The 57,671-nt window shown below is 38.3% G+C and carries 46 protein-coding genes, 2 tRNA genes and 2 pseudogenes (1 of these 50 running past the window's edge); 12 read left to right on the top strand and 38 right to left on the bottom strand.

Annotation, left to right across the window (positions count from 1 at the left end):
- Positions 1-834 carry the 5' portion of a glutamine--tRNA ligase gene (glnS, locus tag L655_RS0109090; protein ID WP_024604823.1) on the bottom strand. Its footprint begins 825 nt before the window's first position, so 834 of the gene's 1,659 nt are visible here — the first part of the coding sequence; its start codon is at positions 832-834; its stop codon lies beyond the left edge, outside the window.
- A gap of 218 nt (positions 835-1,052) precedes the next feature.
- Here glnS and L655_RS0109085 point away from each other — a divergent pair, with 218 nt between their 5' ends.
- Positions 1,053-2,123 (top strand): DUF3083 family protein, encoded by a 1,071-nt coding sequence (locus L655_RS0109085; RefSeq protein WP_024604822.1) that lies wholly within the window; start codon positions 1,053-1,055, stop codon positions 2,121-2,123.
- A gap of 59 nt (positions 2,124-2,182) precedes the next feature.
- Here L655_RS0109085 and sucD read toward each other — a convergent pair whose 3' ends face one another.
- The 8 genes and pseudogenes from sucD to sdhC form a co-directional block, all read right to left on the bottom strand.
- Entirely contained in the window at positions 2,183-3,055 is an 873-nt protein-coding gene (gene sucD / locus L655_RS0109080; RefSeq protein WP_024599573.1) for a succinate--CoA ligase subunit alpha, read from the bottom strand.
- Positions 3,055-4,221, bottom strand: coding sequence for an ADP-forming succinate--CoA ligase subunit beta (sucC, locus tag L655_RS0109075; RefSeq protein WP_024599574.1), 1,167 nt, complete (start codon positions 4,219-4,221; stop codon positions 3,055-3,057). Before sucC ends, sucD begins: the two co-directional genes overlap by 1 nt.
- A gap of 177 nt (positions 4,222-4,398) precedes the next feature.
- Positions 4,399-5,911 (bottom strand): annotated as a pseudogene (gene odhB, locus L655_RS01000000125355) (2-oxoglutarate dehydrogenase complex dihydrolipoyllysine-residue succinyltransferase).
- Positions 5,912-5,914: 3 nt separating this feature from the next.
- On the bottom strand, positions 5,915-8,734 hold the full coding sequence (gene sucA, locus L655_RS0109065) for a 2-oxoglutarate dehydrogenase E1 component (protein WP_024604821.1): 2,820 nt from the start codon (positions 8,732-8,734) through the stop codon (positions 5,915-5,917).
- A gap of 95 nt (positions 8,735-8,829) precedes the next feature.
- Positions 8,830-9,546 (bottom strand): succinate dehydrogenase iron-sulfur subunit, encoded by a 717-nt coding sequence (locus L655_RS0109060; protein WP_007375751.1) that lies wholly within the window; start codon positions 9,544-9,546, stop codon positions 8,830-8,832.
- Between the two features lie 10 nt (positions 9,547-9,556).
- On the bottom strand, positions 9,557-11,329 hold the full coding sequence (gene sdhA, locus L655_RS0109055) for a succinate dehydrogenase flavoprotein subunit (protein WP_024594659.1): 1,773 nt from the start codon (positions 11,327-11,329) through the stop codon (positions 9,557-9,559).
- Positions 11,330-11,677: a succinate dehydrogenase, hydrophobic membrane anchor protein gene (gene sdhD / locus L655_RS0109050; RefSeq protein WP_007586873.1), complete on the bottom strand. Its 348-nt coding sequence runs from the start codon at positions 11,675-11,677 to the stop codon at positions 11,330-11,332.
- Complete coding sequence (gene sdhC, locus L655_RS0109045; RefSeq protein WP_076914908.1) at positions 11,668-12,045, bottom strand: succinate dehydrogenase, cytochrome b556 subunit; 378 nt, start codon at positions 12,043-12,045, stop codon at positions 11,668-11,670. Before sdhC ends, sdhD begins: the two co-directional genes overlap by 10 nt.
- A 419-nt stretch (positions 12,046-12,464) precedes the next feature.
- On the opposite strand from sdhC, the gene L655_RS0109040 reads away from it, so the two are divergent.
- The 3 genes from L655_RS0109040 (at position 12,465) to L655_RS0109030 (ending at position 15,519) form a co-directional block, all read left to right on the top strand.
- Positions 12,465-13,751 (top strand): citrate synthase, encoded by a 1,287-nt coding sequence (locus L655_RS0109040; protein ID WP_024594661.1) that lies wholly within the window; start codon positions 12,465-12,467, stop codon positions 13,749-13,751.
- 115 nt (positions 13,752-13,866) lie between these two features.
- Positions 13,867-15,069 carry a SufS family cysteine desulfurase gene (locus L655_RS0109035; protein ID WP_024604820.1) on the top strand — a complete coding sequence of 401 codons (1,203 nt, stop codon included), beginning with the start codon at positions 13,867-13,869 and terminating at the stop codon, positions 15,067-15,069.
- Between the two features lie 33 nt (positions 15,070-15,102).
- Complete coding sequence (locus L655_RS0109030; protein WP_024604819.1) at positions 15,103-15,519, top strand: SufE family protein; 417 nt, start codon at positions 15,103-15,105, stop codon at positions 15,517-15,519.
- Between the two features lie 66 nt (positions 15,520-15,585).
- On the opposite strand, the gene tcdA is transcribed toward L655_RS0109030, so the two are convergent.
- The 7 genes from tcdA to L655_RS0108995 all read right to left on the bottom strand — a co-directional run bounded on the left by tcdA (position 15,586) and on the right by L655_RS0108995 (position 23,044).
- On the bottom strand, positions 15,586-16,383 hold the full coding sequence (gene tcdA / locus L655_RS0109025) for a tRNA cyclic N6-threonylcarbamoyladenosine(37) synthase TcdA (RefSeq protein WP_024604818.1): 798 nt from the start codon (positions 16,381-16,383) through the stop codon (positions 15,586-15,588).
- A complete protein-coding gene (locus L655_RS0109020) occupies positions 16,384-17,064 on the bottom strand; it encodes a TIGR01621 family pseudouridine synthase (RefSeq protein ID WP_024604817.1) in 681 nt (226 codons plus the stop codon). It abuts the gene before it with no gap.
- Complete coding sequence (gene kdsB / locus L655_RS0109015; protein WP_024594728.1) at positions 17,061-17,822, bottom strand: 3-deoxy-manno-octulosonate cytidylyltransferase; 762 nt, start codon at positions 17,820-17,822, stop codon at positions 17,061-17,063. Before kdsB ends, L655_RS0109020 begins: the two co-directional genes overlap by 4 nt.
- On the bottom strand, positions 17,810-18,007 hold the full coding sequence (locus tag L655_RS0109010; protein ID WP_002961789.1) for a Trm112 family protein: 198 nt from the start codon (positions 18,005-18,007) through the stop codon (positions 17,810-17,812). The genes kdsB and L655_RS0109010 overlap by 13 nt, the downstream gene beginning before the upstream one ends.
- Positions 17,997-18,977 (bottom strand): tetraacyldisaccharide 4'-kinase, encoded by a 981-nt coding sequence (gene lpxK, locus L655_RS0109005; protein ID WP_024594729.1) that lies wholly within the window; start codon positions 18,975-18,977, stop codon positions 17,997-17,999. Before lpxK ends, L655_RS0109010 begins: the two co-directional genes overlap by 11 nt.
- Positions 18,974-20,716 carry a lipid A export permease/ATP-binding protein MsbA gene (gene msbA, locus L655_RS0109000; RefSeq protein ID WP_024604816.1) on the bottom strand — a complete coding sequence of 581 codons (1,743 nt, stop codon included), beginning with the start codon at positions 20,714-20,716 and terminating at the stop codon, positions 18,974-18,976. The genes lpxK and msbA overlap by 4 nt, the downstream gene beginning before the upstream one ends.
- 60 nt (positions 20,717-20,776) lie before the next feature.
- Complete coding sequence (locus L655_RS0108995) at positions 20,777-23,044, bottom strand: DNA internalization-related competence protein ComEC/Rec2 (RefSeq protein ID WP_024604815.1); 2,268 nt, start codon at positions 23,042-23,044, stop codon at positions 20,777-20,779.
- Between L655_RS0108995 and L655_RS0108990 the strand changes: the two genes are divergently transcribed.
- Positions 23,024-23,530: a DUF2062 domain-containing protein gene (locus L655_RS0108990; protein ID WP_024604814.1), complete on the top strand. Its 507-nt coding sequence runs from the start codon at positions 23,024-23,026 to the stop codon at positions 23,528-23,530. The genes L655_RS0108995 and L655_RS0108990 overlap by 21 nt on opposite strands.
- Before the next feature lie 119 nt (positions 23,531-23,649).
- Here L655_RS0108990 and L655_RS0108985 read toward each other — a convergent pair whose 3' ends face one another.
- The 21 genes and pseudogenes from L655_RS0108985 to L655_RS0108885 form a co-directional block, all read right to left on the bottom strand.
- Entirely contained in the window at positions 23,650-25,395 is a 1,746-nt protein-coding gene (locus L655_RS0108985; RefSeq protein ID WP_024604813.1) for a DUF3466 family protein, read from the bottom strand.
- Between the two features lie 11 nt (positions 25,396-25,406).
- The gene (locus L655_RS0108980; protein ID WP_024599586.1) at positions 25,407-27,320 is read right to left on the bottom strand and encodes an ABC transporter ATP-binding protein; all 1,914 of its coding nucleotides are present in this window, start codon (positions 27,318-27,320) and stop codon (positions 25,407-25,409) included.
- Positions 27,321-27,335: 15 nt separating this feature from the next.
- The gene (locus L655_RS0108975; RefSeq protein WP_024599587.1) at positions 27,336-27,575 is read right to left on the bottom strand and encodes a glutaredoxin family protein; all 240 of its coding nucleotides are present in this window, start codon (positions 27,573-27,575) and stop codon (positions 27,336-27,338) included.
- Positions 27,568-29,678 (bottom strand): annotated as a pseudogene (gene rlmKL / locus L655_RS01000000125350) (bifunctional 23S rRNA (guanine(2069)-N(7))-methyltransferase RlmK/23S rRNA (guanine(2445)-N(2))-methyltransferase RlmL). Before rlmKL ends, L655_RS0108975 begins: the two are co-directional and overlap by 8 nt.
- Before the next feature lie 91 nt (positions 29,679-29,769).
- Positions 29,770-30,300 carry a cell division protein ZapC gene (locus tag L655_RS0108965; protein ID WP_024604812.1) on the bottom strand — a complete coding sequence of 177 codons (531 nt, stop codon included), beginning with the start codon at positions 30,298-30,300 and terminating at the stop codon, positions 29,770-29,772.
- 117 nt (positions 30,301-30,417) lie between these two features.
- Positions 30,418-31,428, bottom strand: coding sequence for a quinone-dependent dihydroorotate dehydrogenase (pyrD, locus tag L655_RS0108960; RefSeq protein WP_024604811.1), 1,011 nt, complete (start codon positions 31,426-31,428; stop codon positions 30,418-30,420).
- 120 nt (positions 31,429-31,548) lie between these two features.
- Positions 31,549-36,390 carry an NAD-glutamate dehydrogenase gene (locus L655_RS0108955; RefSeq protein ID WP_024604810.1) on the bottom strand — a complete coding sequence of 1,614 codons (4,842 nt, stop codon included), beginning with the start codon at positions 36,388-36,390 and terminating at the stop codon, positions 31,549-31,551.
- 208 nt (positions 36,391-36,598) lie between these two features.
- A complete protein-coding gene (locus L655_RS0108950; protein ID WP_024604809.1) occupies positions 36,599-38,920 on the bottom strand; it encodes an MMPL family transporter in 2,322 nt (773 codons plus the stop codon).
- Positions 38,920-39,915, bottom strand: a complete 996-nt coding sequence (locus L655_RS0108945) for a YCF48-related protein (RefSeq protein ID WP_024604808.1) — start codon at positions 39,913-39,915, stop codon at positions 38,920-38,922. Before L655_RS0108945 ends, L655_RS0108950 begins: the two co-directional genes overlap by 1 nt.
- A 132-nt stretch (positions 39,916-40,047) precedes the next feature.
- Positions 40,048-41,412 (bottom strand): DUF1329 domain-containing protein, encoded by a 1,365-nt coding sequence (locus tag L655_RS0108940; protein WP_024604807.1) that lies wholly within the window; start codon positions 41,410-41,412, stop codon positions 40,048-40,050.
- 13 nt (positions 41,413-41,425) lie between these two features.
- Positions 41,426-43,519 (bottom strand): DUF1302 domain-containing protein, encoded by a 2,094-nt coding sequence (locus L655_RS0108935; protein ID WP_024604806.1) that lies wholly within the window; start codon positions 43,517-43,519, stop codon positions 41,426-41,428.
- Positions 43,520-43,772: 253 nt separating this feature from the next.
- Entirely contained in the window at positions 43,773-43,994 is a 222-nt protein-coding gene (locus L655_RS01000000125345; protein ID WP_033011738.1) for a DUF2835 family protein, read from the bottom strand.
- Complete coding sequence (gene pepN / locus L655_RS0108925; protein ID WP_024604805.1) at positions 43,995-46,589, bottom strand: aminopeptidase N; 2,595 nt, start codon at positions 46,587-46,589, stop codon at positions 43,995-43,997.
- Between the two features lie 46 nt (positions 46,590-46,635).
- The gene (gene nhaC, locus L655_RS0108920) at positions 46,636-48,099 is read right to left on the bottom strand and encodes a Na+/H+ antiporter NhaC (protein WP_007586912.1); all 1,464 of its coding nucleotides are present in this window, start codon (positions 48,097-48,099) and stop codon (positions 46,636-46,638) included.
- Positions 48,100-48,280: 181 nt separating this feature from the next.
- Positions 48,281-50,242, bottom strand: a complete 1,962-nt coding sequence (gene prc, locus L655_RS0108915; RefSeq protein WP_024604804.1) for a carboxy terminal-processing peptidase — start codon at positions 50,240-50,242, stop codon at positions 48,281-48,283.
- A 26-nt stretch (positions 50,243-50,268) separates the two neighbouring features.
- Positions 50,269-50,919 carry an RNA chaperone ProQ gene (gene proQ / locus L655_RS0108910; protein WP_002961909.1) on the bottom strand — a complete coding sequence of 217 codons (651 nt, stop codon included), beginning with the start codon at positions 50,917-50,919 and terminating at the stop codon, positions 50,269-50,271.
- A 15-nt stretch (positions 50,920-50,934) separates the two neighbouring features.
- Positions 50,935-51,213, bottom strand: a complete 279-nt coding sequence (locus tag L655_RS0108905) for a hypothetical protein (protein ID WP_002961910.1) — start codon at positions 51,211-51,213, stop codon at positions 50,935-50,937.
- Positions 51,213-51,671 (bottom strand): GAF domain-containing protein, encoded by a 459-nt coding sequence (locus L655_RS0108900; RefSeq protein ID WP_002961911.1) that lies wholly within the window; start codon positions 51,669-51,671, stop codon positions 51,213-51,215. Before L655_RS0108900 ends, L655_RS0108905 begins: the two co-directional genes overlap by 1 nt.
- Positions 51,672-51,799: 128 nt before the next feature.
- Positions 51,800-52,180 carry a hypothetical protein gene (locus L655_RS0108895; RefSeq protein WP_002961912.1) on the bottom strand — a complete coding sequence of 127 codons (381 nt, stop codon included), beginning with the start codon at positions 52,178-52,180 and terminating at the stop codon, positions 51,800-51,802.
- A gap of 177 nt (positions 52,181-52,357) precedes the next feature.
- Positions 52,358-52,448: transfer RNA gene (locus tag L655_RS0108890), tRNA-Ser, on the bottom strand.
- Between the two features lie 83 nt (positions 52,449-52,531).
- A tRNA-Ser gene (locus L655_RS0108885) sits at positions 52,532-52,622 on the bottom strand.
- Between the two features lie 251 nt (positions 52,623-52,873).
- Here L655_RS0108885 and L655_RS0108880 point away from each other — a divergent pair.
- From L655_RS0108880 to L655_RS0108850, 7 genes are read left to right on the top strand one after another with little or no spacing between them, the layout of a single operon-like run.
- Positions 52,874-53,539 (top strand): Bax inhibitor-1/YccA family protein, encoded by a 666-nt coding sequence (locus tag L655_RS0108880; protein WP_008133668.1) that lies wholly within the window; start codon positions 52,874-52,876, stop codon positions 53,537-53,539.
- Positions 53,540-53,594: 55 nt separating this feature from the next.
- The gene (gene tusD / locus L655_RS0108875) at positions 53,595-53,948 is read left to right on the top strand and encodes a sulfurtransferase complex subunit TusD (protein ID WP_024596911.1); all 354 of its coding nucleotides are present in this window, start codon (positions 53,595-53,597) and stop codon (positions 53,946-53,948) included.
- Positions 53,945-54,301, top strand: a complete 357-nt coding sequence (tusC, locus tag L655_RS0108870) for a sulfurtransferase complex subunit TusC (protein WP_002962696.1) — start codon at positions 53,945-53,947, stop codon at positions 54,299-54,301. The genes tusD and tusC overlap by 4 nt, the downstream gene beginning before the upstream one ends.
- Complete coding sequence (locus L655_RS0108865; RefSeq protein WP_008133664.1) at positions 54,298-54,564, top strand: DsrH/TusB family sulfur metabolism protein; 267 nt, start codon at positions 54,298-54,300, stop codon at positions 54,562-54,564. The genes tusC and L655_RS0108865 overlap by 4 nt, the downstream gene beginning before the upstream one ends.
- A gap of 3 nt (positions 54,565-54,567) precedes the next feature.
- Positions 54,568-54,897 carry a TusE/DsrC/DsvC family sulfur relay protein gene (locus L655_RS0108860; protein ID WP_007375712.1) on the top strand — a complete coding sequence of 110 codons (330 nt, stop codon included), beginning with the start codon at positions 54,568-54,570 and terminating at the stop codon, positions 54,895-54,897.
- The gene (locus L655_RS0108855; RefSeq protein ID WP_024604803.1) at positions 54,897-55,583 is read left to right on the top strand and encodes a pseudouridine synthase; all 687 of its coding nucleotides are present in this window, start codon (positions 54,897-54,899) and stop codon (positions 55,581-55,583) included. Before L655_RS0108860 ends, L655_RS0108855 begins: the two co-directional genes overlap by 1 nt.
- Complete coding sequence (locus L655_RS0108850) at positions 55,576-56,013, top strand: NUDIX domain-containing protein (RefSeq protein ID WP_024604802.1); 438 nt, start codon at positions 55,576-55,578, stop codon at positions 56,011-56,013. Before L655_RS0108855 ends, L655_RS0108850 begins: the two co-directional genes overlap by 8 nt.
- 45 nt (positions 56,014-56,058) lie before the next feature.
- Here L655_RS0108850 and L655_RS0108845 read toward each other — a convergent pair whose 3' ends face one another.
- Positions 56,059-57,330: a sensor domain-containing diguanylate cyclase gene (locus tag L655_RS0108845; RefSeq protein ID WP_024604801.1), complete on the bottom strand. Its 1,272-nt coding sequence runs from the start codon at positions 57,328-57,330 to the stop codon at positions 56,059-56,061.
- Positions 57,331-57,671: the final 341 nt, after the last annotated feature.

Raw genomic sequence — 57,671 nt, 5'->3', positions numbered from 1 at the left:
CACTAAATCGCTTAGCTTGCGCTTAGACATAATTGTGTATTCAAGATTTAAACGTGAAAACTCAATTTGCTGTGGGTGACACTCTAAACTAATGTTATCAAGTACCCAATCGTATAAACGGCGGTTATCTTGGAATTCTAATGTACATAACGAATGTGTAATGCCCTCTAGCGCATCAGAAATACAGTGCGTAAAGTCATACATTGGGTAAATGCACCACTTGTCTGCTGTTTGATGATGATGAGCAAAACGTACACGGTAAATAATTGGATCGCGAAGCACCATAAATGAGCTTGCCATATCAATTTTTGCACGCAAGACACATTCACCTTCTTTGAATTCGCCAGCACGCATTTTTTCAAATAACGCTAGGTTTTCTTCAACTGAAGTATCTCTGTATGGGCTGTTTTTACCTGGCTCTTTTAATGTGCCACGATATTCACGTGCTTGATCTGCTGTTAAAAAACAAACGTAGGCTAAACCTTTTTCAATTAACTCAACAGCGTAGCCATATAAAGTATCAAAATAATTAGAAGAATACTTTATATCACCATCCCAATTGAAACCTAACCACTGAACATCTTCTTTTATAGAATTAACGTAGTTAATATCTTCTTTTTCTGGGTTTGTATCGTCGAAACGTAGGTTACATAAACCGTTATAATCTTTTGCGATACCAAAATTTAAACAAATTGATTTGGCATGACCAATATGCAAAAAGCCATTTGGTTCAGGTGGGAAACGTGTATGCGTAGTGGCATGTTTTCCACTTGATAAGTCTTCATCAATTCGGGTTCTAATAAAGTTACTTGGGCGATTCTCAGTTTCCGCCATAGGAGTGCAGTCCTCTAAATATTACGTAATAACAAAACTAATGCATTATTACAAAAACATACACTAACATACAGCAATAGATTAAGGTTTATTTTAGATATTACTTAACTTTAATTCAGCTTAACTCTTGTTTATGAATAAAATTTGTTTTAGCGCAATATTTAAGTCATCAAAGCCAATTATAGTAGCAAAATAACCTACTTTATAAGGATTCGAAGATGGCTACACTTAATCAACATCGTGTATATATTCCAACTAACGCACGCGCAAACCACTACCTTTTAGCAGAAGTCACCCCTAATCAGGATTTTTACAAAAGCTTTAGTAATATAAATTGTTGCTATGAACGTGTTGCGCGCCAACTGTTTGCTTCTTGCGATGAGTATGAGCTTCATAATGTGCACTTATTAGCGAATGATAAATTGCCCGTTGTAAGGTTTAATGATGAGTCTTATCAGTTTGAGACAGATAAACAGATGCTCTTTTTTTATAACCCTTGCTATCATGAAGCGCATAAGATTTATTACACTGAAGGTACACAGAGTAAAAAAATACGTATTCTATTTTTAGCTACAGGCGATGATTTACGAGCCAACTCTGCAGAATTTCATAATAAAGTTCAAAAAGTCTTAAACACTCTACAAGAACAACTTTTAGTAAATCAATCCCAGTTTAAACTTCGCGATCATCAACACTTAACATATGACCTATTTGCTAAAGAAAAAGGCAATAAGGAAAGCTATGGTTACAAATTAAGAAGCCTTTTCCCTCGCTATCAGTCAAGACAATGCAGCATACCCGATGAACACGCAGAGATGACTTACGCGACTTTTACTATACCGGTTTCGCGCGCTATTAAAACGCAATTTCAAACACTAATGAACACAAATGACTATGCTAAATTTTATGACTACTTTGCCTACTCATTTATACGTGCGTGTCAAAATAACAACCTGAATCATGGCGCTATGGTTGCTAATGGCGCAACACCTATTATACGAAACAGTAAAATTGATAAAAGTGAAGGCAATGCAGAACTTCAAAAATTAAGTTTTGATATTGACTCTAATGAAAATCAGATTAAGTATTTTTATGAGGCAAATAAACTAGTAGAGACCCTACATTTTGTAGTGGTTGCTACGCAACAGGATAAACATGAAATGGGGTACGGTCGATTTATGAACCAAGTGGAAAAAACAATTCATTCTCTGTGCAATGAGCTAGCCATAAATAAGCAGCGACAAGATTTATCTGTACGTTTTTTCCAACATATCAGTTACCCGTTCTAAATTTTCAGCTAATAACAAAAAGGCCCGCATATGCGGGCCTTTTTAAAGGAAACAAGCGATTACCAGCCTGTTTTCTCTTTAAGTGCTTTACCGATATCAGCAAGTGAACGTACAGTTTTTACGCCCGCAGCTTCTAATGCAGCAAATTTCTCATCAGCAGTACCTTTACCACCGGCAATGATTGCGCCAGCGTGACCCATACGCTTACCTTCTGGTGCAGTAACACCAGCAATGTAAGATACTACAGGTTTAGTTACGTTTGCTTTGATGTACTCTGCAGCTTCTTCTTCTGCAGTACCACCAATTTCACCAATCATTACGATTGCTTCAGTTTGTGGATCTTTTTCAAACATTTCTAGAACGTCGATAAAGTTAGTACCTGGAATTGGATCACCACCAATACCAACACACGTAGACTGACCAAAACCAGCATCAGTAGTTTGCTTAACTGCTTCGTACGTTAAAGTACCAGAGCGAGAAACAATACCTACTTTACCTGGTTTGTGGATATGACCAGGCATGATACCAATCTTAGTCTCACCAGGAGTGATAACACCTGGACAGTTAGGACCGATCATACGAGTACCTGTTTGATCTAGTTTGATTTTAACATCAACCATATCAAGTGTAGGGATACCTTCAGTGATACAAACAATGAGCTCGATGCCAGCATCGATAGCTTCTAAGATTGCATCTTTACAGAAAGGAGCTGGTACATAAATAACTGAAGCTGTTGCGCCAGTTTCTTGAACAGCATCACGAACTGTGTTGAATACAGGAAGACCAAGGTGCGTTTGACCGCCTTTACCCGGGCTAACACCACCAACCATTTGTGTACCGTACTCAAGCGCTTGCTCTGAGTGGAAAGTACCTTGGCCACCAGTGAAACCTTGACAGATAACTTTTGTATCTTTATTGATTAATACAGACATTATTTGCCCTCCGCAGCAGCAACAACTTTCTCAGCAGCGTCTGTTAGTGATTCAGCAGCAATGATATCTAGACCAGAGTTCTTAAGAACTTCACGACCTAATTCAGCATTAGTACCTTCTAAACGTACAACAACTGGTACGGTTACGCCAACTTCTTTAACTGCACCAATGATGCCTTCAGCAATCATGTCACAACGTACAATACCGCCAAAGATGTTTACTAAAACAGCTTTAACATTGTCGTCAGAAAGAATGATTTTGAATGCTTCAGAAACACGTTCTTTAGTCGCGCCGCCGCCAACATCTAGGAAGTTAGCCGGTTTGCCGCCATGTAGGTTTACGATGTCCATAGTACCCATCGCTAGGCCTGCACCGTTAACCATACAACCAACATTGCCATCTAGAGCAACGTAGTTAAGTTCGAAGCTTGCTGCGTGTGCTTCACGTGCATCTTCTTGAGATGGATCGTGGAACTCACGGATTTTAGGTTGACGGTAAAGTGCATTACCATCGATACCGATTTTGCCGTCAAGACAGTGAAGATTACCTTCGTCTGTGATTACTAACGGGTTGATTTCAAGTAGTGCGAAATCAAAATCAGTGAACATTTTACCAAGACCCATAAAGATCTTAACAAACTGCTTCATTTGTACTGGGTTAAGACCCAATTTGAAGCCTAGCTCACGTGCTTGGAAAGCCTGTGGACCCACTAGTGGATCGATTTCAGCTTTGTGGATAAGCTCAGGTGTTTCTTCTGCAACAGTTTCAATTTCAACGCCGCCTTCAGTAGACGCCATGAAAACTACTTTGCGAGATGCACGGTCAACTACTGCACCTAGGTACAATTCGTTAGCAATGTCAGTACAGCTTTCAACTAAAATTTTAGCTACTGGCTGACCTTTCTCGTCTGTTTGGTAAGTAACTAGGTTTTTACCCAACCAGTTAGCTGCAAACGCTTTTACTTCGTCGATAGTTTTAACTAGCTTTACACCGCCAGCTTTACCACGTCCACCTGCGTGAACCTGAGTTTTAACAACCCACATATCACCGCCGATTTTTTCAGCAGCTGCTGCAGCTTCTTCAGGTGTATCGCAAGCGAAACCTTGAGAAACTGGTAAACCATATTCGGCAAAAAGTTGTTTTGCCTGATACTCATGCAAATTCATGATGCTTTATCCAATTTTTTATACTAAAAGAGCTGAATATTTTTTCAAATAAACAACTATCCCAAATTGCGCACCTAGTATAGATCCCAAGGCTTAACATGAAAACCCCAGTAAGACCAAAGGCGCAAAAAAAAAGCTGTGAATGTTCATTCACAGCTTACATTTCATACAACTAGATTAAACATCTAGCAATAAGCGAGTTGGATCTTCAAGCAACTCTTTAATAGTCACTAAGAAACCAACAGATTCTTTACCATCAATGATGCGGTGGTCATAAGAAAGTGCTAAATACATCATAGGAAGTATTTCAACTTTACCATTTACAGCCATAGGACGGTCTTGGATTTTATGCATACCCAAAATTGAAGACTGTGGCAAGTTAATGATAGGTGTAGATAGTAATGAACCAAATACTCCACCGTTAGTAATAGTGAAGTTACCACCGGTCATATCAGCAAGCGTAAGCTTACCATCACGACCTTTAAGTGCTAACTCACGAATACCTTTTTCGATTTCAGCAACAGATAGTTTGTCACAATCTTTAAGTACTGGAGTAACTAGACCACGTGGAGTAGATACTGCAATGCTGATATCAAAATAGTTATGGTAGACAATATCGTCACCATCGATTGATGCGTTAACATCTGGGAAACGCTTAAGTGCTTCAGTTACCGCTTTCACGTAGAAAGACATGAAACCTAAACGAATCCCATGACGCTTTTCAAACACTTCTTGGTACTGCTTACGAAGGCTCATGATTGGTTCCATGTTCACTTCGTTGAATGTTGTTAACATTGCAGTTGAGTTTTTAGCTTCAAGAAGACGTGTTGCAATCGTTTTACGTAAACGGGTCATAGGAACACGTTTTTGAGTACGATCGCCCATCGGTGCTGCTGGAGCAGAAGCTTCTGCTTTTTTAGGCGCTGGCGCTTTTAAGAAAGTATCAACGTCTTCTTTAGTTACACGACCATTTTTACCCGTGCCATTAATCTTAGAAGCGTCTAAGCCTTTCTCTGCGATTAAACGACGAACTGATGGTGTTAACACATCTGAACTTTCGCTTGAATCTGCTGCTGGCGCTGAGTCTGCTTTTGCAGCTGGANGCCGCTGGTGCACCGCCTGCTTTAACCGAACCAATTACTTGCTCGCCTAATACAGTATCGCCTTCGCCGTGAATGATATCACCCATGATGCCATCTTCTTGAGCTACTACTTCAAGAACAACTTTATCTGTTTCAATATCTACCAAGTTTTGGTCGCGTGTTACCGCGTCACCTGGTTGTACATGCCATGTAGCAATTGTTGCGTCTGCAACTGATTCTGGAAGTACAGGTACTTTAATGTCCACTTCTTTACCTTCTGATGCTGGTGCTGATTGCGCCGCTGGCGCGTCTTCTGATTTAGCTGGTGCTGATTCTTCTTTAGTTGAACCTTCACTTGCTGGCGCTGCATCAGCATCACCAAGTAAACCCATAACTTGATCGCCAAGTACGGTTGCACCTTCTTCTTGTGATATTTCTGTAATTACACCGTCGTGCTGTGCAACCACTTCTAAAACCACTTTATCTGTTTCAATGTCTACTAAGTTTTGATCGCGAGTTACTTTGTCGCCAACACTTACATGCCATGTAGCAACGGTAGCATCTGCAACCGACTCAGGAAGAACAGGAACTTTAATTTCTGTGCTCATTGCTTATCCTTTATTTTCTATAGTAAGCGCGTCGGCTACGAGCGCTTGTTGTTCTTTAGTATGTACTGACATGTAACCACACGCTGGCGATGCAGAGGCTTTACGACCTGCATATTTTAATTTAGCACCTTGTGGGATTGCATCAATAAAGTGATGTTGTGAACAGTACCATGCACCTTGGTTTTGTGGCTCTTCTTGACACCAAACAAAATCAGTTACGTGTTGGTAACGCTCTATAATTGTTTGCATTTCATCGTGTGGGAACGGGTATAACTGCTCAACACGTACAATTGCAATATTATCTTGCTCAAGCTTACGACGTTCTTGTAATAGCTCGTAGTAAACTTTACCGCTACAAAATACAACACGCTCTACTTTCTCTGGCTTAATATCATCGATTTCGTCAATCATATTATGGAAAACACCGTGTGAAAGTTCTTCAAGTGATGAAGTAGCAAGCGGATGACGCAGTAGTGACTTAGGCGTCATAACAATCAATGGACGACGAAGTGGTCGAACTGATTGACGACGAAGCATAGCGTAAACTTGCGCTGGCGTTGAAGGAACACACACTTGCATATTGTGATCAGCACATAGTTGTAAGAAACGCTCTAGGCGTGCTGAACTATGCTCTGGACCTTGACCTTCGTAACCATGAGGTAACAATATTGTAAGACCACATAGACGGCCCCATTTTTGCTCACCAGAACTTAAAAATTGGTCAAATACTACTTGAGCGCCATTGGCAAAATCACCAAATTGAGCTTCCCAAAGTAGTAATGAAGTTGGCTCCGCAGTTGCATAACCATATTCAAAGGCAACAACAGCTTCTTCAGAAAGAACAGAGTCAAATATTTGAAAAGTACCTTGGTCTTCACTCAAGTGTTGAAGCGGCGTATAAGTAGCACCGTCTGATTGGCTATGAACTACCGCATGACGGTGGAAAAAAGTACCACGTCCTGAATCCTGACCCGTTAAACGAATATCAGTACCTTCAGTTGCAATTGTTGCATAAGCAAGCGTTTCAGCCATACCCCAATCAAGTGGTTTCTCTCCAGAAGCCATTAGTTTACGGTCGTCATAGATCTTTTTAACGCGTGACTGTGCTTTATACTGCTCTGGGTAAGAAGCTATCTTCTCACCAAGAGCCTTAAGCTCTTCTAAAGGTACGCTAGCATCATACTCAACGTCCCATTCATGACCAACATACTTTGCCCAATCAGAAGAATGTGAAGTCTCTGGCTGTATTTCAGAAACAACACAGTTACCTTCATCTAATGCATCACGATATTCATCAGCGAGCGCTTTAATTTCTTGTTCAGAGAAAGAACCTTCAGCAATAAGTTGATTTGCATAGATTAAACGCGGCACTGGATGTTTTTTGATTTTTTGGTACATAACAGGCTGAGTTGCATTAGGCTCATCAGCTTCATTGTGACCATGGCGACGATAACAAACTAAATCGATTACTACATCACGCTTAAACTGATTTCTAAAATCAAGTGCAATTTGAGTAACAAATGCAACTGCTTCAGGATCATCTGAATTAACATGGAAGATAGGAGACTGAACCATTTTAGCAATGTCAGTACAGTATGGCGTTGAACGAACGTCATCTTGCTTCGAGGTTGTGAAACCTACTTGGTTGTTAACAACAATACGAATGCTACCACCACAACTAAACGCGTTAGTTTGTGACATATTAAACGTTTCTTGTACAACACCTTGACCAGCAATCGCAGAGTCACCATGAATCGTAATTGGTAATGCTTTAATACCAGAGCTGTCACCTAAGCGATCAAGACGAGCACGCACAGAGCCCATAACTACTGGATTAACAATTTCAAGATGTGATGGGTTAAAAGCAAGCGCCATATGTACATTGCCACCTTTGGTAGCAAAATCAGACGAGTAACCCATATGATACTTAACATCACCAGAACTTAATGTTTCTTTATGAATACCAGCAAATTCATCAAATAGCTCTGATGGGTTTTTACCAAGTACGTTCACAAGAACATTTAAACGACCGCGGTGAGCCATACCAATAACAGCTTCTTGTTGGCCGCTTTCGCCAGCACGGTGAATAAGCTCTTTAAGCATTGGAACTAACGCATCACCACCTTCAAGTGAAAAACGTTTAGCACCTGGAAACTTTGAGCCTAAATATTTTTCAAGACCATCAGCTGCTGTAAGCCCTTTAAGGATACGAAGCTTTTCATCTTTTGAGAATTTAGGTCTAGACTGGACAGATTCTAGACGTTGTTGTAACCAACGTTTTTCCTCTGTTGATGTGATGTGCATATACTCAGCGCCAACCGAACCACAATAAGTAGTTTTCAGAGCTTGGTATAATTCACCTAAAGGCATAGTATCGCGCCCAACGGCAAACGATCCTACGTTAAACTCGCGGTCAAAATCACTTGAAGATAAGTCGTGGTACTCTAGCTCTAAATCTCGTACACGTTCTCGCTGCCAAATGCCTAATGGATCTAGGTTTGCATTTTGGTGTCCTCGAAAACGGAAAGCATTAATAAGTTGTAGAACTTTAACCTGTTTAAGGTCACCGCCACTACCCTCTGCTACCACTACTTCTCTATGCTTGTTTTTAGCAAGCTGTGCAAACTGTGCTCGAACCTCTGAATGTTTTACTTCAACATCCACACCATCAACTTTAGGTAATTGTTCAAACACTTCTCGCCATTCGTCTGGCACAGAAGTCGCATCGTCTAAATACGCTTCATAAAGCTCTTCTACATAAGCAACGTTGCCGCCGTTTAAATGTGAAGATTCTAGCCATGCCTTCATCACACCTTCGTGCATTTATAAGCCCTTTTTTTTAGCGCAGAAATTAATAGTTATTATAACAAGATGGCTAATATAATTTTAATATTAGCCATCTTACCTTTACTAAGCTATCAAACCGCTCGGTTTAGTAACATAGATTTGATTTGTCCAATTGCTTTGGTCGGATTAAGACCCTTAGGACAAACGCTAACACAGTTCATGATACTGTGACAACGGAACACACTGAACGCATCGTCTAAATCCGCTAAACGTTCTTCAGTTGCTGTATCTCGGCTATCAGCCAAGAAACGGTAAGCATGAAGAAGGCCTGCTGGACCAATGAACTTGTCTGGATTCCACCAGAACGAAGGACACGATGTTGAACAACATGCACACAAAATACACTCATATAACCCGTCTAATTTATCACGTTCTTCAATAGTTTGAAGACGTTCGCCTGCTGCAGGCTGATCATTAATTAAATAAGGTTTAACTTTTTCGTACTGAGTGTAGAACTGACTCATGTCAATAACAAGGTCACGAACCACAGGTAAACCTGGTAGTGGACGTACTACTATTTTACCTTTGCCATTTTTTTGTAGCGTAGATAAAGGAGTAATACATGCTAAACCATTTTTACCATTCATGTTAACACCATCAGATCCACACACACCTTCACGGCATGAACGACGGAAAGATAATGTAGGATCTTGTTCTTTTAGAAGAATAAGTGCATCCAACACCATCATGTCGTGACCTTCCTCTGTTTGCAAGGTGTATTCTTGCATACGAGGAGCGTTGTCAACATCTGGATTATAACGATAAACTGAAAATTGTACTTGTGCCATCGTCTATCTCCTAGTAAACACGTGCTTTAGGTGGGAAAGCTTCACGCGTTTTAGGCGCATAGTTCACGTCACGCTTACTCATTTCATCCGTTACAGGATTGAATACTGAGTGACATAACCAGTTTTCGTCATCACGATCTGGGAAGTCAAAGCGAGAATGTGCACCACGGCTTTCTGTACGGAAGTTTGCAGCTACTGCAGTTGAGTAAGCTGTTTCCATTAAGTTGTCTAGTTCAAGACATTCGATACGCTGCGTGTTGAAGTCTGATGATTTATCATCAAGACGAGCATGTTGCAGACGTTCGCGAATTTCTTTAAGTTCTTGAAGACCTGCTGCCATTGAGTCACCCTCACGGAATACCGAGAAGTTAAGCTGCATACATTGTTGTAGGTCTTTTTTGATTTGAACTGGATCTTCACCTTGGCCAGCCGTTGAATTTTCCCAACGATTGTAACGTGCAAGAGACGCTTCTAAATCTGATTCTGAAGCAGCTTTAGATATTTCAACGTCATTCAGGTACTTACCTAAGAAGTTACCCGCAGCACGACCAAACACAACTAAATCTAGTAATGAGTTACCACCTAAGCGGTTTGCACCATGTACAGATACACAGGCAATCTCACCTACTGCAAATAAACCTTGAACTACTGTTTCGTTGCCTTGAGCATCGATTTGTAGCGCTTGTCCATTTACATTCGTAGGAACACCACCCATCATATAATGACAAGTTGGAATTACTGGAATTGGCTCTTTTGCAGGGTCAACGTGAGCGAATGTTTTAGCAAGGTCACATACGCCAGGAAGACGTAAGTTAAGTGTTTCTTCACCTAAGTGGTCAAGTTTTAACTTAAGATGTGGACCCCAAGGACCATCACAGCCACGCCCTTCACGGATCTCAGTCATCATTGAACGTGCAACAACGTCGCGAGACGCTAAGTCTTTTGCGTTTGGAGCGTAACGTTCCATGAAGCGCTCGCCATCTTTATTTAAAAGATAACCGCCTTCACCACGACAACCTTCAGTTACTAGCGTACCAGCACCTGCAATACCCGTTGGGTGGAACTGCCACATTTCCATGTCTTGCATAGAAATACCAGCACGTGTTGCCATACCAACACCGTCACCAGTGTTAATGTGAGCATTAGTGGTTGATGCGAATATACGACCTGCACCACCAGTAGCTAATACAACAGCTTTAGATTTAAAGAAGGTAACTTCACCTGTCTCAATCTCAATTGCAGTACACCCTACTACATCACCATTATCGTTTTTAACTAAATCAAGTGCATACCATTCAGAGAATACATTTGTTTTGTTTTTAACGTTTTGTTGATAAAGAAGGTGTAATAAAGCATGGCCTGTACGGTCAGCAGCTGCTGCAGTACGTGCGGCTTGTTCACCACCAAAGTTTTTCGATTGACCACCGAAAGGACGTTGGTAAACACGGCCATTTTCAAAACGAGAAAATGGTAAACCCATGTTTTCTAATTCAGTAATAGCTTCTGGGCCAGTTTGACACATGTATTCAATAGCGTCTTGGTCACCGATGAAATCGGAACCTTTAACGGTATCGTACATATGCCATTCCCAGTTATCTTCGTGTGAATTACCAAGCGCAACCGTAATACCGCCTTGAGCAGATACAGTGTGTGAGCGCGTTGGAAATACTTTAGATATTAATGCACACGTTTTGCCAGATTCTGTAATTGCTAAAGCAGCGCGCATACCTGCACCACCTGCACCAATTACTACGGCGTCAAATTCACGAACAGAATATTTCACTTAAACACCCCATAATACGATTAGACCAATAGCTACGTAAGCAACGGCCATTAGGTTTAATACAAAACCTAAAACTGCACGAAGCTTTGCGCACTTAACATAGTCTGTAAGAACTTGCCAAAGGCCAATGCGGGTATGAACCATAATGCAAACAAGGGTAATTAACGTAAACCCTTTCATTGCTAGGTTAGAGAAGAGGCCTGTCCAGGCTTCGAAAGTGACTTCTGGCGTCGCTAAAAAATAGCCGATAATAAAAATCGCGTAAGCGCTGATTATTAATGCCGTGGTACGTAAAGATACGAAGTCTTGTACACCATCACGTTTTAGAGTTGCTTGATTTAAAACCATATCCACACCCCTGCCAATACGGCAAACACAACACCAAGAGCCATTGAAACTTTAGCGCTGAGGTTACCTGATTCAAGTTCTTCCCAATGTCCCATATCCATAATCATATGACGGATACCACCAATAAGGTGATAACCTAATACAGAAACAGTGCCCCAAGCTATAAATTTGGCAATGAATCCGTTAAACAGACCCTTGACGAATTCAAAACTTTCAGCTGAAGAGAGAGACTCAGACCAAGCCCAAATGACAAACGTTAAAGCAAAAAATAATGCAACACCGGTGACGCGGTGAAAAATTGAAGCTTTAGCCGTTGCCGGCATAGATATAGTTGTTAGATCTAGATTTACAGGTCTTTGCTTTTTCACAGTTACTTGCCCATCTTGCTCACAGTGGAGCTCATCTACTTGTTTTTCTAAAAACCCACCAAATATTACTGATGGAACTATCAAAATAAACGTACCAAAACAATTAAAGTTCACAAACCTGTAAATTTTAAGCTGTTAAGAATATGTTTACCCAAATACAATACGGTTTAAAACCACCGTTAGTATATATACCCACAGGGCTTTTTACAATTCTTGTTTATTTAGAGATGTTTGCGAATTAGCCAATAGTATTATATTTAATTAATACCGAATATTTATTATACATATATGCATAATGTTTATAAAAATTGACTTTAACCCCCTCTTTCACGTTAAAATGCGAAGATGTGCTTAAAACAGATTTCAGAACTTTAAAATCTAAAAATCAGAATAGATATCTTAATAGGAGATACATAACGATGGCAGATAAAAAAGCCACAGTCCAAATTGATGGACTAGATCCAATCGAACTTCCAATTTATCAAGGCACTGCTGGCCAAGATGTAATCGACGTACGTACGTTAGGTTCACACGGTCACTTTACTTATGACCCAGGTTTCATGTCGACTGGTTCTTGTGAATCTGCAATCACCTATATCGATGGTGGTAAAGGTGTATTACTTCACCGCGGTTACCCAATTGAGCAATTAGCTGAAGACTCAAATTACATTGAACTTTGTTACTTACTTTTAAATGGTGAGTTACCTTCTAAAGAACAATATGAAGTTTTTAAGAATGAAATCACTACAAGCACTATGCTTGACGAGAAGATTGCTAACTTTTTCCAAGGTTTCCGCTTTGACGCTCACCCAATGGCAATGCTTTGTGGTGTAGTGGGTGCATTATCATCTTTCTATCATGAAGACCTTGATATTACTGATGCTGAACAACGTAAAACAAGCGCAATTAAGCTTGTTGCTAAGTTACCAACAATCGCGGCAATGGCTTATAAAACAAATATCGGCCAACCGTTTGTATACCCACGTAACGATTTAAGCTACGCAGAAAACTTCTTACACATGATGTTCTCTGTACCTGCTGAAGAATATAAAGTTAATCCTGTTACTGCTAAGGCAATGGATAAAATCTTTATGCTTCATGCAGATCATGAACAAAATGCATCAACTTCAACAGTTCGTCTTGCTGGTTCATCTGGTGCTAACCCGTATGCATGTATTGCAGCTGGTATTGCATCTTTATGGGGACCTGCTCACGGCGGCGCTAATGAAGCATGTTTAAACATGTTAGAAGAGATTGGCTCTGTTGACCGTATTGATGAATACGTAGCTAAAGCTAAAGATAAAGCTGACCCGTTCCGCCTTATGGGCTTTGGACACCGTGTTTACAAAAACTTTGACCCACGCGCTACAGTAATGCGTCAAACGTGTCACGAAGTTTTAGCTGAGCTGAATATCCAAGATCCACTTCTTGATATTGCTATGAAGCTTGAGCAAATTGCGCTTGAAGACCCATACTTTGTAGAGAAAAAACTATACCCTAATGTAGATTTCTACTCTGGTATTATCTTAAAAGCGATTGGTATTCCAACAAGCATGTTCACTGTAATCTTTGCAATGGCACGTACTGTTGGTTGGATCACTCACTGGGATGAGATGCTATCTCAACCTGGTCATAAGATCAGCCGTCCTCGTCAACTTTATACTGGTTACACTCAACGTGACTACGTATCAACTGACAAGCGTTAATTAACGTTGGTTAGTTTAAAAAGGCCGCATTTTGCGGCCTTTTTTATTAACAACACTTGAGAATTATCATAAACCGATTACAATTCCTGCCTTAAAAACACTATGTAGATGAGCCATGCTTGCTTTAAAGTTTGATATAAATAAAATTAGAAACGACTTCCCAACATTAAATCAAACAATAAACGGCTGCCCGCTTGTTTATTTAGACTCAGCAGCAACCTCACAAAAGCCTCAATCAGTTATAGATACAATTACTGAATTCTATACGTTTCAAAACGCTAATGTACACCGTGGACGCCATACACTTAGCGAGCAAGCAACTTATGCATATGAACAAGTACGGGATAAAACTGCAGAGTATTTCAATGTATTTAGTAAAGAGATTGTATGGACTAAAGGCGCTACAGAAGCCATTAACTTGGTCGCTAACGGATTAAAAAAGCGCTTAAATGAAAGTCATACCATAATGATATCTCCGCTTGAGCATCATGCAAACATAGTGCCTTGGCAAATAGTGAGTCAACAAACGGGTGCTAAATTAATAGCGCTTCCACTAAATAAAAATGGCACGCTGAACACCAAAGAATGCTGTGAATTTATAAAAGAAACAAAACCTACCCTATTAGCTATTACACAAGCATCTAACACACTGGGTAATATCACCGATTTAAAACCACTTATTAGAGCTGCAAAAGACGTCAATTCTCTTGTTCTAGTGGATGGNCCCAATTTACGTGAATTAAACTGTGACTTTTATGTCTGCTCAAGCCATAAAATGCTCGGTCCAACAGGATTAGGTGTACTTTATGGTCGATATGAGCAATTAAATACCCTTGAGATTTACCAATCAGGTGGGGAAATGATCGATAAAGTGTACTTAACTCACAGTACTTATCGTCCTGCGCCTGCAAAATTTGAAACTGGAACACCAAATATCTCTGGAGTTTTAGGCTTTGGTGCCGCATTAGACTATTTAAATGAATTAGATCACGCAAAAATCCAGCAATATGAGCAAAAATTGTTTAGTTATGCAGCTCAAAAATTGGTAAAGGTTGATGGCATTACAATATATAGCAACCTATCTGACAATATTGGTACACTCTGCTTCAACTTAAATGATGAACATCCTTATGATTTGGCAACTTTACTTGACGGTTACGGGGTTGCAGTAAGGAGTGGACACCATTGTACACAGCCATTAATGACACATTTAGGGCTTAATGGAACGCTAAGAGCGAGCTTTTGTTTTTATAATACCTATGAAGATGTAGATATATTCATTGATTCACTTAAAAAATGTATCGCTTTACTGGACTAAACGTCACTTTAATAGAATTAATTAGGATAACTCATGACAAATACGTTTAACAAAGTCACAGAATCTATAAAAAATGCGCCCGCTTGGCAGCAAAAATATCGTGAGATAATGCTTTTAGGAAAAACTTTACCTGTTTTAGCTGATGTTTTGAAGACTGATGATGCACTTGTACTAGGCTGTGAAAGCAAAGTATGGATGTTTGTTGAATTTGATTTAACAGAAAATACACTTGTTGTAATTGGTGACTCAGATACACGTATAGTAAAAGGATTATTAGCCATTATTTTAGCGCTTTACAATGGCCTCACACCAGAGCAAGTAGTGAATAAAAATGCGTATGAAGAATTTGAAAAGCTCGGCCTTATAAGCCACTTAAGCGCATCACGTGGTAATGGTATTAAAGCCATGGTTGAAAAAATTCAAACCATGGCACAACACAAGCTAAGTTAACCGAGGTCTGTTGATCTTTCAAGGTTAAATTGCAGCAGTCTGTTTGGTATTTAGGCTAGGCAGACCCTAGGCTTGTGAGCGTTGTTTTTTATCTAGATATTTACGCACCGCTTTTGCCGCAACAAAAAAGCCAAAGCTTCCTGTGATCATAGTCACAGATCCAAAACCATTATTACAATCCATATTCATCGAGCCATCAGCACTTTGCTTTGCATGACATACGCTGCCATCGCTTCCTGGGTAAACCAATTGCTCTGTTGAGTAAACACAATCAATATTAAATTTACGTTTAGGATTATTACTAAAATTATATTGCTTACGCAAAATATAACGTACTTTTGCAAGCAATGGGTCTTGCGTAGTTTTGGCTACATCACCAAACGTTATTTGGCTAGGATCTGTTTGCCCGCCAGCACCACCAGTTGTAATTATAGGTAGTTTATTACGTTTACAGTGAGCAATTAACGCTGCTTTTTCTTTAACTGCATCAATACAATCAATTACATAATCAAAACCTTGAATATGCTCTTGAATATTATCAAGCGTAATAAAGTCATCTATTACATTAATTTGGCACTCTGGATTAATAAGCTCGCAGCGCGCTTTCATTGCATCTACTTTAGCTTGACCAATAGTGCCCGTTAACGCATGAATTTGTCTATTGACGTTAGTTGCGCAAATATCATCCAAATCAATCAATGCTATTTTACCAACACCAGTACGTGCAAGTGCTTCTGCTGTCCAGCTCCCTACACCACCAATCCCTACTACACAAAAATGTGCTTCTTGAAGCCAATCAAACTGTTGATGACCATATAAACGTTTAATACCACCAAAACGTATATCTGTAACTTTTTCGCTCATTTACCAATCCAGTTGCCATGGCGATTGCCATGCTTGAAAATCTTGATGTTTAATTAACGCCAAATACTCATCACCATTATCGGGTAATAAAGTTAGCTGTATTTGTTCACCTAGCCATAAAAAGCTCAATGCATATGCATGTAAATAGGTACGATTTGATGGCGTGCCTGAATACATTGCATCGCCTAAAATAGCAGAGCCAATACTTTTTAGTGCCACTCTTAATTGATGCGTCTTTCCTGAATAAGGCTTTAAAATATACCCTCTAAATCCCGGCTTATAACTTAGCGAATAAAATCGGGTGATTGCAGGGTTAAGCTTACTCGTTAGTAACTTAAACGAGCCACGGCGAGATTTAGCCATATCGCCTTTAATCCAACCTTGCTTCTTTTTTGGTTTAGCGTCACTAATCGCTAAATAAAATTTAGCAATCGCATGCTCAGTAAACATAACAGTAAAGCTGGCCGCAGCGGCTTTGTTTCGCGCTAAAATAATCAGCCCTGATGTCACTTTATCTAAACGATGAACGGCATAAAGCTTTTGCGCTAATTGTTGTTCGGCTAACACAACAAAGCCGGGGCCCTCTTCCGAATGAAAATTAAGACCCGCTGGCTTTTCTAAAATATAAAAATCGTTATGTGTAAAAACGATTTTTAATATTTTACTTACTTGTTCACTCACGCGCTTGTACTTTTAATATGCCCTATCACTTTCGCTAAGTCATCGGGCGTATCGACACCTGCATGAGGGGCTATTTGAGCTTGTTCTATTTTGATTTTATAACCATGATACAACACACGTAACTGCTCAAGCGATTCAAGTAGCTCAAGTGGCGATACGCTCAATTCTATATATTGTTTAATAAAACCCGCTCTGTACGCATAAATACCTACGTGGCGCTGAAATGGCGCTAAATTAAGAGCACTGCTGTCATTCATCATTGTGCTTCTATCAAACGGAATACTTGCACGAGAAAAATACAGCGCATTTTTATTTATATCGCTAACCACTTTAACGGCATTAGGATTAAATACTTCATCACGCTCTTCAATAGCAACACTTAACGTTGCCATTGGTGCTGTTGAATCACTTAATAGTGCAGCAACTTGAGATACGTTTTCTGGCGCAAGTAAGGGCTCATCGCCTTGTACATTAACCACAATTGTATTGCTGTCGAGATCAAGTAAATCAACTACTTCGGCTAAACGCTCAGTACCCGATTGGTGATCTTCGCGAGTCATTACAACATCACTAGTAAATAAACTTACTGCATCAAACACTTTTTGATGATCGGTTGCTATAACCACTTTACTTGCACCTGATAAACATGCTTTTTCGTAAACATGTTGAACCATTGGCTTACCGCAAATATCAGCAAGCGGCTTACCAGGTAGTCGGGTTGATGCAAAACGTGCAGGAATTACAACTACGAATTCCACTTTTCAACCTCTTCTAAAGATAACTCACGTGCTTCGTTTTCAAGCAATACTGGAATATCATCTTGAACGGGGTAAGCAAGCTTAGCTGCAGTACTAATTAGTTCGTTGTTTTCTCTATCAAAGCGTAATTTACCCTTACAAACTGGGCAGGCAATTATCTCGAGTAATTTTGTATCAAAGGCCATTGAGTATTCCTTTTTCTTTTAATAATGAATTTAATGTGTTTATTACGCTATCGGAAGGCTCTGCATCTACAGGTAAATAATACCAATTAGGTTTTGCAAAGGACTTACATTTAACCGCGTCTTTTTCGGTCATTATAATGCAATCATCACCAAACTGAATAAAATCATCTGCTGTATAAGCATAATGATCTCTAAAGTGATGAGTCGACAATAGCTTAATATTTTGTGCTTCTAATGAGTTTTCAAACCGTTTAGGGTTCCCAATTGCACTTATTGCATGCGCCTCGCTTACGTTACTTTTTGCATCATCACTTGAATTAACTAAGCGAAGGTTACTTACTTGCAGCACGTAGCTATTATTAGCCTCACCGCCATTTTCAATTACTATATCAACACTTTGTAAGCGTTTAGTTGTTTCGCGTAGTGGCCCTGCGGGCATAACAAAACCATTACCAAAGCGGCGTTCACTATCAACAATACAACACTCAATGCTACGAGGCATTTTATAATGCTGCATCCCATCATCAGAAATAATGACATCTAGCGTATAATTTTTTTCTAATAAATCGATATTGTGTTGTCTATTAGGGCCAACTGCTATTGGGCACTTTAAACGATGGTATAAAAGTACAGGCTCATCTCCAGCCTGTTGGGCGTCAACAACTGAAGTGACTAACAGCGGGTAATTATCTGATTGCCCACCATAACCTCTACTAATAATACCCACTGATAAACCTTGCTGTGTTAAATGACTATACAGCCACAAAACAAAAGGCGTTTTACCATTACCGCCAACGCTTATATTGCCAACTACAATTACAGGCGTTTTGCACTCAAAAGATTTAAGTATTTTAGCGCTGTATAAGTATTTTCGAAATGACGATACAACCCAAAACAAAGCACTTAATGGTAATAACAGTAAAGTAATTAGACCAAATGGTTTATACCAGCTTTGCTCTATTTTGCTCACGCCTGATCACCAAACTGCATTTTGCAAAGTGCTGAATAAGTACCGTCATTTGCTAATAAGCTACTATGATCGCCACTTTCTATCACACGACCGTTATCAATAACATAAATTCTGTCACTGTTTTCAATAGTAGATAAGCGATGTGCTATAACAATAGAGGTTTTATCTTTCATTAGCGTTTCTAACGCTTGCTGAATAAGCTTTTCTGATTCGGTATCAAGTGCTGATGTTGCCTCATCTAAAATCAAAATAGGTGCGTCTTTTAATATTGCACGCGCTATCGCTATTCGCTGGCGTTGGCCACCGGAGAGCATTACCCCATTTTCGCCTACCATGGTGTTTAATTGCTCAGGCAGGTCTTTAACAAATTCCCACACGTGCGCTTGTTTGGCAACTTGCTCTAATTCTTCCTCAGACACATCGTGCTTTATGCCATAACAAATATTATTGGCAATCGTATCGTTAAATAACACAACTTGCTGAGACACTAAAGCAAATTGGCGACGCAGATCAGTTAATTTATAGTCCTGCAGTGCTATGCCATCAAGTAAAATTTCACTCGGTAGTTCTAAATCATAATAGCGGGGTAACAAGTTAGAAATTGTTGACTTACCAGAGCCTGAGCGCCCTACTAAGGCAATACTTTCACCNTCAATCGTTAGCGACAAATCGTTTAATACGGCTTCATCTTTAGTTGGGTACTTAAAGGTTACGTTCTTAACTTCAATTAAACCTTTAACTTTATCAACCGAAACAGTGCCTGTATCTTTTTCCATTTCTTCGTCTAAAACTAAAAATATACTTTGCGCTGCAGAGATACCACGTTGCATATCACTATTCACATTGGCAAGTTGTTTTAGCGGACGTAATAACATCATCATTGAGGCAATTAATGCCATGAAGTCACCAGATGTAATCGTATCAATCATTGATGGCAACGACACCGCCCACAAAATAACTGCCATGGCACTTGCCGCTAAAATTTGAATTATAGACACACTAAGCGCTTTAGTTGCATCCATTTTAATACGCTGTTGGCGATTATGATTGTTGATTTTTGAAAAGTGATTTATTTCTTGTTCTTGCCCGCCAAAGCCATGAATGACTTTATGTCCACTGAGCATTTGTTCTGAACTACGGGTAACTTGCCCCATGGCCGATTGAATATTTTTAGAAATGTGGCGAAAACGTTTAGAAACGACAGCGACAATAATAGCAACAAGTGGGATGATCACTAAAAATATCAGTGATAATTTCCAGCTGGTATAAAACATAACTGCAAGTAAAAATACAACAAATGCCCCTTCACGTACGACTATTAGCAAGGCTTTAGTAATCGCTTGTTGAACTTGTTCTGTATCAAATGTGATTTTTGAAATTAAATCCCCCGTTGAGTTTTTGTCATGAAAAGAAACGGGTAAGTGCAATATGTGCTCAAATAACTCTTGGCGTAAAGAGCGTACAACTTGGGAGCCTACATAACTTAAGCAGTAAGAAGACATAAAGTTAAAAACACCACGCCCTAGAACTAACGCGATAACGACAAAAGGAGCGTACTTTAAAACTTCTGTATTACGCTGGTTCAAACCTTGATCAATAAACGGCTTCATTAATTGAATAAATAAAGCATCCATTGCTGAATAGCCTATCATCCCAATAATTGCGACAAATGCGACGCTTTTGTAGGTGCCAACATACGAGACAAGACGTTTATAAATTTGTGTAGTACTTTGATCCATAACACTCTCTAAATACAGTAACAATCTGTATTGTATCCTCCGATGAGATAAAACTAAACGTCAATCTTTGATAAACCAGTAACTTTCCTGCCTTCTTGCTGTTTCTATAGCCAAATTCTTTGCATAAAATTTAATACTAATTTGCCCTTCAACGCCTGTCGTAAATTGCTGAGCGTTTATTTGGTTATAACGTTCGACGACAAGAGGCTTGGGGAATTCCCATTGCCCTTTATAGGCACTTGAATGAATAACTACTTGGGGAGCAACGTTATTTATAAAATTAACACTTGATGATGTATCGCTGCCATGATGCGGGCTTAACATTACTGTACTTTTCAACGATTTATTATCCGCTAATAGCGATGCTTCACGCGCCTTTGATATATCACCGGTAAGTAACACGCTATGAGTATTATCTGATACCCTAACAACGCATGAATCATCATTTTCATTTCCAAACCCTTTTGTACTAAAGCTTTGTACTTTTAATCCAGCAAAATCAATGTTTATGACTTCACATACATTATGTGTATTTTTAGGATGAAATTGTTGTAATGTTTCACCAAAGCCAGCATCTATGAAATGCTGTAATCCCCCAGCGTGATCATTATCTTCATGACTTAGAATCGCCGTTTTCACTGTTAAATTATTTGCTTTAATATAAGGCAATAAAATACTTCGCGTACGGCTAAAGCGATTGAAATAACTGGGGCCAAAATCATAAATAAGCACTTGTTTATCTTTTTCAATTAATGCCATAAGCCCATGCCCTACATCAAATACATGTAGTTGCCACTTAGACTTTTCTGTTAGCCAATAATTTAATAAAAGCGTTATTGCTGGAATAAAAGCGAGCCATTTATAAGGAAGAAAATAAACCATCAACATAATAATATAAGTAAAAACGACAAATATTGAGTCAATTCTGCCAGTCGTTATCCATCTTAACGATTCTGGTATTTCATAAAGTAATTGAAATAATGCGTATAAACCAGTATCGAACAAATTTATTAAAATACTTATATCTAAAAAGATACTCAGTAATGTAAAAACAATTAAAAAAGGTAAGATAATGATTGAAAGCAGCGGTATAGCAATTAAGTTTATTATCAAACCTGCAATACTTACCCCATTAAAAAAATAGAGTGAAAGTGGCAATAAACCAATAAATAACGCTATTTGAATAACAAACAGTGAAATAACTTTATTTTTTATCCGTGTATTTAATATTGGTAATTTATTAATAACAGTAAAAATTATAGCTACCGCTAAAAATGAAAAATAGAGTCCTGGGTTGAGTAAATTAAATGGGTTAACAATAAGAACAATAACTAAGGCAAATAAAATACTACGCCAACGCAATGGCTGCTTAGCTAGGAAATAAAGTAAAAGATAACATCCGAGCATAATAAGCGCTCGCGTTGCCGATACTATAAATTCACTTAAGTATACATAAACAAGGGCAGCTAGAAATCCGAATAGACTGTAATAAAGAGTAAGGTTAGATGATTGCTCAATTGATAAATTAATTTTTGAAAATATGAATCGAGTAACAAGATAACCGAAGCTAAAAATCAAACCAATATGTAACCCCGATATAGCAAGTAAATGACTTAACCCAAGAGATTGCATTAATTGTTTATCAGCGTAGCTCATCAACGATTTTTCACCGCTCAGCAATGCATAATAGAGCCACTGTAATTTTGTATCCGTATAAGTGTTTTTAAGGAAGTGTTGATAATCTAAAATTATGCTTTGTTTGTCGCTATTTATAATATTAAGATTTTTATTAAGCACTTTACCTTTAAATAATATTCTATTTATAAAAGCATAACGTTCATTATCAAATACATTAAAATTTTTATTACTACGAAAATGTTTTAAATGAATTAAAGCAGAAAATTCATCACCTACTATTAAAGGCTGTGCAGAATTAACACTGAGCATTGCTTTGGGTGCTCTAAAATCCAAAAAATTACTCCCTTCTAATGCCACTATTTTAACTTTAATATATTGAGGTTTTTTGTCAGAAATAACCTCTTCAACAATTAATGTAGAATCAAGTGCATACTTTTCATCCGGTTTTGGTATTTCAAAACTATAAAAAACGTAATAATGCATACCAACGAAGCAAATTGCACAAATAAAGCCTAACAATACGGTTAAAAACGGCTTAAAATAAGCGCTCACTATAACAATGAAAATTGTGAATACTGTAAATTCGAGAGTTTGATAATAAAATACGGTTGCTATACAGCCAATTACAAACCCAAGACTTATCCACACTGATGTAAATGGTTGCTTTAAATGGCTAAAAAAACGATCCAAAGATTTTTACCTGATCCAAATAAAATTAGACATCATAAATCACTAAGGATATTTGGACGCCTTTTACAAGATGCAAATCTTTGGCATTTAAATAGACGTTCTGCTCGGGGTGCATTTGCAGTCGGGTTATTTTTTGCTTTCATCCCTGTTCCTTTTCAAATGGTTTTAGCATCAGCCGGCGCTATATTATTTAGGGTTAATTTACCTATCTCAGTTGCATTAGTATGGCTTACAAACCCTCTGACTATGCCACCTATTTTTTATGGCTCATACTTAGTCGGGACATTAATACTTAATCAGCCGGAGCAACACTTTGTATTTGAAGCTAGTTGGTCTTGGTTTCTAGAGAGCATAGAAACTATTGGTCCTGCATTTTTACTAGGTTCGTTAGTATGTGCTTCTATTGCATCAATTATCGGCTATTTTGGTATTGATATTATTTGGCGCCGTTCTGTTAAGAAGGCATGGTTATCGCGAAATAATTAGTAGCGTTAAAGCTAAATAATAATTATAAGATTCACGGCAATCCTAATCTTATAAAATATTATAGACGAAAAAAAACCAACTTTATTAAGTTGGTTTTTTATAATCAATATTAGTAAACTTTAAAAGCGAAATATACGTCTTAAGCCAACTAATGGTAATAGCAATAATGTATACCAAGGGAAGCTAGCAGAGTTACGCTCATAGACTTCAGCCTCTGGTGGAGCACAGTTTTCTACTTCACCATTTGCGATTGGCGTTAGTTTAACTGCAACTGCAATGCTCTCATATTCAATTTCACCATTTACATCAGTTACTACACCACCTAAAGAATCTAGCTTTTCAACTGTCTTGGTCGCAGTACCAAATATTTCATTATTTTCGTTAATAGATGTGGCTTCGGCCATTGTATAAGCGTAATTAGTTTCGCCATCGGTATCAAAACAAGGCAGTAAATCGTTTAAATTAGTGATTTTATCTTCACCAATTTTATAAATAAATGCTTCTTTACGACGTGTATTATCGGAAACCCCCACTTCACCTTCACCAACAATATAACCTTGATTATTTATATCGTTACCGTAAGAGCTTGAACTTGAAAAGTAGTTAGTTGGAAAAACGGTATTACCGGTTGCTATATCATGATAGAAAAGTTTATTACGTAGAGTGCCTTCAATACGCTTAGTCGCATAACCTGTAATTACATCATTATCATTAATTGCAATTGATTTACCAGCCTGCCAATCATCTTCTTGATCAATAAAATCAGTAACTGCACCGTCTTTAAAATAAACTGGCATTGTAAGGATCGTATCGTCATTTTTGTAATAACGCGTATTCGATGAACCTACAATTATACCGTTACTATTTACTGCTAAAGCAGTACTTGTAAAAGCGTCATCTTCAGTCTCACCTTCATCAGGTGTAAGCGCTAAACCAAGCTCTTTAACAGAAATAACATTCAGTGATTCGTCAAGCTCCCATTTAACAGCACGTTTATTAAATAAACCTCGTGAAATATTAGTATTTAATAAATTAATACACACTGATGCCGGTTCACCTTCATTATCACAGTTATCATCAATATTATCTTGTCTGTCGTCAGGGATACTTGTAGACATATTACCTACAACAGTATATCCACTGTTTGTTTTAACAATATCGTTAGCACGACTTGTGCCGCCGTATTCATTAAACTCTGGTTCTAATGGAACTTTGATCATGCCATCAGCGCTTATTACAATCCCACGCTCTATAAATTCATGAGTAAACCATGTTTCTGCTTCATCATCACCATCGGGTGTAAAAGACACTTTATCGTATGGAGCGCTACCCCAACCAACCGTAACGCCGTCTTCACTTACAGCATTAAAAAGGTTAGTCGTAGAACGTGTTAACCCATCATAATCAACAGATTCAACATCAAATAATGGTTGCTCTGTAACTTGTGTGTCATTGTACTTTATGCCAACTAATGAGCTTAATTTCTGATATTCAAAATTTGTAGAAATTGAAGATAAAAAACTAACCATGAAAGTATGCGCATCAGCATTAGTGAGTACAGCATCATTATTTTCAATGTCATCAAGTGTAAAGGTAATTTCTTTATCACTTAATTCAAATGCAGCTTCTGTATTGTCGTAGTTATTTTCAATAATATTTTCTGTGAAATCAATATAGCTGATATCAATAGGTAAATTGTATAAACCATTTGCAAAACCAATAATATGCCCGCTTTCGCTTACATCTGTTACATAAGAGTATTTAGCGTCTTCAAGAGTCCCTAATTCACTTAACTGGTACGTTGCACTTGTTGCTGTAGTGCTTAATGTCGCTAAAATACTGGCAGCGAGTAATTTATATTTCATTTTAGTCCTTACTACTGATTCTGTAATTCTTCAAGTTCTTCCCAGCGCTCAAGCGCAGCTTCAAGGTCAGACTCAAGTTGTGCCAAATGGTTCAATGCTTTAGTTGTTACATCACTCTCTTGTTTAAAAAAGTCTGAGTCACTAACTACAGCTTGTTGAGCTTCAATTTCAGCTTCTAGTTTTTCCATTTTATTCGGTAGTTGCTCTAATTCAAGTTTTAATTTGTAAGAGAGTTTATTAGTCTTAGCTGCTGGCTTGGCAACTGGAGCGACCACTTTTTCAACTTTTTTTACTGGTTGTTGCTGAGTTTTTTTTTCTTGTTCAGCTAAGTAGTTAACGTAAGCCTCATAGTCGCTATAACCACCTACAATATCTGTAACTTTACCGTTACCTTCAAACGCCCATACACTTGAACATGTATTATCAATAAATTCACGGTCATGGCTTACAATCAGCACTGTACCTTGGTATTGATTAATGATGTCCTCTAGTAACTCTAACGTTTCAATGTCTAAGTCATTTGTTGGCTCATCGAGAACAAGTATATTAGACGGTTTTAAAAACAATTTAGCTAATAGTAATCTGTTTTTTTCACCACCAGAGAGTGCTTTAACAGGGGTTCGAGCACGTGCTGGCGGGAATAAAAAGTCTTGCAAATAACCTAAAACATGACGTGAGCGGCCGCCCATCATCACTTCTTGTTTACCTTCGGCGACGTTATCTTGAACTGTTGCTTCTTCATCAAGCTTTTCACGATATTGGTCAAAGTAAGCAAATTCTAAATTAACACCTTGCTTAGTTATACCGCTATCTGGTTCTAAATCACCAAACATTAGCTTTAATAGTGTTGTTTTACCAATACCATTTGGGCCTACTAAGCCGATTCTATCACCACGCATTACAAGTGTAGAAAAATCATCAGCAATAACTTTGTCTTTAAATGCATGACAAAGATGTTGAGCTTCAAATACTAACTTGCCAGAGCGGTCTGCTGTTTCAATATTGAAATCAGTTTTACCAACTTGGTCAACACGTTGTTTGCGCTCGGTACGAAGCTGCTTTAACTCACGAACTCTACCTTCGTTACGCGTTCTACGTGCTTTAACACCTTGTCGAATCCACGTTTCTTCTTCGGCTAAGCGTTTATCAAACAATGCATTTTGAGCTTCTTCAACTTTCAGATCATGCGCTTTTTGTTCTAAATAAGTAGCGTAATCGCCTGGGTACGAAATAAGCTTACCACGGTCTAAATCTAAAATACGCGTAGCAACAGCACGAATAAACGCACGGTCATGCGATATAAATACAATACCGCCTTTAAATTCTTTTAAAAACTGTTCAAGCCACATTACACTTGCCATGTCTAAATGGTTTGTTGGCTCATCTAGTAATAATAAATCAGGCTCACTTACAAGTGCACGTGCAAGTGCTACTTTACGTAACCAACCACCAGAAAGAGACTCAAGTTTAGCTTCTGGGGTTAGTTCTAATTGTGTCAAAACTAATTGAATGCGGCTATCAAAGCGCCAGCCATCAGCTGCTTCTAGTTGATTTGATAAACGTTCAAGTTTATTTAATAACTTATCGTTACACTCTGTTTGAAGCTCGTTACTAACATGATGAAAATCAATTAGTAAGTTTGCAATCTCAGGCATACCTTGTGCAACGTAATCAAATACGGTGCCGCTTGCACCTTTTGGTGGATCTTGCTCTAAGCGAGAAATTCGAATGCCACCTAGCTGATTTATTTCGCCATCATCTAAAACAACTTGTCCATCAAGTACTTTTAATAAAGTTGATTTACCTGCGCCATTTCTACCAACAACACACACTCTTTCGCCACTTTCTATAACGGCATCTGCTTTGTTAAGCAAAGCATGTGTACCAAAAGCAAGTTGTGCTTTTAAAATTCTAATTAAATCCATAGTTCTTATTTGCTCTTATTCTGCTTGTGCTAAAAATTCGCGCACAGAGTTTAAAGTAAAAGGCCAAAATAATTGCTCGCCTTTTTCACTTTTTAATACAGGAATAGTAATTTGATACTCAGCTATAAGCTGCTCATCAGTCATAATATCGATTAGTAATAACTCGCTAGTATCACAAAGTACCTCAGTGATAAGTTGCTCAGCTTGCTCGCACAAGTGGCAACCATCAGTGTGGTATAAAACCCAATTAGCCATGTGTGATTAGCCAGCTATTATGGATTTTTTTATTACGTTTAAAGTCTGGTGATAACGTTTTATCTGAAATATTAACGGCTTTTAAACCTAAACCAATCAGACCAACTTCATCTATAACAAAGCCACGTTTGTTATTAGAGAAAATCAACGTACCCGATGGGCTTAAAATCTTTTTTACCCACGTTAATAATTTAATATGATCGCTCTGAACATCAAATGCATCTTTCATTCGTTTTGAGTTTGAAAACGTTGGAGGATCTAAAAATATCAAATCGTATTGCGCTGTTGCGTGCTCTAACCATTTTAAACAATCTGCTTGTTCAAAGCGGTATCGTGTATTACTAATACCATTTAAATCAAAGTTATCTTGGCCCCATTTTAAGTAGGTCTTTGATAAATCAACTGTAGTAATGGCTTTAGCACCACCAAGAGCAGCATGTACAGAAGCTGTACCTGTATATGCAAAAAGATTTAAGAAACGTTTATCTTTAGCATTTTCTTGAATATAACGACGCATTAAGCGGTGGTCTAAAAACAAGCCTGTGTCTAAGTAGTCAAATAAATTAACTTTAAACTTAGCACCGAACTCTTCAACAACCATAGTACGGTTTTGTTTAGACATAGCGGTGTATTGATCTTCGCCCTTCTGCTTTTTACGTACTTTTACAGCAATGTTTTCAGGTGAAATTTCAAGCTGTTGAGCAGTTAAACTTATTACGTCTTGCAGACGCTTTTCTGATGTTTTTTCATCAATTTCTTTAGGCGCTGCATATTCAAAAATTACAGCAGAGTCCCCATAAATATCTACAGCAACATTGTATTCAGGGATATCCGCTTCATAGACGCGATAAGCATCTATTTTATTTTGTTTAAGCCAGTTTTTTAAGCCTTGCTTATTCTTTTTCAATCGATTTGCAAATGACGTTGAGCCTTCAAAATTAAGTGCTTTTTTATCATCTGTGGTCAAACTGACTTGCTTATCATCTAATTGATATAAGTTAAGTTCTACATCAAGCGGGCCATTCTTAAATTTATAACGCTTAAGGCGCACAAGTTTTAAAAGTTTAAATAAGCTCTCGTCCATACCAAGTAAGGCAAGTTTCCAGTGATTAAAGTGCTTTTTAAAGCCAACGCCTAAATTACGGTGTAAATCAACAAGCTCAGCCATAGAGCCAATACGCTCACCATATGGTAAGTTTGAAATTACAACACCCGGTAATTTTGCAACAGCTGTAAGTTTAGTTGCATCACTTTGCTTAAACTTAATCACGTCGTCAAGCTCGGCTCGTTTAGCATTATCAATTGCTTTACTTAATACTTGATCATCGTAATCGTGGCCAATTAACCACAATTTAGGATCAGTAATATTAGCGAGTAACTCTTCTTTAAGCTCTTTAAACTTAGCGGCTCTAAAACTGGGTAAACGCTCAAAAGCAAAACCTTCACGGAATAATCCCGGTGCTTCGTTTCGCGCCATACCGGCAGCTTCTATCAAAATAGTACCCGCACCACAACATGGATCGAATAAAGGCTGTTTTACANCCAGCCACTTCGCTTAATTAATGCAGCAGCTAAGTGCTCTTTAATTGGCGCTTTACCTTGGCCTTGACGGTAACCACGTTCTGACAAACGAGGACCTGAATAGTCAATATACATCGATACGCCGTAACGATTTAATCGTGCAACTACGCGCACATTAGCATCTTGCTTATCAACGTTAGGACGTTGCTCGTATAAATCATTAAAATAGTCAACAATTGCATCTTTGATTACAAGACCCGAAAATTGCGTGTTTTTTAATGAGTCATTGGTACCGTTGAAGTCGACAGCGAATGTTTGCGTAGGTCCAAACCATTCTTGCCAAGGTTGCGAGCGCGCAAAATTATACAGGCTATCTTTGTCATCTACGCCTTCTTTTTCTTCAATAAGCATAAGCACACGCGTTGCAAAACGAGTTGATAAACAAACCTTTTGCGCAAGTAATGAGTCAGCCTCAAAACGAACAGAACCAACAGTTTGCTTAGACACGGTTGCGCCAAGTTCTGTTAGTTCATCAACCAATAAATTTTCGATTCCGATAGAAGTAAGTGCGATAAATTGCAAAGTAATAACCCTTAATAGCTAATTGCGCAGGATTATAACATAGGTTGGGCGACAAACACGCCATAAAGACACGCTTAAGACTTAAATTTGGTTAGGCGGTTTGACTTTGATATTGCTGATTTAGGATGGGGTGGACTCGATTATTCAAAATACGGATTACTTCAAATTGCGCTAAAGATAAGTTTTCGTCTAATTTAAAGGTTTCACTTAAATTCAAACAAATAGATGCATCAGGACAATGCTCTACAATTAAAAAATCACCTGACTGCGCTTTAGATCTTAATTTTACTATTGCCTCTACACTTGGCTCTGTCCCTGTGTATTCTTCAAAAAACCAACTTTTTGCTAAAACGGGTTTTAAGTGATACTTAACAGCAGTTGCATTTAATGATATTTGACAAATTTGAGCCGCTGACCACAATTCAAATCCGTCCAGATAATTATAAACTTGTTCGTAAAATGCAGCATCTTCGAGACTAAAACGTGGATTTTTAAAAACAGAATCGGTGAGCTGTCTTAATTTATAAGGCGTGCATAATTGCATGTCGTCATTTAAATCAAGTAACAAACGATTTTTATCAGGACAAGTAATCCACTGCCATTGCTTTGATGCTTGTAACATTTACTCCTCCTTGGGTATGTTGAATAATTATTGCTCAGAGTATAACCGCTTTTGACCACTTTTAAAATGTTTGCTTAGAACATTTAGCTAACGATCAAAAGCTTAGATAACTGATCCTTATAAGCCGTTAACGATCGACTTTACCAATTGTGGACCTTTGTAGATGAACCCAGTATAAACCTGAACTAAATTTGCGCCTGCATCTAACTTTTCTTTTGCAGATGTAGCATCATCAATACCGCCGACTCCGATGATTGGTAGCTTACCTTGTGTTAAGCGTTTTAGTTCACTTACTACCTCTGTAGAGCGCATTCTAACAGGGTGACCTGATAAACCGCCCGCCTCTTGTGCATATTGCTGCCCCATGACTGCGGCTCGTTCAAGCGTTGTGTTTGTGGCAATTACACCATCAATTTTATTATTTAAAAGTGATTCACTTACTTGCTCTATTTGTATTTGATCGAGATCCGGTGCAATTTTTACAAGCATAGGCACTTGCTTATTATGCTTTGCAATTAAATCTAACTGTTCATTTTTAAGACTTTGCAACAAATCGTCAAGTGCAGCACCATATTGTAAATCACGAAGCCCTGGGGTATTTGGTGATGAAATATTTACCGTAATGTATGAGGCATGCTCAAATACTTTACGCATACAATGAATATAGTCATCTTTACCTTGCTCGTTAGGCGTATTTTTATTTTTACCAATATTAATACCGAGTATGCCACTGTACTTTGCTGCTTTTACATTTTCGACTAAATTATCAACACCTTTATTATTAAAACCCATACGGTTAATAATTGCGTTTGACTCTGGAAGTCTAAAAATACGTGGCTTATCATTACCAACTTGAGGACGCGGTGTAACCGTTCCAACTTCAATAAAACCAAACCCCATTTGGCTAAATGCATCTATACATTCTGCATTTTTATCCAGGCCAGCGGCAAGCCCTACTGGATTTTTAAATTCAAGACCTAAAAAGTTTACGGGTTTATCTGAAACACTTTGTGACCAAGCTATATTTAGAGGCGTATTAGCAAAACGACGAAGATTATTAAGTGCAAACTCATGCGCCCACTCCGCATCACGGGTAAACATAAAACGGCGAGCTAAATCATAAAACATCAATATAATCCTCTTTTTAAATTTTAGACAAAAAAATACCTCAGACAAGGCTGAGGTATTGTATAACAATTTTAACAATCAGTTATTTATTTACTAAACAATTAACTGATTAAAGCTAAATTATTTTCCTGACGTATCACAATTGTGGCTTAACAACATAAGTTCACGAAGTGCAACCGAGAACTTAGCAAAGTCGTGGCTTTGTGATGTTTTAAACTCAGCCAGCATTTGTTTCCAACGCTGAAGTAATAAATCTTGGCTATCCATCCACTCGTCTATTTGACTATCAACATCGCTCTCATCACCTTCAAAGCTATTTAATACAACTTCAGATAACGTACGTTGCTGCCAATCAAGCTCTTCACGGTAAGATGAACGAGCAAGTGCTTGCCAATGATTTGCTACTGGTTGCTTAGTTATTTGCTCTAAGAACCAATGCAGACCCATTCTTGCACCTAGTTTAAAGTAAGTATTGGACACCATCGAAATACTCTTACCTGAACTATTCGCAACTTCTGCTAAATCCATCACAGAGAATAAGCTTGATAAAGAAACAATACGATTAGCTATATCTGTTGGAACGCCCGCGTCAATTAACTTATTGGCCTCAATTACAATACGATCATTTTCTTTTTCAATCATATACGTATTTAAGTTATCGCTTAAATCTTTAAAGGTTGGCGCAAAGAATTCAATTCCTTGTTCAATCGTTTGTGACTTATTACGATGACGTAAGAACCAACGCGTTGCTCGGCGCACAGTACGACGAAGTTGGTAAAGCATTTCAGTTTGAACTGCTGCTGGTATTTTATTATCAAGTGCACTAATAGAAGACCATGTTTCACGCATTTCAAATATTTCGCTAGCAATTGAGTAACACATTGCTATCTCAGCTTCATTAGCACCAGTTTCTTCATGCATACGTACCATGAAGTTTAAACCCATATCATTAACAATGCTGTTAGCTAGCTTAGTAGCGATAATTTCTTTGCGTAATGGGTGATTATCCATCGCATCGTTAAACTTCTCACGTAGAGGACGTGGGAATGACTTCACAAGCAATTGACGATAGTAAGGATTTTCAGTAATTTCATCACTGACTAAAGACTCTTTCAATACCATTTTAGCGTATGAAACAAGCACTGAAAGCTCAGGGCGAGTTAAGTCTTTACCTGCGGCTGCGCGCTCTGCCAACTCTTCATCACTTGGAATGAACTCGATAGCACGGTTCAATTTACCATCTTTTTCAAGAGCATGGATGAAACGAATCTTCTCTTTAAGCGTTGAAGTGCCCTTAGATTGCGTAATTGAAATAGTATGTGTTTGACGGTAACAGTCCTTTAATACTAATTGAGATACTTCATCAGTCATTGAGTAAAGTAGCTCATCACGTTGCTTACGCGTTAAATCACCTTCAGCTACTAGGCCATTAAGTAAAATCTTTATATTTACTTCGTTATCTGAACACGCAACACCACCAACATTATCAATAAAGTCCGTGTTTACGCGCCCGCCTTTAGCTGCAAATTCAATTCTGCCAAGTTGAGTAGTACCTAAGTTACCCCCCTCACCTAAAATTTTAGCGCCTAAATCTCTACCATTAATACGTAACGCATCATTTGCACGATCCCCTACATCTGCATCAGTTTCTTTAGAGTTTTTGATATACGTTCCGATACCGCCATTCCACAGTAAATCAAACTCCATCATTAACGATGCTTTTATTAATTCGTTTGGCGTCATACTCGCTTTTTTAGTGCCCAACATTTTTTTCATTTCTGGGCTAAGCGTAATTGATTTAGCTGCACGAGAGAAAACACCACCGCCGGCAGAAATTAACTCTTTGTTATAATCATCCCACGATGAACGCGGCATATTGAATAAACGTTCGCGCTCAGGGTAAGAAGTAGCAGCATCTGGGTTTGGATCAACAAAAATGTGCATATGGTTAAAGGCAACTTGTAACCGAATATGCTTAGATAACAACATACCATTACCAAATACATCACCAGCCATATCGCCTATAGCTACCACTGTAAAGTCAGTCGTTTGACAATCGATATCCATTTCACGGAAATGTCGTTTAACTGACTCCCATGCGCCTTTAGCTGTAATACCCATTTTCTTATGGTCATAACCAACCGAGCCACCTGATGCGAATGCATCGCCTAGCCAGAAATTGTATTCATTAGCTATGCCGTTTGCGATATCAGAGAACGTAGCTGTACCTTTGTCGGCTGCAACCACCAGGTATGCATCATCTTCATCGTGGCGAACAACATCTCGAGCTGGCACTACTTCACCGCGCTCTATGTTATCTGTAATATCTAGAAGACCACGGATAAAAATTTTGTAACACTCTTGGCCTTCTTTTATAAACGCTTCGCGCTCACTAGGTAATTGTTTACATACAAAGCCACCTTTAGAACCAACAGGTACAATTACTGTATTTTTAACTTGTTGCGCTTTAACTAAGCCAAGTACTTCAGTACGGAAGTCTTCACGACGGTCAGACCAACGCAGACCACCACGCGCTACTTTACCGTAACGTAAATGCACACCTTCAACGCGCGGAGAATAAACAAAGATCTCAAACGCAGGAAGTGGAAGTGGTACATCAGGAATTAAGCTAGGCTGTATTTTAAACGAAACATAAGATTTAAACTGACCTGCATCATCTTTTTGGAAATAGTTGGTACGTAGCGTCGCAACAATCATATCTACGTATAAACGTATAATGCGGTCATCATCAAGGTTTGCTACATTTTCAAGTTCTAAGTAAATTTGCGTACTTAACTTTTCAAGTGTTTTAGCACTTGCTGGGCTCTTAACTGAGAACTTTTTAGCAAATAAATTAACAATTTGCGCTGCAATGTTTGGATAATTTGCAAATGTGCTTTCAATGTAACTTTGTGAGAACGTTACACCAATTTGACGCATGTACTTAGCGTAAGCACGTAAAATAGAGGCTTCGCGGCCAGTTAGGCCACCCATTAACACTAAACGGTTAAAACCATCGTTTTCAAGGCGGTTGCCCCACACATTTGTTAATGCAGCGCGAAAACGTGCTGAAATTTTATCAAAGTCTGCCATCCCTTTGCTGTCAATAAGCATCGAGAAGTCCATGATCCAGTTGATACGACCATCGCTAGTTTTAACTGAATATGGTGTTTCACCAACAACGCGAAGGCCAAAGTTTTCAAGCATTGGCATAACATCAGATAAATGAATCGGCTCATCTTTATGGAATAAGCTTAATCGTACAATATTGCTGTTTGCTTCTTCTTGAGGACGGTAAAACAGCATTTCTAGTTTGTTTTCATCGCTAAGTAGTTCTAACTTTTCAATATCAACAACCGCAGCACTTGGAAGCACTTCATCTTTGTACGAGCGTGCAAACGCGTTACAGTATTTACGATTTAAATCGTTACCACGAGCTTCACCAGCAGACTCTAAAAGAGCAGATTGAAGTTTATCTTCCCACGTACGTGCAGCTTCTACTAAATTGTTTTCGATGTCTTTCACGTTATATTCGATCTTGTTGTCGGTCACACGAACGGTGTAATGAGTACGCGCCAGTGTTGACTCAGAGAAATAAGTAGTAAATTCGACTTTATCGTCAGAATTAAATGCATTAGCTAATATATCTTGCGTTTCACGACGAAGAGCCGTGTTATAACGCTCACGAGGTACATAAACCATACAAGATAAAAAACGACCATACGCATCTTTACGTACAAACAAGCGGCACATATCGCGCTCTTGTACTTGTAACACACCCATAGCAACTTCAAGTAGCTCACCTTCGCGCGCTTGAACTAGCTCATCACGTGGGTAGGTTTCTAAAATATTTAAAACAGCTTTGTAAGCGTGAGTACCTTTAGCAAAATCACACATTTCCATAATGCGATTAATTTTACTTTTTAACACAGGTACATCAGTAGCACTGTTATTGTAAAAGCTTGATGAGAATAAACCGATAAAGCGGTCTTCACCAATTACATTGCCTTCATCGTCAAAACGCTTAATGCCTACATAATCGATGTAAGCTGGACGATGAACACGAGAAACAGAGTTAGTTTTTGTTAAAATCAGTAGGTTGCTGCTACGAGCTTCTTGACGTGCAACTTCAGGTAATTCTGATAATAAGCGAGTGTGTTCTTCAGTCGAGTTTTTCATCAAGCCTAGGCTTGTATCCATTTTACCTTTTAGTTGGTAATCACCTTGAACTGGGCTTAACTCATATTCACGGTAACCCATTAGGGTAAAATTATCTTTAGCTAACCAATCTAAAAACTCAGTTGTTTCTGAAACTTCATCTTTACTTTTATTATGATGACGTTTAGGTAACTCTTTAGTCACTGCAATCAATTTTTTACGGATTGGTTGCCAATCATCAACAGCAACAGATACATCAACAAGCACAGACTCTAATTCTTTTTTGAAAGACTCAATCACAGAAGAATCTGTCTGACGGTCGATTTCAATAAAGAACACTGTTTTAGTAGATGAAGATTCTTGCTCTGCTTTTAAATTTGATAATCCAGAAATTTTAGCGTTTGTATCGCGCTTAATTTTTAATGGGCAGTGAAGTAATAAGTGAGAGGCGATATTTTCACGAGTCATGGCCATACGAACAGAATCAACTAAAAACGGCATGTCTTTAGTAATAATTTCTACAATTGTATGCGATGACTGCCAGCCATCTTTTGCCACTTCAGGATTGAAAACGCGGATAACAGCGTCGTCGGTAGTATTTTTTTCTAGCGAGTTCCAAAGGCTTAATGCTGCGCCATATAGGTCACTATCGTTGCGATTTGCCAAATCCTCTTTAGACATGTTGCTGTACAAGGCTTTGGCGAATTTCTCAACGAGTAACACATTATCAGCGCGAACTTTTTTCTGGATCAGCTTACAAACATTATCTAGGATAACCGAGGCTTGGCCTTCATTTCGTGTCATTGTATGTTCCTTAATCTATTACTGCTCAGGAGCAGAAATTTGTACAGCTATTCATTAGCGTGGAGTCAATCAAATTCTAACCCTTTTGCAGCTAATAAACAGCCTTTTCGATGAAAACATTTTAAGCATTTCAGCTATTTGGTCATCTATTCACAAATTGTAGATATAAATGGCCTTTACAGGCCATTTAGGAGCAAAATTATTCACATTATTTTTTCTGGTCAGTCCAGAGAAGGCTACCAATCGCCGGTAATAACAACACTGCACCCAACATATTTACTAAAAACATGAAGGTTAGCAATATACCCATATCAACTTGGAATTTAAGATCTGAGAATATCCACGTACTCACACCAATAGCTAATGTAATCCCCGTAAACAATACAGCACTACCACGCTCAACAAGTGCATTACGATAAGCAACACTTAATGGTACGTTTTGCTTAAGCTGCCCCATCATCGACGACAGTATATAAATGCCGTAATCGACCCCAATACCAACACCTAGCGCAATTACAGGTAGTGTAGACACCGTTAAGCCTATTTCTAGTTGAACCATAAGCGCTTGTGCAAGTGTTGATACAATATAAAGCGGCAATACTACGGCTATTGTTGCTTTTACGCTTCTAAAGCTCATTAAACATAAAATAATAACGGCACCATAAACGTAAAGCATCATTGGTATTTGCGCCTCTGCAACTGACTCATTAGTCGCTGCCATTACACCAACAGGCCCAGACGCTAATTTAAATGCTAATTCATCAGTGCCCTCTTCTTTAGCAAATTGCTTAACACTTTTAATCACAGTATCGATAGTTTGTGCTTTGTGATCATCTAAAAATATTATCACAGGCATAACGGAGCAGTTACCGTTAAGTAAACCTGTACTTGTTTCAACTCGAGATGTTGATTGTACTAAGCTTGCTGAATTTCGTGGCAAACTCTGCCATTTCAGATTGCCTTCGTTGTACCCTGCGTTAACCGATTGAGCTACAGAGCTCAAACTAACAGCAGACTGCACACCGGTCACATTTTCTACTTTATATTGAAAACGGCTTATGCGCTCCATAACATCATGTTCAGTACATGCTGCAGGATATGCCTCTACTATTACTTTTAAGATATCTGACGAAATAGTGTACTTGTCTGATATTAAAAATGTATCTTGGTTATAACGCGCATCTTGATGCAGAGACGGTGCGCCTGCGTGTAAGTCGCCTATACGCATTTTATCTGCTTGCCAGTAACCTAGAGCAAATAAAACAAGGGTAAAACCAATAATCATTTTAGCTACTTTAGGGTCTGTTGCTTTTACAAGTAAGTCGCGGATTTTATCAAGCATGTTAGGCTTTGCAGCGTCACCAGATTGAATATGTACACTGTTTTCAAAATTCATGTACGAAGCCCAGACCGGCAATAATATTAAATTAGTAAATATAATGACGGCTACACCTAAACTCGCTGTAATAGCAAGTTCACGGATAATACCAATATCAATGGTAAGTAATGTTAAAAAGCCAACGGTGTCTGAAAGTAGTGCAATACCACCGGGTATTAATAGAGCCCTAAAACTTGACTGACAACAGATACGGGTACTTTTTCCTTCACCTACTTTTTTACCAATCGCATTGATCATCTGCACACCATGACTTACACCAATAGCAAATACTAAAAACGGCACCAAAATAGACATCGGATCAAGACCAAATCCTAAACTTGAAAGCAGGCCTAATTGCCAAATAACAGCAATAATGGAACATGCGATAGGCAAAATAGTCAGCTTTAAACTGCCACAAAATAGCCAAACCATAACGAAAGTAAAGGCGATAGCAATGGCAAAAAATACGACCACACCTTTTGCGCCTTCAGCTATATCGCCTGCCATTTTTGCAAAACCAATAATATGAATACTTACTTTATCTGTACTCAAAGGTTCTCTTAAATCACTTTCTAGCTTTTGTGCAAAAGCTAATGTGTCTAACTTTTGTTGTGTTTGTGGATCTGTTTCTAAAAGCTGGGCCGTTACCATTGCACACGAGTAATCGCTGGCAATCATACGTCCTACCACTTTTGCTTTTTCGATGTTTTCTTTTACAACACCTAAACCACGCGTATCCGCTTTAAAGTTAGCAGGAATAATTGGACCGCCTGCAAAGCCATCCTCGACTACTTCAACAAAACGAGCACTTGGTGAAAATATAGAGTTAACTAATGGACGATTTACGCCAGGAATAAAATAAAGCTGATCGTGAACCGCTTTTAATTGAGTGAAAAACTCTGGATTAAATATATTGCCGCTGTCATCACACACTGAAATTAAAATACTATTTGCACCACCAAATTGTTTTTCGTGCTTGGTGTATACTTTCATATAGTCGTGATTTAACGGAATGTTTTTATTAAACGATGCATCTAATTGAATTTGAGTTGCTTTGAATACGAGTAAACAGGTTATAAGCGCAAAACTTATAAGCATAATTAAGCGATGTCTAAAAATCGCCTTTTCTATAAAATCGAGTAACTTATGCATTAAGGGGTTAACTCCTTCACTTTAATGCCATCTTCTGTCGCCATGATTAGTTTGTTATTTAAAATCACGCCATCCAAAATTGCTTTACCATCGGCTAACTGCTCATGGGTAAGTAATCCATCTTGAAGGTGAAAAATAACACCACTATTGGCGAGCATGAGCCATTGCTTATCATTGTAATTAATGATGTTGTTAATTGTCGCTGTTTTAATATTTTCAAAATGTAGCCACTCTTGCTCATTATTTTTCTTTGCAAACACGTTACCGCGAAGCCCTGCTACAATTTCTTGCGTACTATCTGATGCAACTGCAAAGAATGAACCTGGGTAAATCTCCTCAATCCTTTGCCAAGTTTGACCATCATCAATGCTTCTGGCCATTAAACCCATCTCACCAACGAGCATTAATCCGTTATCTGTTTTTTCGATTCGATTAAAGTGCGGTAAAATTGAAGCTGTTTCTGCTTCGTACCCTTCGGGATCATTTTCTTTTAAATCGTTTAAGTAATCTCTGTCATCACTAAACAGTAACGAATCTAAAAAGCGCTTTTGCCAATGTTTACCACCGTCGGTGGTTTGATAAAACATGCCATAGGCCCCCACTGCAAAACCTTTTAAATCATCTTCAAATAGGATATCAAGGCAGGGTTTATCTAGTTCTGGTTTAACTTGTTGTAACTGCCAATTAATACCACCATCGGTAGTATTGATAATGGTGGCATCGTGTCCACATGCCCAGCCATTATTTTCATCGCTAAAGTCAACAGCTGTTAATAGCACTTGAGTTGGTACAAGTTCAGCTTGTTGCCATTTATTACCAGTGTCACTTTTAATAACGGTACCATGCTTGCCTACTGCAATTAGCCCGTTACCTGTGTTTGTTATATCAGTAAGTAGGGTTTTATCTGCTTTAATTGCACTGATTGCATTTTCAGGGACATCCTGAGCAACACTCGCACCACTTATGATCAGGCTGGCATATACTAAATACTTCATAAATTTTAATCGCCTTGAACGAGAGAATTGTTTGTCTTTATATACTGAGGAAAGCGTTGCGCGATTTGGTATAAGACAAACGCGATGTGAAAGGAAAAGGCACTTAACATGCGTTAAGTGCCTAACTTCTAACTATCTACCTGCGCGACGTAATGCGCTTGACGTAAACTCGTTATCGTTAAACGATTGTGAAAAATCGTACATGTTTTCTTGGTTATCTAAACCAATTGCTAAATAACGACGTGAATTTAAATCATGATAAACTTCAAGCGTACTCCACTGAGTAGGTACTTCGTAGTAGTTAAGGCCATAAGCCATTGCTACACGGTAAAGTTGGTCGCGGTTATCATAAATATCCGTAACCTGTACTTGCCAGCTATCTTCATCAATGTAAAACACACGTTTTTTATAGATATGGCGTGTATCGTCTTTTAAGTTAGCTTCAACAACCCAAACACGGTGTTTTTCGTAGCGTGTATGCTCTGGGTTTATGTGGCCAGGCATTAAAATGTCATCGTATTCTAACTTATCACTATGAAGCTTATAGCTGTTGTAAGGAATGTATAATTCTTGCTTACCTTTCAACGTCCAGTTGTAACGATTAGGTGAGCCATTGAACATGTCAAAATCATCAGTAGTACGTAAGCTATCCGCTGCTGTTCCTGGTGCATCATATGCAACATTAGGTGCACGACGAACGCGGCGTTGTCCCGAATTGTAAGTCCATGCTTGGCGTGGCGTTAATATTTGGTCCATCGTTTCATGAACAAGCAGTGCTGTACCTGCTAAGCGTGCAGGCTCTGTAACACTTTGTTTAAACTTAAACAAAATGTTTGAGTCTTGCAGCTCTGCGGGTGTTGCACTCGGATCTGAATATTTAACCAATAACTGCTCATCAAAGCCAACATAGTTATAAGAACCCGATGCTGTTGGCGCTGCTTGACCGGCAAAACGCTCAATAGACTGTCCACGGTAACGTAACAAATGATTCCAAATAGCTTCTAAACCCGTTTTAGGAATAGGGAAAGGAATACCAATTGCCGTATTTTTGATCCCATTCCCGTCTTCAACTAGCTCAGCTGTTGGTGCAAACTTTTTAGTTGCGTCGTACACAAACTGTGGATAAGACGCAGAGCGACGTGTTTCATACACTGGCATTTTAAATGTATCTGGATATGCTTCAAATAAAGCAATTTGACCCGGACTTAAATTTGCTTTGTACTTTTCAATATTATTTTTATCAATAGTGAATAGCACTTTATCAGTTGAAAATGGGTCAAGGTGATGCATACCCGGTTCATAGCCTGCTGGAGCAGATATAATGCCATTATTCCATGCTGGAATAGAGCCATCAGCATTCGCCGCTTTTTCTGCGCCTAATGGCGTTAAGTTTTGACCTAATTGAGCTACCTCAACTGCGCTCATTTTTGCCAAAGCAGCGCTGCTTGCAAATAAGCTACAAAAAGCAGTAGCAATGAGGGTAGGTTTTTTAATCATAGTAATGTTACCCCTAAATAGAATATTTTAAGTTAAAAGAAACGTAATCGCGATCTGAGAAAGTATTAATATCGCCGCCGCCCCAAAACGAGTTGTAGCTCACGTCAAGTGACCACGCATTTTGGTAGTTAAAGTTCATGGTCGCACCTAAAGATTTACGGTCTTCAATAAATAAGAACATAGGATCTGGTGTATTACCATTTACGTCATGAGAAAATACAAAACGAGGAGAGAAATTAATACCATCGTAAAGGTCATAATAATCACCTTTAGCAATTAAGCGATATCCCCAAGAAGATGCAGTAGCAAATGATTTTTGCTCTGCACCATTTGAAAGACCAAGTTGCAATGTAGTGTAATCAGTTGTGCCAGGCCCAGTAATAACGCCACTTCGCCCAGTACCCGATACGTTTAAACGCATCTCGTCGTATTCAGGCATGTTATGAATTTTTACAGCACCCACTTCACCAACAACAGCCCAACTATCAGCCCCTAATGAAGGGCCAAATAAATGTGTTGCAGTAAACTGTAATTGTGATGTATTACGTTCAATATACCCTTGAGCAACTTGACCAGGTCCTACAACACTGATGTCGTCGCCTAAACTCATTTGTGAAATACCCGCAAAATCAGGACGGATACCAGCAACCGCTAATTGCTCAGGCATCGCTGCATACAAAAGCTCAACATCATCAATTTGCAGAGGCTCGTCTTGACGAAAAGCAAATTCACCCGCAAAAGCTGTTTCACCAATAGTGGTGTTAAAGCTCAAACCGTATAGTTTAATATCTTCTGGGTAGTCGTTTTCAGCTTTAGAAAAGGCAGTTAAATCAGCAACATTATCAGAGGTAATTTCTGTCGTCATAATCATCGCTAAATCTTGCGCAATTGCTTCGTTTGAAAAGTTTGATACGCGACCAGAGATAAGCGGACGACGACTGTGGTAGTTCACATGGTATAACGCAATTTCAGTATCATTAAACTCAGGTAAAAACACCCCTAAACGAAGACCGTACTGACCGCCATCTTCAGGTTCTGTTTTACCATTATCTCCTTTACCTTTAAGCGCGACCTTAGTTGGATATGCAAGGTACATTTGAGCTAATAAAGCACTCCCTTCGGCACTTGAAGGATCAATTCCTTGAGCAGCTGTTGCTAGTGCAAAGTCAGATTTTAAGTTATTTAAACTATCCGTTAAAAAAGCAACATCAATATCAGGATTAGACGTAAAGCCTAACTGAACATTTTGTTGGTAACCATTTTCTGCAGCAAAGTCATTAGTAGAAAAATACGTGCCAGCTGCGGGTAGACGCGTTTCTTGCCATTGATATTGGTAGAAACCTTCAAGCGTAATATTTTCAGTAATACCAAGCGATGCCCAAAGCATACCGATTGGTATAAATGCTTCTTTAAGCTCAGCGCCTGGTGCTTTTAATCGGTCAATATCAACTGGGTTTACGTTAATACCATGAGATATAAGCGTACTTTCACCCCAGTTAACTACTTGCTGACCTAAGCGAATTGATAATGGGTTATTCCCGTCGTTTAAATCAAAATTAGCCCAAACGTATGCATCTAGTAAACGGATATCTGCACAGCTTTGCTCTTTTGTATCTTTATCGTCACACGGGTCAACACCTTCACCAGAAGTTGGGTTTGAATAAGCGCGATCGCCATCCATCAACTCAAAATCATAAAAGTACATAAAACGTGTAAACAAACCGTAATTATCTTTATTTATTGAAAGGTCGTGTGTTCCCTTCAATAGTTTTGAGAATGAGTCACCACTGTCAAAATTTAAATTACCCGCATCACCATTGTTTGAGTAAGAGCCGGGTTGTGCCCATACATCTTGTGATGAGTAAATAGTGTTACTTAGTGCAGGGTTGTAACCTGTCCAGTCAAAAGCTGGATTATTACTTTTACCAATTAAGTTAAAGTCCCTGTCTTCTACACGGACGCTTTGCCCATATGAAAAGGTTGAGTCGAAGGTAATATCAAAACCCCCAGCTTCAAATGTTACAGCTTGAGTACTGGCTGCAGATAAACCTAAACNTGCTAAACCTATAGCGATTTTATTTTTAACAAAAAGCGATCTTCTTATCATTTTGGTTCCCCCCTGTCGCGGGTCATTTTGTGTGATCAAGTTATTGTTTTTAGTGTCATCGTAACGATAGAAGCGAATCATTGAAATTACAAATAGTCGCATTCAATCTGTCATATATTTCTTATTCTGGTTGACGCTTACGTATTGGTAAGACGTCGTACCAGATAATTTATACACGTTATTTAACAATAGGACAAATTGAAATTAACAAAAAGACAATATTTTTATGCTTTTATAACATGAAAACAGGGAGCTAAGCCACGCGCTCAATACGAATGAATTTATTTTCGGGGGTTAATAATATTCTAAAACGCCCTCTTATACCTAGGCTGGTAATAAAAGGTCTTAAATGATTAGCAGAAAAACGTACCGTTTTCCCGCCATCTTCTACAACTTGTAAAGAGCTAAAACGGCCATGGTAGTAATCCATGCACTCGTTATAGCTCAATCTTAAGGTAAAATAATACTCAATCATTTATACGAGCGCTTTTTCAACCTTTTCATACAAATCAGCACTTAGCCCATCTAGATTAGCTAAGCGTTGTAATTGCAGTTTCATTGCTTGAGAGCGAACATCATCGTAACGTTTCCATGACATGAACGGTGTTAACATACGAGACGCATTTTGTGGATTAATTGCATTAAGTTTTATTAATAAGTCACCTAACAACGTATAACCTTGGGCGTCTGAACGATGAAATTGTGCTGTATTAAAGTGACTAAAGCTTCCTACAAGTGCACGTACACGATTCGGGTTTGAAAAATCAAAACACGGATGTTCGTAAAGTGCCTTAATATTGTCTATAGCATTATTGCCTGATTGCATAGCTTGCAGTGCAAACCACTTATCCATCACTAAAACATCATGGCGCCATTGACTATCAAAATGACTCAAAAGCTCTTCTTGTAAAGGGTGGGATGCTTTTACCACTGCGCTTAGTGCACCAAGTACATTGGTCATATTAGTAGAACTTGCGGCTTCTTTAATAAAGCTTACAGCCTCTGGCTTTTGAGTTTTAGCCAAATAATGCAAGCATATTTGTTTTAAAGCGCGCTTAGCAACGGAGCTTGCACTTATACTGCCATCATCTTCAAGAGATTCGTAACAACTAAGCAGTTCATCAGCAAGTTCGTCAGCAATTTGTTGCTCGAACTTTTCTGTTATTTCAATAATCTCATCAACAAGTATTACTTCAAATTCAGCGGCTAATGTATCAAAACTTGGCAGTTTAAACAGCTCTGCAATTAAGGCTAAATCGCCCTCTTTTGTGTTTATAAGTACACGTAGCGCATTTATAATTTCGCTGCTTAACTCGCTATTAGTCGTATCGGTAATCTGAGATTTAATCGCTTTAATAAATAGCTGCTGTTGTGCATCCCAACGTGAAAAATCACTGCGTGCAAAACGCATAATATGTAATAGTTCGGGCTCTGTTGTTTGCTGATTTAAAATACAAGGTGCAGAAAAATCTTCGAGTAAAACCGCAACGGGCTTTTCTAAGATATTATCAAAGCTAAATGTTTGAGTCGTACTTGTTACATCAAGCACATGATCTAGTTTTTTACCATTATATTGCAGAGCAATACTTTCCCCATTCGCATCAAGTAGTTCAATAGCAAAAGGTATATGAAGCTTTTTATTCTCTGGCTGATTAGCTGGCGCTGTTTGCTCGATTGTCAAAGTGTATGTATTTGAGCTGCTATCAAATTCTTGAATTGCATTTAAACGCGGTGTACCTGATTGGCTGTACCATTGTTTAAATTGCTCTAAATCAACACCTGATGCATCGCTCATCGCACATACAAAGTCATCACATGTAACTGCTTGCCCATCGTGGCGCTCAAAGTAAAGCGTCATCCCTTTTTGAAAGTTAGTTTCACCCAGTAATGTGTGCATCATACGGATAACTTCAGCACCTTTATCGTATACAGTTACTGTATAAAAGTTATTCATTTCAATAACTTTCTCAGGGCGAATTGGGTGAGCCATAGGGCCTGCATCTTCGCTAAACTGATGCGTCCGCATAACTTTGACCGCATCAATTCGGTTAAGTGCACGAGAGCCTAAATCACTACTGAACTCTTGGTCTCTAAATACAGTTAACCCTTCTTTTAGCGATAACTGAAACCAATCTCTACAAGTAACTCGGTTACCTGTCCAATTATGAAAGTACTCATGCCCTACAATGGATTCAATCGTATGGTAGTCTTTATCTGTGGCTGTTTCTTGATTAGCTAATACGCATTTACTGTTAAAAACGTTTAGCCCTTTATTTTCCATCGCGCCCATGTTGAAAAAATCGACGGCTACAATCATATAAATATCAAGGTCATACTCTAAATTAAAGCGTTGTTCATCCCACTGCATTGCCTTTTTGAGTGAGGCAATAGCATGGGGTGTTTTAGATAAATTACCTTTATCAACAAACAATGCTAATTCTACATCTCTGCCGCTTTTAGTCGTGTACGTATCTTTTAAAACATCAAAATCGCCAGCTACAAGTGCAAATAAATAGCTCGGCTTTTTAAATGGGTCTTGCCATTTCACAAAATGACGACCATCTTGTGTTTCACCACTGTCTACTTGATTACCATTAGAAAGAAGTTGTAGATACTTTTTATCGGCAATAATAGTTACATCAAACGTGGCAAGTACATCAGGGCGATCCATGTAATAGGTGATCTTTCTAAAACCCTGCGCTTCACACTGTGTACAATACGCACCGCCAGATAAATACAAACCCTCTAAAGAAGTATTCGTCTCAGGCGATATCTCGGTCACAATACTTAATTGACAACTATCCGGTAGGTTATTAATTATTAGCTGCTCGCCAATAATTTCATAATCAGTTATATCAACCGTATCAATAGATAAAGACAGTAAGCGTAAATCAATACCATCAAGCACTAAAGGTGCTTTTTTATCACCAACACGCGTAAGCGTTAGCAAAGAGCTTACTTTGGTTGATAATGGCTGTAAGTCAAAGGTTAGCTCTGTGTGGTCAATTAAAAAATCAGGAGCTTTATAGTCTTTAAGATATTGTGCTTGAGGTTTACTTGATTCAGTCATAGATACTCCAAAACAGCTCCTTTTAAGTTAAAGGAGCTGTTTAAAATTAGGCGGATTGTTTTGGCTTAATACGTAAAATTTTAATGCCCAAGTAGGCATAAACCACCGCTAAAACAGGGTTAATTAAGTTAAAGAAAGCGTAGAGTGCATAATCAAAAGGATTTATTAGTAAAACGCTTTGCATATATGCGCCACACGTGTTCCATGGAATTAGTGGGCTGGTAATTGTACCGCCATCTTCCAATGTACGAGATAAGTTAACAGGCTTCAAACCACGTTTTTCATATTCATCTTTAAACATACGACCAGGTACAACAATTGCAATATATTGATCGGCCGCTATCACGTTAGTACCAATACACGTTGCTATTGTTGCCGCAATTAACGATCCCGTACTTTTAGCTATTTTAAGTATGCTTTTAACAAAAATATCCAAAAGGCCTGTTTTTTCCATAATGGCACCAAACATCAGTGCGGTCATAATAAGCCATGTGGTTGTAAGCATTCCGGACATACCGCCACCACTGAGTAGTGAGTCCATTTTGTCATCGCCTGTACTTATGCTAAAACCATCAAAAAACGTGGTCCAAACAAGCTTAAAATAGCCAACTAGCTGCCCTTGAGAAACATCAATTTGGCTAGCAATTAAATCAGATTGAAACAACATGGCCCAAACAGCGCCCACAACAGCACCGATAGAGATAGCAGGAAAGGCTGGCATTTTTTTAATCGCTAAAACTAAAAGTACAATTAGCGGGATTAGCATTTCAAAACCAATATTAAAGTTTTGCTGTAAAATAGCCGTTATTTCATCAATACGCCCCGCTTCGCTTGAAGCAGTTGCGTTAAAGCCCATGAATATAAATATAATCAGTGCAATTACAAAACTTGGTACTGTCGTCCACAGCATATGTTGAATATGCTCAAATAAATCAGCGCCTACAACTGCTGGCGCTAAATTGGTTGTTTCAGACAGCGGGCTTAACTTATCACCAAAGTACGCGCCAGATATAACAGCGCCTGCTGTAACTGTTTGTTCAAGTCCAAGACCCGTTGCAACGCCTAATAAAGCAACACCTATCGTAGCGGCAGTAGTCCAAGAACTACCTATACTCATAGCTACAATGCCACAAATTAAACAACTCGCTGCATAAAACCAACTTGGGTTTATAACTTGCAAGCCATAATAAATTAAAGTTGGTACAGTTCCAGAAAGTAGCCAAGTGCCAATTAACGCACCTACCATAAGTAAAATTAGGATAGCGCCAAGTGAAAGCGTTATACCTTCGATCATGGCTTGTTCTAATTTTTTCCATGTATAACCGTTTTTAAGCCCAATTAAAGCCGCTGCAAAAGTAGCAAATAAAAGTGCAATTTGGTTAGGGCCTGATGAAGAGTTATCACCAAATAAGTAAACTGCAGCACCAAGTAAACAAATTAATACAGAGATAGGAATTAACGCATCAAAAAACGAGGCGGGCTTGATTGGTTTGTCATCCAATAGCTTCAAAGTAGAGACTCCTAGACACACTTACTGTGTGTTTAATTATTATTTTTAGCACGTAAAGCGCATTAATTGAGCATGATTGATCTAGCTCAACTTTATGTAATCAAATATTATAACAATTTAGTAAATTTTAGGTAGTAAAAAAGGCGCTAATGCGCCTTTTTTATAGAGGTAAAACCAGTTGTTACTTCTTAGCTATACGACCATAATTAATATAATCTTGAGTAATTAATGCAGCTTCTTCCAAAAATGGGTCAAGCTCTTCAATTACTTCAGGTAAATCGTCTAAGTTTTCTACCGGATCTTTACCTAAACGCTTAAGACGTTCGTTAGTACGTACAAGTGCACGTGCTTCACCTTCATCTTTTTCTTTAATACGGTCTGCTTCAACTAAAGAGATAGTTTTACGGTCTTTCTCTTCGTTGTATAAGGTAATGTCATTAAATACATAACCAAATTCTGGTTCTGATTTAATTCGTACTTCGTGTTGCTTCTCAAGGTAGGTAATAATAGGTGTTAAATTACCTAACTTTTTGTATTTCGCTTTAACAATGCTATCCCAAGGAAGTGCATTATCTTGCTTACTTTCGCCCCACTCTGCAGGATCGATTGCTGATGGAAACGAAATATCAGGGATCACACCTTTATGCTGTGTACTCCCCCCGTTAATGCGATAAAACTTAGCAATAGTATACTGTACACTACCTAGCGCATTATCGTATAGGTCATAAGCGCGGCCTAAGCCTTTGTGCTGCTGTACAGTACCTTTACCAAATGTTTGCTCGCCAATAATAACCGCACGACCGTAATCTTGCATTGCTGCTGCAAATATTTCAGAAGCAGAGGCACTGTAGCGGTCAACTAAAACAGTTAAAGGGCCATCGTAATAAGTTATACCATCGCGATCTTTTTGCTCTTCTATACGGTTATTTAAGGTATGAATTTGAACAACTGGACCTTGGTCAAAAAACAAACCTGACAATTGAGTCGCTTCATATAAAGAACCACCACCATTTTGGCGTAGGTCGATAATAATGCCATCAACTTTTTCTTCTTTAAGCTTAGCCAGTTCAACTTTTACATCTTTAGAAAGGTTATTGTAAAAGCCAGGAATTTCAATCACTCCAACTTTACTTGTTAAGTCAGAGTATTTGGCTTCAAATACTTCTGATTTAGCCGCTCTATCTTCAAGTCGAATTTTATCACGAGTGATTTCTACAACTTTCGGAGCGCCGTGAGCATCAACACCTTTTAAATACTGTAAACGTACTTTAGTCCCTTTAGGACCTTTAATTAAATCAACTACGTCATCTAAACGCCAGCCAATTACATCTACAAACTCTTCGCCATCTTGAGCAACACCAATAATGCGATCATCAGCTTTAATTTGATCTGTTTTATCTGCAGGGCCTCCCGGCACTAAGCTGCGAATAACAGTGTAATCTTCATCAGGGCTTAATACGGCACCAATGCCCTCAAGCTCTAAGTCCATATCCATTTTGAATTGCTCTGCACGACGTGGCGATAAATAAGACGTATGCGCCTCAATACTGCGTGCTAGCGAATTCATAACAATTTGAAAAGCATCTTCTGAATTTGATTGTACTAAACGTTTTTCTGCATTTTTGTAGCGTTTGGTCAGCACCTCTTTAATGCCTTCCCAATCTTTACCCGTCATTTTTAAACGCAGTGCGTCGTACTTTACACGCTCACGCCAAATTTCATCAAGCTCAGCTTGTGACGCAGGCCATGCTGAATCTTCACGGTCAAAAAAGTATTCATCTTCTTTATCAAACGTCATCTCTTTTTCAAGCAGAGTAAGTGAATACTCGTAACGTTCAAAACGGCGTTTAAGACTTAAGTTAAAAATATCAAACGTAAAGTCTAATTTACCGGTAGTAATAGCGTTATCAAAGTCATCACGATATTGCTCAAATGAGGCGATATCGCTGGCTAAGAAAACGCTTTTATTAAAATCAAGGGATTCGATATAACGATCGTACACTTTACTAGAAAGCTCATCGTTAAATCGAACCGGTGTATAGTGTGAACGAGCAAATAAGCTAGCCANGGCTTCTACAGCAGCAAATAATGAACCTGAAAACAGGGCAGCAACTAACGGAATGAGCGTAAACTTTTTACTCATACACAACTCCTTAATTTATTTACAACTTAAACAATGTATAAGCTGTCAGCTTTGGTTTTAACTTGCATACCTGTTACTAACTCAACATGAACATCATCTTTGTTCACTTCAGTTATTACTGCATTTACAAGTGCTTGGCCAAGTTTAACCTTAACCTTATTATTAACCTTGACCTCAGTTGCTGGCAAAGGTTCAATTTTTCCTGAACGCTTAGCCGGCGCTGCTTTAGCAGGTTTGTTAGCTGCAGGAGCGTTTTTATCGCCTGGTTTGCTAGCATGAGCTGGTTTTTTCTTGAAAGATTTAGAATCTGAATCTTGGCGAGGACGCTGTTGTTTTTTGCGTTTAGCCATTTTAGCGCGGCTTTCTTCCAATGCTTTTTGTGCATGGTCGATATGCTCTTGCTCAACTTTTTCACCTTGATTACCATCAAGATCAATACGAAACTCTGACTTGGTCACAGCTTCTAAATAACGCCAGTTAGACGTGTATTTTCTAAGCGCTTGACGAACTTGAGTCTTACTTACTTTTTCAGACCCTTCAATACGCTCAGCAATATCTTTAAAAATACCTACTTTAAGCGGCTTGATGCCATCTTTTTGTTTAAAACATTGTGGGAATTCTTGATATAAAAATTCCAACACTTCATTAATATCTTTTAGCTTGTTTGTGGTTTCCATTTTAGAACCTATTTTTCACATCTTTTCATCAAGGGACGAATCGACGTAGTGTGTTACCCAGTCGACCAACTCTTCGAAATCGGCTTCAATTACAGCCATATCACCCCGAAGGTGTTCCCAAATACCATTAATTGTTTCATCAATAAATTCACATTCTGAATCATCAGGAAGACGATCCCATGCAATATGAATTAAATCATTGAGCGTTTCCGCTACATGCTCTTCTTCGCCTTCCCAGTCGCCAACATCTTGCACAGCAAATAGGTAGTCTTGAACATTTAGCAAATCTTTCATTACAGGCTCGCCTCTAAGCATTTCACTAATGCTTCAAGGCCAGCTTTATCATCAGCATCAAATCGGCCAATACTTGGACTATCAATGTCTAGTACAGCAAATACTTTACCATGTTTCATGATAGGTACAACCACTTCAGAATTAGACGCTGCATCACAGGCTATGTGGCCGTCAAAAGCGTGAACATCTTCAATTAATTGTGTTTCTACGGTTGCCGCAGCAGTTCCGCATACACCTTTTCCTACTGGAATACGAATGCATGCAGGGTTACCTTGAAACGGACCAAGTACTAATTCAGTAGGAGAATCCATAAAGTAAAAGCCCGCCCAATTTACATCCTCTAAAGAGGTAAATAACAGCGCGCTTATGTTTGCCATATTGGCAATTACATTGGATTCACCAGCTATCAGCGATTCAGTTTGCTTAACTAATGACTGGTAAAAATCGTGCTTTTGCATACCAAACTACTTCTTATTAAACATACAGTAGCTAAAGGTACTCTTTGTCGTGAAAAATTGGAACCTTTTGGAGGTAAAAAAAAGGAAATCACACCGTTTATCAGTGCGCTTGGTTAATAATGCTGCGATTATTTTTTTGCCGTTTTACGAAGACCAAACAAAAACAGCCCAGCAGCGAATGCTGACATTACACTATTGATCAAAAATATCTCCCCTGTTGTGGCACTTAATAAGTAACTAAATATCGCTCCGCCTAGTAGTCCAAGAGTTAATACCCCTGAATAATTAACTTTAGAATACTTAAACATGAGTAAATACCCAGGCACAACAAAAGCAGCCATTGTTAAGCCTACTATGTGTGCATTTGATATAGCAGTCATTAATAAGGTAAGAAATATTGATACAAACTCGCCTTCAAGCGTAAGTGAGTAATAAACACCAAGTAAACTGCCTACAATAACAGGCGATAATAACGAAAGCCCTACGCTTTTTGCTAGCTGATGTTTCATTTAAAATCCTTAATACACAAATCTAAATTCTATGTATAAAGCATGCACCAAGATCTAAAGCTTAGAAATAGAGACTATGGTCGTAATTTATGATGACAAAACTCACAATTTCTATTCGTACTTATTTATTTTACAGGCACAAAAAAACCCGCTAAGTTAGCGGGCTATTCTGTTATATGGTGGAGAGATAGGGATTTGAACCCTAGATGGGCTATAAACCCATGCCGGTTTTCAAGACCGGTGCATTCGACCACTCTGCCATCTCTCCGATACTGCTAAGTTAAAAGTAAGAGTGTACTAATAACTATTTAAATGAATGATATTTTAATTACCACACACTTATTAAATAAGTGGTGGAGAGATAGGGATTTGAACCCTAGATGGGCTATAAACCCATGCCGGTTTTCAAGACCGGTGCATTCGACCACTCTGCCATCTCTCCGCACGGCCTGCATAATAGGGAAACCCATCCCTTTTGTGAAGCTTTTTTTTAAAATAATTGTTTAAGTGCCTAAAAAACAATTGATTTGTTTAAAGTTAAAACAAAATGTTTTTAATTTAGCCATCAATATACTTTTATTTAAATATTTAACTCTATTGATCTACAAAGGTTTGCCCAAACATATAAGAGTTGGTAATCTAATTTTAGTTAAATTATCGAAACACACACGTTTCACTTAAAGGAGCTCTACAATGGCGTTTAATCAATCGTACAATACCGCGAAACCGGTAATGTCTACCATTGAAACAAACAAGGTACTTAAAAACACCTACTTTTTACTAGCTATGACACTTGCATTTAGTGCAGTTACAGCCGGTATTTCAATGGCACTACAATTACCTTACTTTATGGGAATTGTGTTTACACTCGTTTCGTTCGGTTTATTATTTGTTGTAAATAAAAAAGCAGATACAGCATCTGGTGTATTTTGGGTTTTTGCTTTCACAGGTTTAATGGGGGCAGGCTTAGGTCCATTGCTTAACCATTATGCTGCATTACCTAATGGCCCAATGCTTATTATGCAAGCCTTAGGTTCTACAGCGCTTATCTTTTTTGGTTTATCTGCTTATGCACTAAATACTAAAAAAGACTTCTCATTTATGGGTGGCTTTTTAACTGTTGGCTTAATCGTTGTGATTGTAGCAAGCATCGTTAATATTTTTATTGGCAGTTCATTGATGTTTATGGTGCTTAATGCAGCAGTTGTACTGATTATGTCTGGTTTGATTTTATTTGATACAAGCCGAATCATAAACGGTGGTGAAACTAACTACATTCGCGCAACAGTGTCTTTATACCTAAGCGTATATAACTTATTTACTTCTTTACTTGCTCTACTTGGCGCAAGTGATGACTAATTAAATAGTTCTGTTAAAATAGCCCCTTTATTGGGGCTTTTTTATTGGAATTGTTTTGGCACGCTTTGTTCTTTCATTACATACACCACCATCCGATCACGATACCACGCAACGCATAGTTAAATTTGCGAATGCATGTTTAGCCCAAGGGCACACCATTGATGCTATTTTTTTATACCAGCAAGGTATTTATCATGCATCTACCCACTTTGATTTATCCTCAGACGAGCTTCAAATTTCAGCACTTTGGCAGCAACTTGCTGATCAAAAACTAAATTTAATGCTGTGTGTTACCGCCGCGCAAAAGCGCGGGTTAGATATTAAAAACACAGGTGTATTTAAAGTCGCAGGGTTAGCTGAATTTGCAATGCTTGCAAGCGACGCAGATAAATGGGTGCAATTTAAATGATAAACGTATTAGTAATGAGTCAGTGCAGCCCATTTGACGATTTAAATATTCGTGATGCACTTGATATGACATTGATATTTGCTGCTGTTGACCAAAATGTAAGTTGGTTGTTTAGCGGCCCCGCCGTTTTAGCTTTAAAAAAGCATCAACAACCAAACAATATTGGCTTAAAAGACTTTTTTAAAAATATTAAAACACTCGAAATATATGATGTTGAAAACATTTTCGTGTGTGAAAAATCATTGCTTGATTATGGTTTAAATAAACATGATTTACTCATAGAAGCAAAAGCTCTTAACTTTAGTCAACAACAAACACTAATTAAAGCGCAGCAACATGTGGTGAACCTATGAGTACGTTACATATATTTTCAAAGCCGCTTAACTATTACTCGGCAAATCAGCTAGAGAACTTAATTTTATCAGGCGATAAGGTACTACTTGTTGGTGATGCCTGCTTTGCAAAAAAACAATTTAGACAATTTGCAGATACACTGTTAATACTTGAACAAGACGCGCAAGTACGTGCAATAAAATTAGCAGATAACGATAAAGCAATTAGCTATGAAGACTTTGTGGCACTCACTTTATCAACTAATCAATCAATTACGTGGTAACTCATGCTTGAATTTAACAACCAACAGATTGAAACCGACAAACAAGGCTACTTGCTCGACCATACTTTATGGTCAAAGGAGCTGGCGCCTGTAATTGCTACTCAAGAAAACATCACACTTAGTGAGCAACACTGGGAAGTCATTAATTTTGTTCGTGATTTTTACATTGAATATAACACCAGCCCAGCAATTAGAATGCTTGTAAAAGCAATGGCTAAAGCACTCGGTGAAGATAAAGGTAATAGCCTTTATTTATATAAATTATTTCCTAAAGGCCCAGCCAAGCAAGCAACAAAAATTGCCGGATTACCAAAACCAGCTAGGTGCATATAATGAGAGCTAAATCAGACAATAATCAAGCAACACAAGCCAAGCCAAAAAGAAGTACTGGGCGTACTTATTCACGCAGTGCACTTAACAAAACGCCATCTGGTAAAAGAGAAATAAAGCCGCAAATAGCATCTAAAGACAGAAAAATTGTGTTATTCAACAAGCCGTTTGATGTGCTATGCCAATTTACAGATGACGCAGACAGAAAAACGCTTGCTGAATTTATCCCTATTAAAGAAGTTTACGCAGCAGGAAGGTTAGACAGAGACAGTGAAGGTTTATTGCTTTTAACAAACTGTGGAAAATTACAAAACACCTTAACTGCTCCTGATAAAAAAACGAATAAAACCTACTGGGCACAAGTTGAGGGTGAACCAACGAGTGAATCAATTAATGATTTATGTAATGGCGTAGAACTTAAAGACGGGCTTACACTCCCCGCTAACGTTAAAATAATTGATGAGCCAACAATTTGGGCGCGTACCCCGCCTGTACGCGAGCGAAAAGCAATCCCGACCACTTGGCTAAGTATTACTATTAATGAAGGTAGAAACAGACAAGTTCGTCGAATGACCGCGCATATTGGACACCCTACACTTCGCCTCATCCGCTATAGCATTGGCAACTATACGTTGGATGATATTAATTGTGGTGAATACAAAGTAATTAAGGGCGTAGTTGATGCATAAACCGCATGTCACGGTTGCAGCAATAGTAAAAAAGCAAAACGAGTTTTTACTTGTAAAAGAGCGCGATAAATTTACACAGCAGGTTTGTTACAATCAACCTGCTGGTCATTTAGAACAAAACGAAACGCTTGCACAAGCAGCAAGCAGAGAACTACTTGAAGAAACAGGCTTAGCGCGTGAGCCAGTCGGCTTTTTAGGTGTGTATAATTTGCATGCCGAAAATGGAGTGCACTATTTGCGATTCTGCTTTTTATTTGAAGCACCCGATAATATAAAATCGCCAACGCCAGTAGATACCGACATTATCAGCGCTAACTGGTACACATTAGAGCAAATAAAATCACTACCGCTTAGAAGCCCTTTAGTATTGAAGTGTATTAACGACAGCCTGAACCGACCAGTATTAAGCCTAGAAACTATTTATAATTAGTTATATTGGCGAGTAGCTTAAATAAAATAATTAACTCTATTTTACTTACTCTGAGCTTAGCGCTATACAGTTACGCCCTTGTTTTTTAGCATAGTACAAGGCGTTATCAGCGGCTTTAACGAAGCTAATTTCATCACTATTTGTATAGTCACTGATGGTATTAATACCCATACTTATAGATAAAAATCCGGTAAAGCTATCCTGATGTGCAATAGCTAAGTTTTCTACAGCCTTTTGTATTTGCTCTGCTATAAACAATGCCCCTTGCCTATCGGTTTGAGGTAATAAAACAACAAATTCCTCTCCGCCATATCGCGCCACAAAATCTTCTGGGCGACTAACCGTTGAAGCAATTTTTTGAGCCACGTCATATAAGCACGTATCGCCCGCTACATGCCCATACCGATCATTAAATTGTTTAAAATGATCAATATCGATAATAATCATCGATAGCATGCCTTCGCATTCTTTTGCTCGTTCATACTCATGCGTTAGTTTTTCATCAAACCGACGCCTATTTGCAATTTTGGTTAATGCATCCAAAAAGGCCATATCCCTAAGTATATCCTCTGCTTCTAAACGCTCTGTTGCATCATTAAAAACAGCTAAAAACTCTTCACCTATATCAATTCCTGAAATTTCCATCATCACTTGCGAGCCATCACGACAAGAAACTCGATAGTTATTTGCGGGTATGTCGTTATTGTTATTTAGTGCCTTTTCAAGAGAGTCTTGCCACAGCTCTTTTGCAAGTGCTCTGTATTGGGGATCTGGATACGCTTTTTCCCACCATGATTTAAGATTTGGCACATCTTCTACTGTATAACCAAAAACATCTACAAAACGTTGATTAACTTTTAAAATATCACCCGTCTTGGCACATACATTACATACTGGCATTGGCAAAACGGTAAATAACCTAGCGTAGTGACTTATCTCATGTTTGCGCATAGGGTTTAGTGTACTTTGAGGTAAGTAACTCATTGGCATATCATTTTTTTCTATACTAAGCTTTTCTTCCATTTCTAAAGCGAAATACCACTCAAGCCACCAGTGCTCTACATGCTCAAGCACCTTTAAATCAACGTTCTTTTTAACTGTTGAACCTTTTATTAAGCTAAATAACTCATGTACATGGTTTGGCTCTTGGTAAATATGAGGGTTTTTGGGTTTTATTAACTCATAAAAAAGATTATAGGCTGATTTTTTAAACTCTGTCGTCTTGCTAGAAAGTAATTCGCTATCCACAAAATCCGGTTTTTGTGTGTAATGCTCGACTAAAGAATTTATCTTGTTTATTTGATAGGCATAATTCATATATTCATTCCATTGACTATATTTCAAGCGGCTTTAAAATGGTTTACAACCATATACTCACCACTATTTTATTTTTATTAAGTGTATATTTACCCTAGTAGTTTTAAAAGAAAATACTATTAATAAAACTCAATAACTACATGAATTATTCTATACTCTTAATTTATTAGGGCGTGTTGATCTTTGTGGTATGAAAAACAAACAGCATGAAGATAAGGTATAATTGAATTCGCCAGAAAACTTTACACCGAACCTATATGCCAAGATTAATGTTAACAGACGGGACATGGAATGTCTTATCAAAAGTAATGTACTTAAGTGGTCGAATTTATAATAAGCCC

Origin of the sequence: Pseudoalteromonas sp. TAE79, from assembly GCF_000498015.1 — a bacterium.
GTDB lineage: Bacteria > Pseudomonadota > Gammaproteobacteria > Enterobacterales > Alteromonadaceae > Pseudoalteromonas.
The sequence above is the reverse complement of the archived record's forward strand: the minus strand, read 5'-3'. Positions and strand labels throughout refer to the sequence as shown.

What these genes read in the sequence shown, in the direction of transcription:
- L655_RS0109085 (WP_024604822.1), top strand. Translation starts at nt 1,053, where the DNA reads ATGGCTACACTTAATCAACATCGTGTATATATTCCAACTAACGCACGC.
- sucD (WP_024599573.1), bottom strand. Translation starts at nt 3,055, where the DNA reads ATGTCTGTATTAATCAATAAAGATACAAAAGTTATCTGTCAAGGTTTC.
- sucC (WP_024599574.1), bottom strand. Translation starts at nt 4,221, where the DNA reads ATGAATTTGCATGAGTATCAGGCAAAACAACTTTTTGCCGAATATGGT.
- sucA (WP_024604821.1), bottom strand. Translation starts at nt 8,734, where the DNA reads ATGCACGAAGGTGTGATGAAGGCATGGCTAGAATCTTCACATTTAAAC.
- L655_RS0109060 (WP_007375751.1), bottom strand. Translation starts at nt 9,546, where the DNA reads ATGGCACAAGTACAATTTTCAGTTTATCGTTATAATCCAGATGTTGAC.
- sdhD (WP_007586873.1), bottom strand. Translation starts at nt 11,677, where the DNA reads ATGGTTTTAAATCAAGCAACTCTAAAACGTGATGGTGTACAAGACTTC.
- L655_RS0109040 (WP_024594661.1), top strand. Translation starts at nt 12,465, where the DNA reads ATGGCAGATAAAAAAGCCACAGTCCAAATTGATGGACTAGATCCAATC.
- L655_RS0109030 (WP_024604819.1), top strand. Translation starts at nt 15,103, where the DNA reads ATGACAAATACGTTTAACAAAGTCACAGAATCTATAAAAAATGCGCCC.
- tcdA (WP_024604818.1), bottom strand. Translation starts at nt 16,383, where the DNA reads ATGAGCGAAAAAGTTACAGATATACGTTTTGGTGGTATTAAACGTTTA.
- L655_RS0109010 (WP_002961789.1), bottom strand. Translation starts at nt 18,007, where the DNA reads ATGGCCTTTGATACAAAATTACTCGAGATAATTGCCTGCCCAGTTTGT.
- L655_RS0108990 (WP_024604814.1), top strand. Translation starts at nt 23,024, where the DNA reads ATGGCTAAAAAAACGATCCAAAGATTTTTACCTGATCCAAATAAAATT.
- L655_RS0108985 (WP_024604813.1), bottom strand. Translation starts at nt 25,395, where the DNA reads ATGAAATATAAATTACTCGCTGCCAGTATTTTAGCGACATTAAGCACT.
- L655_RS0108980 (WP_024599586.1), bottom strand. Translation starts at nt 27,320, where the DNA reads ATGGATTTAATTAGAATTTTAAAAGCACAACTTGCTTTTGGTACACAT.
- L655_RS0108975 (WP_024599587.1), bottom strand. Translation starts at nt 27,575, where the DNA reads ATGGCTAATTGGGTTTTATACCACACTGATGGTTGCCACTTGTGCGAG.
- L655_RS0108965 (WP_024604812.1), bottom strand. Translation starts at nt 30,300, where the DNA reads ATGTTACAAGCATCAAAGCAATGGCAGTGGATTACTTGTCCTGATAAA.
- pyrD (WP_024604811.1), bottom strand. Translation starts at nt 31,428, where the DNA reads ATGTTTTATGATTTAGCTCGCCGTTTTATGTTTACCCGTGATGCGGAG.
- L655_RS0108955 (WP_024604810.1), bottom strand. Translation starts at nt 36,390, where the DNA reads ATGACACGAAATGAAGGCCAAGCCTCGGTTATCCTAGATAATGTTTGT.
- L655_RS0108950 (WP_024604809.1), bottom strand. Translation starts at nt 38,920, where the DNA reads ATGCATAAGTTACTCGATTTTATAGAAAAGGCGATTTTTAGACATCGC.
- L655_RS0108945 (WP_024604808.1), bottom strand. Translation starts at nt 39,915, where the DNA reads ATGAAGTATTTAGTATATGCCAGCCTGATCATAAGTGGTGCGAGTGTT.
- L655_RS0108940 (WP_024604807.1), bottom strand. Translation starts at nt 41,412, where the DNA reads ATGATTAAAAAACCTACCCTCATTGCTACTGCTTTTTGTAGCTTATTT.
- L655_RS01000000125345 (WP_033011738.1), bottom strand. Translation starts at nt 43,994, where the DNA reads ATGATTGAGTATTATTTTACCTTAAGATTGAGCTATAACGAGTGCATG.
- pepN (WP_024604805.1), bottom strand. Translation starts at nt 46,589, where the DNA reads ATGACTGAATCAAGTAAACCTCAAGCACAATATCTTAAAGACTATAAA.
- proQ (WP_002961909.1), bottom strand. Translation starts at nt 50,919, where the DNA reads ATGGAAACCACAAACAAGCTAAAAGATATTAATGAAGTGTTGGAATTT.
- L655_RS0108905 (WP_002961910.1), bottom strand. Translation starts at nt 51,213, where the DNA reads ATGAAAGATTTGCTAAATGTTCAAGACTACCTATTTGCTGTGCAAGAT.
- L655_RS0108900 (WP_002961911.1), bottom strand. Translation starts at nt 51,671, where the DNA reads ATGCAAAAGCACGATTTTTACCAGTCATTAGTTAAGCAAACTGAATCG.
- L655_RS0108895 (WP_002961912.1), bottom strand. Translation starts at nt 52,180, where the DNA reads ATGAAACATCAGCTAGCAAAAAGCGTAGGGCTTTCGTTATTATCGCCT.
- L655_RS0108880 (WP_008133668.1), top strand. Translation starts at nt 52,874, where the DNA reads ATGGCGTTTAATCAATCGTACAATACCGCGAAACCGGTAATGTCTACC.
- tusC (WP_002962696.1), top strand. Translation starts at nt 53,945, where the DNA reads ATGATAAACGTATTAGTAATGAGTCAGTGCAGCCCATTTGACGATTTA.
- L655_RS0108865 (WP_008133664.1), top strand. Translation starts at nt 54,298, where the DNA reads ATGAGTACGTTACATATATTTTCAAAGCCGCTTAACTATTACTCGGCA.
- L655_RS0108860 (WP_007375712.1), top strand. Translation starts at nt 54,568, where the DNA reads ATGCTTGAATTTAACAACCAACAGATTGAAACCGACAAACAAGGCTAC.
- L655_RS0108855 (WP_024604803.1), top strand. Translation starts at nt 54,897, where the DNA reads ATGAGAGCTAAATCAGACAATAATCAAGCAACACAAGCCAAGCCAAAA.
- L655_RS0108850 (WP_024604802.1), top strand. Translation starts at nt 55,576, where the DNA reads ATGCATAAACCGCATGTCACGGTTGCAGCAATAGTAAAAAAGCAAAAC.
- L655_RS0108845 (WP_024604801.1), bottom strand. Translation starts at nt 57,330, where the DNA reads ATGAATTATGCCTATCAAATAAACAAGATAAATTCTTTAGTCGAGCAT.